Here is a 56,601-nt window from a genome sequence, read left to right on the forward strand (position 1 = left end):
CCCCACAGCACAGAGACTGTGAGAACGGGGTATCAACATATCTGGCGTTGACTTTTGGCACGCTGTTGAGTTCTCAAGGAACGGACGCTTCCTTCGAGTCCCTCTCAGGACCCTCCGGGCTTTTCCCTTCGGTCTTGCGTTTCCGACTCTATCAGATCCTTTCGGGCCTGATTCCCGGTCGAAACTCGGGGTTTTTGTCTTCCTGGCCTCTCGGCCGTTCCGACGAGTGAGACTTTAGCGGATTCCCGGCCCCGACGCTAATCGGGCTGCGTTCTCTCGAACGCGGATTCCTCATTTCACAAAAGCGCACTGAAAAGCAGGCGACAGACAGCGTCGCTCGTTCGTAGTGTGTCTTGCGGAATGGTCGTCCGGGGACCAACCTGGGTCGGCGCTCACGTCGGACAACTCGGAGAACCTTACGGAGCCGCCCGGTGGGCTGTCAAATCTCGCTGGTCGTCCGCTAGAGTCCCGTCCCATGACAACGCGCACGTGCCTCCTTCAGTGGTGGGCCGCCTGACGGCGGCCGGCACAGACGCGCACACAACGGCCGCCGCCTCGGCGGCCGTTCTCGTTTCTCCCCCTCGGGGAGTGGGGCCCGCCGGGTGCGGGGCCACACCGGGAGATGAGGGAGAACGAGATGTCGAGGATCTTCAGCGGGGTCAAGCCCACGGGGCATCTGACGCTGGGCAACTACCTCGGGGCGCTGCGCCGCTGGGTCGAGGTCGACCAGCACCGGGCGGACGCGCTGTTCAGCGTGGTGGACCTGCATGCGCTGACGATGGAGCACGACCCCGCGCGGGTGCGCCGGCTCAGCCGCCAGGCGGCGACGCTGCTGCTGGCCGTGGGGCTCGACCCCGAGCGGTGCACGGTCTTCGTCCAGAGCCACGTCGGCGAGCACACCCGGCTGTCGTACCTGCTGGAGTGCACCGCCATGGACGGCGAGCTGCGGCGGATGATCCAGTACAAGGAGAAGGGCGCGCAGGCGCGGGCGGCGGGGCAGAGCGTACGGCTGTCGCTGCTCACCTATCCCGTGCTGATGGCGGCGGACATCCTGGCCTACGGGACGGACGAGGTGCCGGTCGGGGAGGACCAGACGCAGCACGTGGAGCTGGCGCGGGACCTGGCGGTGCGGTTCAACCAGCGGTACGGGCACACCTTCACCGTGCCGAAGGCGACGCATCCGACGGTGGCGGCGCGGGTGATGGACCTCCAGGACCCGACGTCGAAGATGGGGAAGTCCCATGACTCGGGGGCGGGGATCGTGTACCTGCTGGACGACCCGGACCAGGTGCGGCGGAAGGTGATGCGGGCCCGGACGGACAGCGGGACGGAGGTCTCGTACGACCGGGAGGCGAGTCCGGGGGTGGCGAACCTGTTGGAGGTGCTCGCCGCCTGCACCGGTGGGGAGCCCGGGGAGCTGGCGGGGGCGTACGGGTCGTACGGGGCGCTGAAGCGGGACGTGGCCGACGCCGTGGTGGAGGTGCTGCGGCCGGTGCAGAAGCGGCACGCGGAGCTGGCGGCGGACGGTGCGTACGTCGACGGGGTGATGCGGGAGGGGGCCGCTCGGGCGCGGGAGATGGCGCGGCCGCGGGTGGACGCCGCCCACGCGGCGATCGGACTGCTGCCCGGGTAGCGGTGCGTGGACCCGTGCCGCGGGCCCGGTGGGGGGAAGGGCCCGCGGAAGCGGGGCGGTCAGCCGTTGCCGGAGGCGAGTTCGCGGCTGCGGTCGCGGGCGGCTTCGAGGGCGGCGATCAGGGCGGCGCGCACTCCGTGGTTCTCCAGCTCGCGGATGGCGCTGATGGTGGTGCCGGCCGGGGACGTGACGGCCTCGCGGAGCTTGACGGGGTGTTCGCCGCTGTCGCGGAGCATCACGGCGGCGCCGATGGCGGCCTGCACGATGAGGTCGTGGGCCTGGGCGCGGGGCAGTCCGAGGAGGATGCCGGCGTCCGTCATCGCTTCGACGAGGAAGTAGAAGTACGCGGGTCCCGAGCCGGAGAGGGCGGTGGCGGCGTCCTGCTGGGACTCGGGGACGCGGAGGGTCTTGCCGACGCTGCCGAAGATCTCCTCGGCGTGGGCGACGTGGGCCGCGGTGGCGTGGTCGCCGGCGGAGATGACGGACATGCCTTCGTCGACGAGGACGGGGGTGTTGGGCATGACGCGGACGACGGGAGTGCCGGCGGTGAGGCGTTCCTCGATGAAGCCGGTGGGGATGCCGGCCGCGGCGCTGATGACGAGGCGGTCGGCGGGCAGGTGCGGGGCGAGTTCGTCGAGGAGCTTGCCCATGTCCTGGGGCTTGACGGCCAGGATGAGGGTGTCGGCGCGCTTGGCGGCTTCGGCGTTGGCGACGGGTTCGACGCCGTAGCGGGTGCGCAGTTCTTCGGCGCGGTCGCTGCGGCGGGTGGTGACGAGGAGGTCCGCGGGCCGCCAGCCGGCGCGGATCATGCCGCTGAGCAGGGCTTCGCCGATCTTGCCCGTGCCGAGCACGGCGACTGTCTGGGTCATGGCTCTGTTCACCTCGCGCTGGGGGTATCTGCGGTCATCCTCCCATCGGTGGGCGTCGGGCCGGGTGCGCTGCCGGGCGCCCCGGGTCCAGTCGCCGGCCGGACCCGGGGCGGAGGACGTCAGCCCATGCCGGTGATGCGGGGGAACAGGTCGGGGCTGCGGCGGGCCAGGCGGAGGGAGAGGAGCGTGGAGCGGACGATCTGCTCCTTGACCCCGGCCGCGGTGCGGCCGGTCAGGACCCGGTCGTGCGGGGAGTCGTCCGGCCGGACGAACTGGATCAGGGCGTCGCGCCGGCCCAGGCTGACGCACTGGAGGACGTAGCGGAACTTCAGCGGCTTCGGCTCCTGCCCGCGCTGCTCGGCGATGATCGCGGAGGCCGCCTGGCTCCCGGTGGGCAGGGCGGCGGCGCAGCCCATCCGCAGTTCGCCGGCCTGCGACGAGTGGCCGGCTGCGGCGTCGCCGACCGCCAGGACCTCCGGGTGGGAGACGGAGCGCAGGGCGTCGTCCACCTCGACCCGGCCCGTGGCGGGGGCCAGCTTGAGGCCGGCGGCGGCGGCGAGGTCGGTGTTCGGGACCATCGAGCCGGCCCAGACGACGGCGTCGGCGTCGACGGCGTCCGCGTCGGGGACGGCGACGCCCTCCTCGATGCGGACGCCGCGGGCGGTGAGCACCTTGTGGACGTGGGCGCGGCCGCGGTCGCTGTGGCCGGTGGCGACGCTGCCCGCGGTGAGCAGGCGCACCTTCCAGTCGGGGTACGTCTCGGCCAGTTCGGCGGCCATCTCGATGCCGGTGAGGCCGCCGCCGACGACGGCGAGCGTGCCGCTGCCGTGCCGCAGCCGCTGCCGCAGCGCTTCGGCCGTCTCGGCGGTGTGGACCCGCCCCTCGGGTTCGCGGCCGTCCCCCGCGCCGGTGCGGCTGCCGAGGGCGTACACCATTCGGTCGTACGGGAGGGTGCCGCCGCCGTCGGTGGTGACCGTGCGGGCGGCCGGGTCGATGGCGGTGGCGCGGCGGGCCACGTGGCGTACGCCGGTGCCGCGCAGCAGGTCGGCCAGGGGGTGGCTGGCGTCGGGGCGGGCGGCGGCGAGTTCGTGCAGGCGGATGCGTTCGGTGAAGCGGTCGCTGGGGTCGACGAGGGTGACCCGGGCGTGCGGGGCGAGGCGCAGGGCGGCGAGCAGCCCGGCGTACCCCGCGCCCACGACGATGACCCGGGGCCCGGTCTCGTGGTCGGCCTTCTTGGTGCGGCGTGTGGTCGTCATATCCGGGGGACGACGCAGACGGGGAAAGTGTGACGCGCTGCGGGGCCCGCTTGCTCAGGGGCCCACGAACTCACGAGCTCAGGGGCTCAGGGAGCCGAAGTCCAGGTGGGTGAGCTTGTCCGGGTTCAGGACGACGTCGACGCGGATGATGCGGCCTTCGTGGACGGTGAAGCCGTACACCGCCTCCCAGCCCTCCTGGGGATCGCCGAGCACGAGGCCGGGCGAGCCGTTCACGTCGTACGGGGCGAGCCAGGTGCGGCCTGGTACGAAGGAGCGCATCAGGCGGTCGATGAAGCGGGCGACCTCGGTGCGGCCCACGATCGGGACCCGGGCGGCGAACACCTTTCCGCCGCCGTCCGAGCGCCACACGACGTCCGGGTCGAGGACCTCCAGCAGCGCGTCCATGTCGCCGCCGGTGACCGCGGCGAGGAACGCGTCGACGGTCTTGCGGTGCTCGGCGTGGTCGACGGTGGCGCGGGGCGCCTCGTCGCGCACCCGGCGGCGGGCGCGGGAGGCGAGTTGGCGCACCGACCCGGAGGTGCGGCCGACGACGTCCGCGATGTCCTGGAACGGCACGGCGAAGACGTCGTGCAGGATGAAGGCGGTGCGCTCGGCCGGGGTGAGCCGTTCCAGTACGGAGAGCAGGGCGATGCCCACGGACTCGTCGAGCGTGACCCGGTCCTCGGGTCCGCCGTCGGTGACGACGGGCTCGGGCAGCCAGGGTCCGACGTAGGACTCGCGGCGGGCGCGGGCGGAGGTGAGCTGGTCGTAGCAGATCCGGCTGACCACGGTCGTCAGGTACGCGGCGGGGTCGGCGGCCTCGCCGTCCGGCAGCCGCTGCCAGCGCAGCCAGGCGTCCTGCACGGCGTCGTCGGCGTCGGCGACGGAGCCGGTGATCCGGTACGCGATGCCCCACAGGCGGGCGCGCTGCTGTTCGAACAGGATCAGCTCGGCCATGGTCGGTCCTCCGTGCGCGGTGTCCGGTGGGCGGCGGTCGGTGCTCCGGCCGCCCGGGGGTCATGGGGTGGACGGGCCGGGACCGCGGATTGTGACAGTCGGCCGGTCGTGCCGGCGGTCTCGGCGGTCAGGCGATCAGGCGATCAGGCGGTCAGGCGGTCAGGCGATCAGGCGATCAGGCGATCAGGCGGTCAGGCGGTCAGGCGGTCAGGCGATCGTGACGGTCAGATCGACCGCGTACTCCTCGCGGACCACTCCGTCCGGGAACTCCTTCAGCAGTGCGGCCCGCTCCTGCGCGAGGACGTCCTCCGCCGCGGCGCCGAGGGTGAGGAGGAGGGAGTGGCTGGAGAGGTTGTCGAGGTGGGTGGCGAGCGGGACGGCGCGGGACCAGCGGACCGTGCGCTCCATCGGGCGCAGCGGCGCCGGGAGGCCCCGGGCGGGGCCGGGCGCCCCGTGGCTCCAGGCCGGCATCGCGCGGCTGAGCCGTCGGTGCTGCGCCGCGGCCCAGGGGGCGGTGGTGTCGGCGACGTTCCACCACAGGGCGAGCGCGCCGCCGGGGCGCAGTACGCGCAGCGCTTCGGGGACGGAGCGGCGGGGGTCGGTCCAGTGCCACGCCTGGGCGTACGTGATGAGGTCGGCGCTGTCGTCGACGAGCGGGAGGGCGTCGCCCACGGCGCGTACGAGGGGGACGTCGGGGAGGGTGCGGCGGAATTCGTACGCCATGCCGGCGCCGGGCTCCACGGCGGTGACGCGGGCGCCGCGCTCGTGCAGGAGTCTGCTCGCTATGCCGGTGCCCGCCCCGACGTCGACGACGCGGGAGCCGCGCAAGGGGCGGCCGGTCAGCTCTTCGACCGCGTCGAAGAGGGCGGGCGGGTAGCCGGGGCGGGCGGCGGCGTACCGGGCGGCGACGGTGTCGAAGGAGCGGGCACGGTCGTGCTGGGTGTGGATGGGGGTGGTGGCGTGGTTGCTCATGGTGGGGATCTTGGCCGGGCGGGGGGCGTTTCACGCCTGCGCTCGGGCGGCGGCCGGGCGCGTCGTCGTGGCTCGCGCTCGCCTGTGCCCGGGCCACGGCGTTGCCGCGCCCGCGGCGCAGCAGGGCTCTACGACCGCTTGCGCTTCTGCTTGCGCTGGCCGCCGCGGTTGGCGGCGCGGGCCGCGGGGTTGCCCGTGCGGGAGCGGCGGCGCTTGTCGTATTGGACGCGGGCCGTCTCGTACTCCTCGCGGTGCAGCTTCTCCCCCGGTGCTTCCTTCAACGTGCGGAAGAACCAGGCGAGCAGGACGCCGATGAAGCCGATGGTGTTCAGGGAGCGGAGGGCGTCCGGAGTCGCGGCGCCGGTCGGACGGCGGGTGAAGCCCTCCCAGGTCTTGCGGAAGGCGATCGCGCTGCACACCGCGAACATCACGATGACCAGGGCGTTCAGGAAGCCGCCGACCTCGGCGATCGCCAGGCCCTGGTAGCCGAGGCGCAGCGCGAAGGCGCCGACGACGGCCGCGGCGAGCGCGCCGGCGGCGACGCCCGCGCGGCGCAGGCCGTAGCCCCGGTCGCGCTCGACCCAGGTGGTGCCGAAGAACCGGATGGGCTCGGGCTGCGGGCCGGCGGCGACGGTCGTGCTGCCGTCGCCGCCTGCCGGGGCGCTGCCCGTGCCTGCGGGGGCGTCGCTGGTGTCCGCGCTGGTGTTGTCGCCCGTCTGCTGCTGCTCGCTCACGGTGTCGATTATCCCCACGGTGCGGAACGGGGCGGGCGGCGCGTCGCGGGAGTCAGCAGCGGATGGCCACGTAGCCGTCGCTGCCGGTCCGTACGTACGCGTCCGAGACGAACTCGCCGTTGCCGATGTTGTCCCAGATGCGGGAGGTGCCGTACGGGCCCTTCACGGCCTGCCCCGGCTTCTGGCAGAAGATCCGCACGCTGGCACCCACCGGGAGGGTGCGGACGTGGTCGTACTGGGTGCCGGGGCCCGAGCGGACCTTGAGGGCGACGCCCGGGGCGACCGGGTAGCTCTTCGCGGCAGCGGCAGCGGCAGCGGCAGCGGCGACGGCTTCGGCGTCCGCGGCGTCGGCGTCGGCGTCGGCCGTCAGGGTCTGCGGACCGGTGGATACGTCGGCTTCGGGCCGCACTTCGTCAAATGCCATGGAAATCCCCCCGTTTGGTGGAAGTGCGTGGGTCACGGTACGCGGCTCGCCCGGCCGCAGCCAGCCCGACTCGCACTGACCATCGACTAGGCTCCGTGAAATCGCGCGGGCGAATCAGCCAAGTCGAGCCGGGGAGTGTCTTCAAAGCAGCGTCGCCCGCCCGCTCGGGGGTCTTTTCGGGCGACGCCCTGGGGAGGGCCCGGCGGAGTCTGGTGCGTGCGGTCTCTCCCCTGCCCCTACGGGCCAGGCGGACGCAGCGGGGGACGTGCCAGGGCACGGCAGGCGGACGGCACTTTGAAGACGCGACCAAGGGTGGGGGTGGGGATGCCACCGCTGCGGAGCGCCGGGGGTTACCCGGGAGGCGGTCAACCGGAATCGGAGTCGGGGCCCGCGTACGCCGGGCAGTACCAGCTCGAATCCTGGCTCGGCACCGGCGGCATGGGCGTGGTGCACCTGGCCACCTCGGCATCGGGGCTACGGCTCGCGGTGAAGGTGATCCACGCCGAGCACGCCACGGACTCCGAGTTCAGGGCGCGTTTCCGGCAGGAGGTCGCGGCCGCGCGGCGGGTCAGCGGGGCCTTCACCGCGCCCGTCGTGGACGCCGACCCGGATGCCGAACGACCTTGGATGGCGACGCTGTTCATCGACGGTCCCACCCTCGCGGAGCGGGTGAAGCGGAACGGCCCGTTGGACGTCGACGAGGTACGCAGGGCGGGCGCCGGGCTCGCGGAGGCGCTGCGCGACATCCATCGCGCCGGGGTGGTCCACCGCGATCTGAAGCCGAGCAACGTGCTGCTGGCCGCCGACGGTCCGAAGGTCATCGACTTCGGCATCTCCCGCCCCGCGGACAGCGATCTGCGCACGGAGACGGGGAAGTTGATCGGGACGCCGCCCTTCATGGCGCCCGAGCAGTTCCAGCGGCCGAGGGAGGTCGGGCCCGAGGCGGACGTGTTCGCGATGGGCTCGGTGCTGGTGCACGCACTGACGGGGCGGGGGCCGTTCGACTCGGACAGTCCGTACGTGGTGGCGTACCAAGTGGTGCACGACGAGCCCGATCTGACGGGGGTGCCGCCCGGGCTGGTGCCGCTGATCAGCCGCTGTCTGGCGAAGGACCCGGCGCGGCGGCCGACGCCGAACGAGGTGATGGCGGAGTTGCGGGAGGCGGCTTCGCCGTCGTCGGGGTACGACACGCAGGCGTACGTGCCGCTGCCGCGCACCCCGGACCCGCGGGAGCGCGCGCCCGAACTTCCCGTACGGGACCGGAAGCGCGATCGGATGCGGGCGCGGCTGAGCGGGCGGCGGCGCCGGGCGGTGGTCGCGGGGGCCGCGGCCGTGGTGATCGCGGTGGTGAGCGGGGTCGTCGTCGCACAGGTCGCGGGGGACGAGGACGGGCCGCGGGGCACGCGGGGCGTCGGCTCGGCGGCCAAGGCGCCGTCGGCGTGGGACGTACGGCTCGGCGACGGGCCCGGCGATGAGCGCACACCGGCGTGCACGTCCGCGCCGGAGGGCGCCGCGCTGTACTGCGCCGCGCCGGGGATCGCGGCGGCGCGGCTCGACCCGGCGACGGGGCGGCGGACGTGGACGCGGGAAGGCGCCGACGACGGCGGGGCGTCGTCCGTCGGGCCGCGGCCGCCGGTCGTGGCGGGCGGCCTGGTGCACGTGCGGTCGTCCGGCGGGCGGCGGACGGAGGCACTGGACCCGGCGAACGGGCACGTGCGGTGGTCGGCGTCGACCGCCGCGTACTCCTCCGTGCGGCACGTGGGGGACGTGGTGCTGCTGGGCAAGGACGACGGGCGGGTGCGGGCGCTCGACGCGCGGACCGGCCGGGAGCTGTGGCAGGGGCGGCACGGCGGAACGGGGACGGAGTGGGCGGGGGCCGGCGCGGTCGGCTACGCCGTGACGGCGCCGCTGGCGAACGGGTCCACGTCCGAGGTGACCGCGGTCGACCTCGCGACGGGCGCGGTGCGGTGGGCGAAGCGGGTGGCGGGGGCGCTGCGGCCGGTGGGCGTCTCCGGTGACGCGCTGTACCTGCACGCGGTGGACGCGGCCGGGGACACGAAGGAGGTCGTCCGCGTGCCGGGCGCGTCCGCGCCGCCGGCCCGCACCCGCCTGCCGGCGCCGGTGCCCCAGGCCCAGGCGACGGTCGCCGGCGACGTCGTGTACCTGAGCGGCGCGGGCGGCTCCCTCGTCGCGGTGCGGGGCGGTGCGCAGCTGTGGCGTACGGAGACGGGCGCGACGCAGTTGTCCCGCCCGACGGCGGGCGGGGCGGCGGTCTACGTGAGTGCGGGCGACGGCCGCCTCTTGGCGGTGGACGCGGTGCGGGGGTCGTACGCAGGTCAGACGGACCCGCGCATGGACGCCGGCGAGAACACGTACGCGTCCTACCTGCCGGCGCCCGTGCTCACCGGCACCGGCGTCGTCTCCGGCGCCCCGAGCGGCGCGGTGTTCGGCGTCCCCCAGGACGCCCCGGCCCGCTGGTAGCCCAGGACCGCTCGTAGCCCAGGCAGTCCGGGGTCTTCTGGGGGCGCTGGGGGTCCCTCACGCCCTCTGGGCGTAGGGGGCGGAAGTGCGTGACAAGCCCACCACCGGGCCGCAGAGACCAACGCTCCCCCGGCACTACGGCGATGTCGTCCAAGAACACGGGTGCCCGTACCTGACGCACGCGGGCCGGCGCTCGCGCCGGAAAGAGGGGGAACCCACGCCCGGAGGGCGTGGGTTCCCGAGGAGGTGGGGGCTACAGGCGGGAGACGTCGCGGACGGCGCCGCGGTCCGCGCTCGTGGCCATCGCCGCGTACGCCCGCAGCGCCGCCGAGACCTTGCGCTCGCGGCCCTTCGGCACGTACGCCCCGCCCAGCGCCTCGCGGCGCGCGGCCAGTTCGGCGTCGGGGACGAGGAGGTCGATCGTGCGGTTCGGGATGTCGATGCGGATGCGGTCGCCGTCCTCGACGAGCGCGATCGTGCCGCCGGACGCCGCCTCGGGCGAGGCGTGGCCGATGGACAGCCCGGACGTGCCGCCCGAGAAGCGGCCGTCGGTGACCAGGGCGCACGACTTGCCCAGCCCGCGGCCCTTGAGGAAGGACGTCGGGTAGAGCATCTCCTGCATGCCGGGTCCGCCGCGGGGGCCCTCGTAGCGGATGACGACGACGTCGCCCTCCTTGATCTGCTTGGTGAGGATCTTGTCGACGGCCTCTTCCTGCGACTCGCAGACGACGGCCGGGCCCTCGAAGGTCCAGATCGACTCGTCGACGCCCGCGGTCTTCACGACGCAGCCGTCGACGGCGAGGTTGCCCTTGAGGACGGCGAGCCCGCCGTCCTTGCTGTAGGCGTGCGTCGCGTCGCGGATGCAGCCGTCGGCCGCGTCGGTGTCGAGGGTCTCCCACCGCTCGGACTGGGAGAACGCCTCGGCGGAGCGGACGCAGCCGGGCGCGGCGTGCCACAGCTCGACCGCCTCGGGCGACGGGGAGCCGCCGCGGACGTCCCAGGTGTCCAGCCACTGCTTGATGGAGGGGGCGTGGACGGCGTGGACGTCCTCGTCCAGCATGCCGGCGCGGTACAGCTCGCCGAGGATCGCGGGGATGCCGCCGGCGCGGTGGACGTCCTCCATGTAGTACGTGCCCTGGGGCGCGACGTTGGGGGCGACCTTCGCCAGGCACGGCACGCGGCGCGAGACCGCGTCGATGTCGGCGAGGCCGTAGTCCAGCTCGGCCTCCTGCGCGGCGGCCAGCAGGTGGAGGATCGTGTTGGTGGAGCCGCCCATGGCGATGTCGAGGGCCATGGCGTTCTCGAACGCGCCGCGGGTGGCGATGGAGCGGGGCAGGACGCTCTCGTCGTCGTCCTCGTAGTACCGCTTGGTGATCTCCACGACCGTGCGGCCCGCGTCCTCGTACAGGGCGCGGCGGGCGGTGTGCGTGGCGAGGACGGTGCCGTTGCCCGGCAGGGACAGGCCCATGGCCTCGGTCAGGCAGTTCATGGAGTTGGCCGTGAACATGCCAGAGCAGGAGCCGCAGGTCGGGCAGGCGTTCTCCTCGATGCGCAGCATGTCCTCGTTGGAGACGGCCTCGTCGACGGCGTCGACGATCACGTTGACCAGGTCCAGCTTGCGGACGGTGCCGTTGACGAGGGTGGCCCGGCCGGCCTCCATGGGGCCGCCGGAGACGAAGACCGTGGGGATGTTCAGCCGCAGCGCGGCGTTCAGCATGCCCGGGGTGATCTTGTCGCAGTTGGAGATGCAGATCAGGGCGTCGGCGCAGTGCGCCTCGACCATGTACTCCACGCTGTCGGCGATCAGGTCGCGGGACGGCAGGGAGTAGAGCATGCCGCCGTGGCCCATCGCGATGCCGTCGTCGACGGCGATCGTGTTGAACTCGCGCGGGATCGCGCCGGCCGCCTTGATCGCCTCGCTGACGATCCGGCCGACGGGCTGGAGGTGGGTGTGCCCGGGCACGAACTCGGTGAAGGAGTTCGCCACGGCGATGATGGGCTTGCCGATGTCCGCGCTGGCTACGCCCGAGGCGCGCATCAGGGCGCGGGCGCCCGCCATGTTGCGGCCGTGGGTGACGGTGCGGGACCTCAGCTCGGGCATCGTCGCTCGCTCCTCGGTAGGTAGGTCGGTACGAGAAAGCGTACGCCGCCGCTCCAAGATCTGGACGCGCCGTCCGGGATGCGGGACCGGAGGTGAGACCGGAGGCGGGGTCTTACGGCACGGGGAGGGGCACCGTCCGTCACGCGCCGCGTGCTCCCGGTGTCCCGTCCGGCCGGGGCACTGCGGCGGGCGGGGCCAGGTGGAGCCGGGTGAAGGCGAGGGCTTCGGCGAGGTCGGCCTCGCGTTCGGCGGTGGACATGGCGCGGCGGGTGTTCACCTCGATCACCACGTGGCCGTCGTAGCCGCTGCGGGCGAGGCGTGCCAGCAGCTCCGCGCAGGGCTGCTCGCCGCGCCCGGGCACCAGGTGCTCGTCCTTGGCGGACCCCTTGCCGTCGGCGAGGTGGACGTGGCCGAGGCGGTCGGCCATCCGGTCGACCATGGCGAGGGTGTCGGAGCGGGAGGTCGCGGTGTGGGACAGGTCGATCGTGAAGTGCCGGTAGTCGTCCTTGGTGACGTCCCACTCGGGGGCGTACGCCAGCAGCTCGCGGTCCTTGTAGCGCCAGGGGTACATGTTCTCGACGGCGAACCGGACGTCCGTCTCGTCCGCCATCCGCCAGATGCCGTTGACGAAGTCCCGGGCGTACTGCCGCTGCCAGCGGAACGGCGGGTGCACCACGACGGTGGAGGCGCCCAACTTCTCCGCGGCTGCCCGGGCGCGCTGGAGCTTGACCCAGGGGTCGGTGGACCAGACGCGCTGGGTGATCAGCAGACAGGGCGCGTGGACGGCGTGCACCGGTACCTGGTGGTAGTCGGAGAGCCGGCGCAGCGCCTCGACGTCCTGGCTGACCGGGTCCGTCCAGACCATGACCTCGACGCCGTCGTAGCCGAGGCGCGCGGCGACCTCGAAGGCGGTCGCGGTCGACTCGGGGTAGACGGAGGCCGTGGACAGCAGGACCTTCGCCCGCGGGATGCGCACGGCGGCGGGCGGCGCTGCCGCGCCCGCGCCGGTGTCTGTTGCCGGTTCTGCCACGGGACACAGCGTACGGTCCGGGCCGTGCCGGCGGGCTGCCCGGGCCGGCCGGTGGAGGGGTCCCGTCGGACCGTTGCGGTGGTGTGCGGCGCCGGAGGGGGCGCGTCCGCACGCCCCGCTCCCGACGGACGGGCTACGAGCCGACCAGCGGTCCCACCGCGGGCGCGGCCGGCAGGTGGTCCAGCCGGCGCAGGATGACGCCCTCCCGCAGCGCCCACGGGCAGATCTCCAGCTCCTGCGCGCCGAAGAGGTCCATCGCCGCCTCCGCCACGAGCGCGCCGGCCAGTAGCTGGCGGGCCCGGCCGGCGGAGACCCCGGGCAGCTCGGCGCGCTCCTCCGCGGTCATCGCGGCGAGCTTGGGCACCCAGTCCTGGAGCGCCTTGCGGCTCAGCTCGCGCTGGAGGTACAGCCCGTCGGACTCCCGGGCCGCCCCGGCGATCCTGGCGAGCTGCTTGAAGGTCTTGGAGGTGGCCACGATGTGGTCGGGCGGGCCGAAGCGGCTGAATTCGCCGACCGTACGGGCGATCTCGGCGCGGACGTGGCGGCGCAGCGTCCGCACCGCCTCGGGGTCGGGCGGGTCCCCCGGGAGCATGCCGGCGGTGAGCCGGCCGGCGCCCAGCGGCAGGGACACGGCGGCGTCGGGCTCCTCGTCGATGCCGTACGCGATCTCCAGGGAGCCGCCGCCGATGTCCAGGACCAGCAGCTTCCCGGCCGACCAGCCGAACCAGCGGCGGGCGGCGAGGAAGGTGAGCCGGGCTTCGTCCGCCCCGGTCAGGACCTCCAGGTCGACCCCGGTGTCCGCCTTGACGCGGGCGAGGACGAGATCGGCGTTGCTGGCCTCGCGCACCGCGGAGGTCGCGAAGGACAGCACCTGCTCGCACCCCTGGTCCTCGGCGGACTCCATGGCGCGGCCGATGGTCCCGATGAGCCGGTCGACGCCCGCGGGGCTGATGGCGCCGCCGTCGTCGAGGAGTTCGGCGAGGCGCAATTCCGCCTTGTGCGAGTGGGCGGGCAGGGGGCGGGCGCCGGGGTGCGCGTCCACCACCAGCAGGTGCACTGTGTTCGAACCGACGTCGAGGACTCCGAGTCTCATGAGTACGAACGCTACTGCGGCTGCGGACATACCCTTGACCTGTGCCAAAGACGAAAAAGGCGAAGCCGGGCAAAGCAGAGCGGTCGAAGCGGTCCGGGGCGGCGGCTCCGGCCGGACGCGACGAGGTGGGCCTGGACTTTCCGCGGGCGTGGGTGGAGTTCCCCGACCCCGCCGACGACGAACAGGTCTTCCGCTGCGATCTGACGTGGCTGACCTCCCGCTGGACGTGCATCTTCGGGAGCGGCTGCCAGGGCATCGAGGCGGGGCGGGCGGACGACGGCTGCTGCACGCTCGGTGCGCACTTCTCGGACGACGAGGACGAGAAGCGGGTGGCGGGCCATGTGGCCAGGCTCACGCCCGAGGTGTGGCAGTTCCACGACGTGGGGACGGGCACGGGCTGGACCCAGGAGGCCGAGGACGGCGATCCCGGGGACCGGCAGACGCGGCGCTGGAAGGGCTCCTGCATCTTCCAGAACCGGCCCGGCTTCGCCGGTGGCGCGGGCTGCGCGCTGCACATCCTGGCCCTGAAGGAGGGGCGGGAGCCGCTGGAGACGAAGCCGGACGTGTGCTGGCAGCTACCGGTGCGGCGGACGTACGACTGGATCGAGCGCCCCGACGACACGAAGGTGCTCCAGATCTCCATCGGCGAGTACGACCGCCGCGGCTGGGGCCCGGGCGGGCACGACCTGCACTGGTGGTGCACCTCGGCGACGTCGGCGCACGGCGCGGGCGAGCCGGTGTACGTGACCTACCGGCCCGAGCTGACGGAGCTGATGGGCAAGGAGGCGTACGAGGTGCTGGTGGGCCTGTGCGAGGCGCGCCTGTCGTCCCAGCTCCCCCTCCTGGCGCCGCACCCCGCAGACACCAAGACGCCCTAGCCTGCGCTTCTGGACGGAGCCGCCGTGCCCATGCAGGTGCGTTGGTCTCCGCGGCCCGGTGGTGGGCTGTTCGCGCAGTTCCGCCCCCTGTGCCCTGAGGGCACGGGGGGACCCCAGCGCCCCCAGGGGGACTGGGGGACCCCAGCCCCCAAAACACCCTCGCCATTCCCCTGCGGGAGCGTTGGTTTCTACCGGCCGGTGGTGGGCTTGTCGCGCAGTTCCCCGCGCCCCTAAATACCTCCGCCTCCAGCCCGCAGGCACATGACGGGAGAGGTAAAACAGGGGCGCTGGGGTCCCCCCGTGCCCGCAGGGCACAGGGGGCGGAACTGCGCGAACAGCCCACCACCGGGCCGCACAGACCAACGCGCACGGCGGGTCCGTCCAGGCACACCGCCCAAGCGGCGGAGCCTAGGGCGCGTCGGGCGGTGGTTCCGATGGGGACGGGGAGCCCTCGGTGGGGGACGGGGTCGGGGACGGGGCCGTCGGTGAGGGCGTCGGGGACGGCGAGCTGGGCGTCGGGGACGGCGTGGTCGGCGGCGTCGGCGACGGCCGCGACGTCGGCGGCCGAGTGGGCCGCTGCGTCGGCGGCTTCGGCGCGCCCCGGCCCTCGATGCCGACGACCGCCCCGGAGGGCGCCACGGACACCCGGGCGCCCCAGGCGCCGGCGGGCTCGCGGTCCGGGTCCACGGTGACGTACACGGCGGTGGACTCGCCGGGGTGCAGCACGCCCGAGGCCCGGCTGAGGCGGAGCCAGTCCGCATCGGTGCGTACGGACCAGTTGACGGGGGCGCCGCCGGACGCGGTGAGCGTGAGGCGGGTGACGCCCTGGTAGGGCTCCGCGGTGAGGGTGAGGCGCCCGGGGCCGGTGGTGGTGCCGGGGCCGGAGGAGGGTGCGCCGGGGCTGAGGACTTCCACGGAGACGCCGGGGGCGGGGGTGCCGTCGGTGGCGCCGTGACCGTCGGCGGTGTCGGCGTTGCCCGCGTTCTCGTAGCGGTCGGCGGGGGTGTCGTCGGCGTTGCCGGTGCCTTCGTCGGTGGCGGTGACGGAGGGGCCGGCCTGACGGGACTCGCCGGTGAGCGGTGCGCCGCGGTACGCGGCCCAGAGCGCGAGGACGGGCGCGGCGACGACGGCCGCGACGACGGTGGTGGTGACGGCGCGGGCGCGCAGCCGGTCGCGGCGGGCGGCCTGGTCCTTGGGGTCGAGCGGGAAGCCGGTGGGGCCGAAGCGGGGGGCGGCGGCGCGGGTGCGGGGGGCGTGCGCCGCGGCGAGGCGCAGGGCCGCGCGCGGGGCCGGGACCAGAGGCAGGGTGGCGGGCGTCGGGGTGGCGCCGGGCCAGGGGCCGTGGGCGCCGGCGCGTTCGGCGGCGCGGCGGCAGCGGGGGCAGTCGTCGACGTGGCGGACGAGTTCGGTGCGGAGCGCGGCGGAGAGCAGGACGCCGTGGTCGCCGGTGAGGTGGGCGACGGAGGGGCAGGCGCCGGCCTCGACGACGGCGAGGGCCGCGCGGGTGCGTTCGACCTCGCACGCGGCGGTGGCGAGGAGGTCGCGGGCGGCGGCGTCGGGCAGGCCGAGTGCGGCGGCGACTTCGCGCGGGGCGAGCCCGTGGCGTACGGCGAGTTCCAGCGCTTCGCGCTGCTCGGGGGTGGTGCCGGCGGCTTCGGGCCAGGCGAGGAGCGCGAGTTGGGCGCGGCGGTGGGCGGCGGTGCCTTCGTCGACGGCGTACGCCGAGGAGGCTGCGGGGCCGGCGGGGAGCCCGGGCTTGGTGGCCGTGTGACGGGCGGCCGGTCGGCCCGAGTGGCGGCCGGCGTGCCGGCCGGGTTGTGCGCCCTGGCGGGTGCTGCGGCCTTCGGCCAGCCGGCGCAGGCAGGTCCAGCGGGCGAGGGCGTAGAGCCAGGCCGTCCTGCGGGAGGCGTGCGCCGGCGCGCGGCCGTGGTGGCGGTCGGCGAGCGCGAGGGCGTCGGCGAGCGCGGCGGTGGCGGCGTCGTGGTCGCACAGGACGGAGAGGCAGTACGTGAACAGGCCGTCGAGCTGTGCCTCGTACCGCTCGAACCGCGCGCTGCGTTCGGCGCGCTCGGCGCGGCCCGACCGCTCGGCTCCTTCGGTCCGCTCCGGTCGTCGGGGCGGCTGCGACTGCCCCGACGCGGTCTGCTGTGCCGGCGTGGTCGCGCGCGGGGCGCTTCGGTGGTGCGGGCGGTGCGCGCCGGTTCCGTGGGGCGTACGGGTCGTCTGGTTCGGCCTGCTGCTCGTCACGCGGTGACCGTAGGCTCCGCTCCTGACCCTGTTCTCACCGCTTGCCCTCTTTTAATCCTTACGGGTGAACAGTTCGCTCAAAGGGGGACAGCAAGCGTCCATTTCGCCGCGTCCGAGCCACCCATAAGTGGCCCCAGAAGCCCACAGGCACGCACAGGTGAACACAAACACCAACAGACGTCCACAGACGGGTACGGCGGCCCGGTTGTCAGTGCCGGCGGCTACGGTTTCCCCCATGGCTGCCCGTACCAAATCCGCGAAGGACCGGCCCTCCTACCGCTGCACCGAATGCGGCTGGACGACGGTGAAGTGGCTCGGCCGCTGCCCCGAGTGCCAGGCGTGGGGCACGGTCGAGGAGTACGGCGCGCCCGCCGTGCGGACGACCGCCGCGGGCCGGGTGTCCTCCCCCGCGCTCCCCATCGGCCAGGTCGACGGCCGCCAGGCCGCCGCCCGCTCCACCGGCGTCGACGAGCTGGACCGGGTGCTGGGCGGCGGGCTGGTGCCGGGCGCGGTGGTGCTGCTCGCCGGCGAGCCCGGCGTCGGCAAGTCGACGCTGCTGCTGGACGTCGCCGCCAAGGCCGCCAGCGAAGAGCACCGCACGCTGTACGTCACGGGCGAGGAGTCCGCGAGCCAGGTCCGGCTGCGGGCCGACCGCATCGGCGCCGTGCACGACCATCTGTATCTGGCCGCCGAGACCGACCTGTCCGCCGTCCTCGGCCATCTGGACGCGGTCAAGCCGTCCCTGCTGATCATGGACTCGGTGCAGACGGTCGCCTCGCCGGAGATCGACGGCGCCCCCGGCGGCATGGCCCAGGTGCGGGAGGTCGCGGGCGCCCTGATCCGGGCCTCCAAGGAGCGCGGGATGTCCACCCTCCTCGTCGGGCACGTCACCAAGGACGGCGCGATCGCCGGCCCGCGCCTGCTGGAGCACCTGGTCGACGTGGTGCTGCACTTCGAGGGCGACCGGCACGCCCGGCTGCGCCTGGTCCGCGGCATCAAGAACCGCTACGGGGCGACGGACGAGGTCGGCTGCTTCGAGTTGCACGACGAGGGCATCACCGGCCTCGCCGACCCCTCCGGCCTCTTCCTGACCCGGCGTGACGAGCCGGTGCCCGGCACCTGTCTGACGGTCACTTTGGAGGGCCGTCGCCCGCTGGTCGCCGAGGTGCAGGCGCTCACCGTCGACACCCAGATCCCCTCCCCCCGGCGCACCACCTCCGGGCTGGAGACCTCGCGGGTGTCGATGATGCTCGCGGTGCTGGAGCAGCGCGGGCGGATCAGCGCGCTCGGCAAGCGGGACATCTACAGCGCCACGGTGGGCGGCGTGCGGCTGTCCGAGCCGGCCGCCGACCTGGCGATCGCGCTCGCGCTGGCCTCGGCCGCCAGCGACACCCCGCTGCCGAAGAACCTGGTCGCGATCGGCGAGGTCGGCCTCGCCGGCGAGGTCCGCCGCGTCACCGGCGTGCAGCGGCGACTCGCCGAGGCCCACCGCCTGGGCTTCACCCACGCCCTGGTGCCGGGCGACCCCGGCAAGGTCCCCGCGGGCATGAAGGTGATCGAGGTCGCCGACATGGGCGACGCCTTGCGGGTGCTGCCGCGCGGGCGGCGGCGCAATGCGCCGGCGGCGCCGGGCGACGGGCCGGAAACGGCGCCGTGGAGCGCCGGTGAGGGCGCGTCCGGCCGCGCCCGGCGCACGGCGGGCGAGGACGGCCCGCGGGCCGCGGAGCAGCGCCGGTAGACTTTGCCCCGGTCTCGCCCATCCGTACGAGCCGGAGGAGTGCAGTGGCAGCCAACGACCGGGCACCAGCACCCGGAAAGTCCGGCGCGGGCTCCGGCACCGAAGGACGGATCCGCACCGCGCTGAGCGCGGTCGCGCCCGGCACCGCGCTCCGCGACGGCCTGGAGCGCATCCTCCGCGGCAACACCGGCGGCCTGATCGTCCTCGGCATGGACAAGTCGGTGGACTCGATGTGCACCGGCGGCTTCGTGCTGGACGTCGAGTTCACCGCCACCCGCCTGCGCGAGCTGTGCAAGCTGGACGGCGCGCTGATCCTCGACAAGGACATCACCAAGATCCTGCGGGCGGGCGTGCAGCTCGTCCCGGACGCCTCCATCCCGACGGAGGAGACCGGCACCCGGCACCGCACCGCCGACCGCGTCTCCAAGCAGTGCGGCTTCCCGGTCGTCTCGGTGTCGCAGTCGATGCGGCTGATCGCGCTGTACGTGGACGGGGAGCGCCGCGTCCTGGAGGAGTCCGCCGCGATCCTGTCCCGGGCGAACCAGGCGCTGGCCACCCTGGAGCGGTACAAGCTCCGTCTCGACGAGGTCGCCGGCACCCTCTCCGCGTTGGAGATCGAGGACCTGGTCACGGTCCGGGACGTCACGGCCGTCGCACAGCGCCTGGAGATGGTGCGCCGGATCGCCACGGAGATCGCGGAGTACGTCGTCGAGCTGGGCACCGACGGACGGCTGCTCTCGCTCCAGTTGGACGAGCTGATCGCGGGCGTCGAGCCGGAGCGCGAGTTGGTCGCGCAGGACTACGTACCGGAGCCGACGTCCGCGAGGGCCGCGCCCGGGAAGGGCGCCCAGCGGTCGCGCACGGTCGACGACGCACTGTCGGAGCTGGACGCGCTCACCCACTCGGAGCTGCTGGAACTGTCCACCGTGGCGCGCGCCTTGGGGTACAGCGGCTCGCCCGAGACGCTCGACTCGGCGGTGTCGCCGCGCGGTTACCGGCTGCTGGCCAAGGTGCCGCGACTGCCGGGTGCGATCATCGAACGCCTGGTGGAGCACTTCGGCGGGTTGCAGAAGCTGCTGGCGGCGAGCGTCGACGACCTCCAGGCCGTCGACGGCGTCGGCGAGGCGCGAGCGCGCAGCGTCCGCGAGGGGCTGTCCCGCCTGGCGGAGTCCTCCATCCTGGAGCGCTACGTCTGAGCTGCGCCGAGCCTCACCGGGCGCGGGTCGCCGTGCGGCGAGCTGTGCTGCGGCGTCTGCGGCTTGTCTGCGGCTTGTCGCGCACGGCCTCTCCCTGTGCTCCACGGGCACGGGGGCACCCCCACCTACGCCCAGAGGGCGTGGGGGTCCCCCCGTGCCCGCAGGGCACAGGAGGCGGAACTGCGCGAGCAGCCCACCACCGGGCCGCACAGACCAACGCTCCCGCAGGGAAACGCGGCTACGTCCAGAGGGCGAAGGGGCTAGTCCTTCGCGAGGACGAAGGACGTCGGGCGGACCGTCTCGCCGGGGTACTGCGCCTCGACCAGGTACGTACCCGCGCCGACCGGCGCCGCGGGCGGCGTCGCGCACTGCGGCGCGCTGCGCTTGCGCTCCCAGGTGACGGCGTGACTGACCGTCGAGTGCGCCGGGACCTTCACCCACGCGGCGGCGCCGTCCCGCGGGCAGTCCTTGGACGACCACACCTCTTCGTTCTCCGCGTCGGTGACCTTGAGCACCGCCGACGCACCGCCGAGGTCCACCTTGCAGGTGGTGGCGGAGGAGTTGGTGACGGCCAGTCGGAACACCGGCTGCTGCCCCGGGGCGTAGGAGTCCACGGAGGTCGCGAGACCCAACTGGATCGATCCCGAAGGGCAGTTGGGCAGGACCGAGCTCACGGGCACGCGCTCGGCCGCGACGCCACCGCCCGCACCTCCGCCACCGCTGCCGCCGTCGCTGCCACCCGTGCCGCCGCCGTCGGAGCCGGCGCCCCCGCTGCCCGTACCGCCGCCCGTGTCCGCACCGCTGCCGCCGTCGTCGCCCGTCCGGCCGGGCTCGTCGCGCCCGCCGGGCTGTCCGCTGATCGCCGGGCCCGACTGGCCGGGGCCCGGGGTGATGGACGGCGCGGGCGAGGAACTCCCGTTGGCGCTGTCGCTCTTGTCCCCGTCGCCCCCGCCCGAACTGATCGCCCAGACGACCAGCACGACGAGGACGGCCACGAGTGCCACGGCTGCGGCCCTCCGACGCCAATAGATGGAGGAGGGGAGCGGCCCGATCGGATTGCGCAGAGTTCCCACGGATCAAACTCTACGAGAGGACGAGCCCAACTCCCGTCCCACCCGCCGCACTCGTCCGAAGTTCTACGGATCATCATCCCGGTTCGACGGTCCGCGGGGCCCGCTGAGGGGGCCGTGGCCGTCAGTCCGGGGTCGTACGGGCGGGGGCGCGGCCCCTGACTTTCGTCGGGGCCGGTTGCTGCCGATGGCCCCGAGTGGCCCGAAAGTCACCCCGGTACGTTTTCGAACATGGACAGCTCCTTGACCCGCGGCCTCTACCGCGACATCACCGACTTCGCCCACGACACCCCCTCCTGGGTGCAGCACCTCGCCGAGCTGTGGACCGAGGCGGGGCTGTTGCTGTTCGGCGTGCTCTTCCTCGTCGCCTGGTGGCGGGCGCGCGTCGCCGACGCCCGCGCCCTGGCGGTCGCCGTCCTGGCGCCGCTCGCGACGGCGTTCGGCTACGTCGTCAGCGAGTCCCTGAAGTCGGTGTTCGACGAGGAACGGCCCTGCCGCACGGTCACGGACGCGGCGCGGTCCCTGGTGGAGTGCCCGCCGACCGGTGACTGGTCCTTCCCCAGCAACCACGCGTCCATCGCGGGCGCCGCGGCGATCGCGCTGGTGCTGGCCTGGCGGCGGATCTGGCTGCTCACCGTGCCGATGGCGCTGCTGATGGCGTTCTCCCGGGTCTTCGTGGGGGTGCACTACCCGCACGACGTGATGGTGGGGCTGGTGCTGGGGTCGGTGGCCGCGGTCGGCTTCGTCGTGACCCTGACGCGGCCGGCGACGTCCCTGTTGCGGGCCATGCGGTCGAGTCGTACGGGCGTGGTCGTCTGGTTCGCCGGCCCGGGCCCCGACCGCACCGGCCAGGGCAGCCACGGCGGCCCCGACGGCACCGGCGGGCCCGGCCGCCACGCCCGCACCACGCCGACGCGTGACCGGTGAGCGGGCGAGGAGCACCCGTACGCCCGAACCCGTCCCCGCTCCGTCGGGGCGACGCCGGCCCGGCGTCCGGCGACTGACGGCGGGACCGGTCGGCCGCTGGTCAACACCCCGCGGGCGCCCGGCCGGCGGACGCCCCGAAGGCCGTACACGCGACGGCCCCGGGGCGTCGTCGCCCGCCGCCCGCTGTGCGCCAACCGGTCGCGGCCCACTTGGTCGAAGGCGCTGCGCCACCCGGTCGGAAGGCTCTGCGCCGCTTAGCCCATGGGCCGGGGCGGCTGCGGCGGCGGCCCCCGCCGGCGTGCCAGGATCGAAGGGCCATGACTGACACCACGACTGCCCCCGCCCCCGCCGGCCGCGCCGAGCGCGCCGGTGACGTCTCCTCATCCGACGCCGCGTCCCTCCACAGCCCCGTGATCGCCTGGTTCGACGAACACGCCCGCGACCTGCCGTGGCGCCGCCCCGAGGCCGGCGCGTGGGGCGTGATGGTCAGCGAGTTCATGCTCCAGCAGACCCCCGTGAACCGGGTGCTGCCGGTGTACGAGCAGTGGCTCAAGCGCTGGCCCAGGCCGGCCGACCTGGCCGCCGAGCCCGCCGGCGAGGCCGTGCGCGCCTGGGGCCGGCTCGGCTACCCGCGCCGTGCCCTGCGGCTGCACGGGGCCGCGCAGGCGATAACTGAGCGGCACGGCGGCGACGTGCCGAAGGACCACGCGCAGTTGCTCGCACTGCCCGGCATCGGCGAGTACACGGCGGCCGCGGTGGCCTCCTTCGCGTACGGACAGCGCCACGCGGTCCTCGACACCAACGTGCGCCGGGTCTTCGCCCGCGCCTCTACCGGGATCCAGTACCCGCCGACGGCGACCACCGCCGCCGAGCGGAAGCTCGCCCGGTCCCTGCTCCCGGACGACGACGAGACCGCGGCGAAGTGGGCCGCCGCCTCGATGGAGCTGGGCGCGCTGGTGTGCACCGCGCGCAACGAGGACTGCGGGCGCTGCCCGATCGCCGCCCAGTGCTCCTGGCGGCTGGCCGGGAAGCCGGCGCACCAGGGCGCGGCCCGGCGCGGTCAGACGTACGCCGGGACGGACCGTCAGGTGCGCGGCAAGCTGCTGGCGGTGCTGCGGGCCTCCGAGGTGCCGGTGTCGCAGGCGGCCCTGGACGCGGTCTGGCACGAGCCGGTCCAGCGGGCCAGGGCGCTCGACGGGCTGGTCGCGGACGGGCTGGTCGAGCCGCTGCACGACGGGTCGTACCGCCTCCCCGGGTGAACCGGGGCCGTTCCCGAAAGCTCCGACGACCCTGCCCGGACGATCCGGAACGGCCCCGCCCCGTAGGGCCCCGGCACGATCCGTCCCGCTCTTCCCCACTGCCTCCACCCTGAAACATCGGCTGTTACACAACCGATGGGTGGCCGTGCGTCCACCGACGGCTGCGCAGCACAGCCCCGTGACAACTGCTCCGTAATTTCTGTGACGCAAGGACGGAAGCAGTAGCTGACGACGGGAAGCGCGCCGGGCACCCGGCCGGCGCGCCAGCGGACGAGCGTGACACGGGGCGGAGGCGGTTGGCATGGCGCAGGGCGAGGTGCTCGCGTTCGAGGACTACGTGCGCAGTCGGCAGGACGCGCTGCTGCGCAGCGCCCGCCGGCTGGTGCCCGACCCGGTCGACGCCCAGGACCTGCTGCAGACCGCCCTGGTGCGCACCTACGGCCGCTGGGACGGCATCGCGGACAAGTCGCTCGCCGACGCCTATCTGCGCCGCGTGATGATCAATACGCGGACGGAGTGGTGGCGCGCCCGCAAGCTCGACGAGGTCCCCACCGAGCAGCTGCCGGACGCCGCCGTGGAGGACGGCTCGGACCAGCGCGCGGACCGCGCCCTGCTGATGGACGTGCTCAAGGTGCTGGCCCCCAAGCAGCGCAGCGTCGTCGTGCTGCGGCACTGGGAGCAGATGAGCACCGAGGAGACGGCTGCCGCCCTGGGGATGTCGACCGGTACGGTGAAGAGCACCCTGCACCGGGCGCTGGCGCGACTGCGCCAGGAGTTGGAGAGCCGGGCCGAGGAGTGCGCGGAGCTGGGCATCCGGGACCGGACGGGGCGACGGGGGCGACACATCGACGGGCAGCAGGACGGACGGGGGCAGGAGCGGTGCGCGGCCTGACAGACGGACGCGAGGGGTCCGGGAAGTCGACGGCGAGCAGAGCGGCAGTGGCCGGGCTCGCCGTCATCGGGCTGCTCACGGCCGGTTGTTCCGCGGGCGGCACCGGCTTGCAGGACGAGGGCTCGGCGTATCCGGACTCGGCGAAGCCCGCGGCCACCCCGTCCCCCAAGGGCTCGGGCGGCCCGACCGTGCCGAACGGGCGGGCCCCGGACCCGGTGAAGCTGCTGATGGACGACCCGAAGGTGCACAAGCGGATCAAGGCCGACCTCAAGCCGTGCACCAAGGAACGGCGTTCGTACCCGGTCGACTCCGCCCTCGGCAACCTCACCGGCGCTTCGTCGCCCGACGTCGTCATCAACGTCATGACCTGCGGTGACGCCGTGAACGTGGGTACGTATGTGTTCCGCCCCACCGCCACCGGATACGAGAACGTCTTCGCTTCGGAGGAGCCGGCGGTCGTCTCGTCCATCGACCGCGGCGACCTGGTCGTCACCAAGCAGGTGTACGACGAGGGGGCACCGGTCGCGGCGCAGCCGACCGCGGAGGAAGTGACGACGTTCCACTGGTCGGGCGGCCGGTTCAACCAACTGCACTGGGTGCGCAACCAGTACCCCGGGGGCGTCGACGGGGGCGATTACGTCTTCCCCGCCGAGCCGTCCCTGGACACCGAGCGGCTGAAGGAGCAGCAGACGGAGCTGCTGCCGGCGCCGTCCGCGCTGCTCCGCAACGGCGTCGTCGCACCCGTGCCGGGGCCGCCGCCGCGCGCGACGAATGAGAACTGAGGGACCCGATGGCCGAGACCCATGTCCTGTTCGTGGAGGACGACGACGTCATCCGGGAGGCGACGCAGATCGCCCTGGAGCGGCAGGGCTTCGTGGTGACCGCGATGCCCGACGGACTCCAGGGGCTGGAGGCGTTCCGGGCGGACCGGCCGGACATCGCGCTGCTGGACGTGATGGTGCCGGGGCTCGACGGGGTCAGCCTGTGCCGGCGCATCCGTGACGAGTCGACCGTGCCCGTGATCATGCTGTCGGCGCGCGCCGACTCGATCGACGTCGTCCTGGGCCTGGAGGCGGGCGCCGACGACTACGTCACCAAGCCGTTCGACGGCGCCGTGCTGGTGGCCCGGATCCGCGCGGTGCTGCGCCGGTTCGGGCACGCGGGCGGGGGCCACGCGGCCGTGGGCGGCGAGGTCGGGCAGGGCGCGCTGTTGGCCTTCGGCGACCTGGTGGTGGACACGGAGGGCATGGAGGTCCGCAAGGGCGGGCTGCCGGTGGCGCTGACGCCGACGGAGATGCGGCTGCTGCTGGAGTTCTCCACGGCGCCGGGGACCGTGCTCTCCCGCGACCGGCTGCTGGAACGGGTCTGGGACTACGGCTGGGGCGGCGACACCCGGGTCGTCGACGTCCACGTGCAGCGGCTGCGCGGCAAGATCGGCCAGGACCGGATCGAGACGGTCCGCGGCTTCGGCTACAAGCTCAAGGCATGAAGCGGGGCGGACGGGCGGCGGGTCGGCCCACCGGTCAGCCGACCGGGGAGCGGGCCTGGCTCCGATACGGGCGGCGGGCGGAGCGGCAGGCGGCGCAGCGGGTCGCCGAACGCGTCGAGCAGCAGGCGGCGCGGTGGCGCGCGGAGGAGCGGGACGGGCAGCGGACGTCGGGGGTCGAGCCGGGCTCGGTGTCGGGGCGCGCGTCCGGACCCGGTTCCGGGCCGGCTGCCGCGTTGGCGGCGCGCTTCCTGACCCGGTTCGCGTTCCGCACCGGCATCCGCTGGAAGATCAGCATCGCGATCGCGGCCGTGGGCGCACTCATCGCCGTGACGCTGAGCCTGGTCGTGCACAACGCCGCGCGCGTCTCCATGCTCGACAACGCGCGTGACGTGCAGTTGGACCGGGTGGGACTGGCGCAGCGCTGGTACGAGACGTCGAAGAACAAGGACCCCCGCTTCAGCACCAAGCTGAACGACCCCGCGCTGCCGCGCGAACTCCAGGACCTGGTGAAGCAGAACCGGCGCGGCACGTACGTCCGCGACACCCCGAAGGGCCCGCCGGAGATCTGGGCCGCGGTCCCCACCTCCGACGGCAACGTGCTCTCGCTGCGCACCACGTTCGCCGGGCGCAGCGCCACCATCCTCGGCGACCTCGACCGGGCGCTGACCATCGGTTCGGTGACGGTGGTCTTCGGCGGCTGCGCCCTGGGCGTGCTGATCGGCGGGCAGATCTCGCGCCGGCTGCGCAAGGCCGCCGCTGCCGCCGCGACGGTGGCGGCGGGCAAGACGGACGTACGGGTGCGGGAGGCCATCGGCGGGGTCGTGCGGGACGAGACGGACGACCTGGCGCGCGCGGTGGACGCGCTCACGGACGCCCTGAACGAGCGCATCCAGGCCGAGCGGCGGGTCACCGCGGACATCGCGCACGAGCTGCGCACCCCGGTCACGGGGCTGCTGACGGCGGCGGAGCTGCTGCCGCCCGGCCGCCCGTCGGAGCTGGTGCGGGACCGGGCGCAGGCCATGCGGACGCTGGTGGAGGACGTGCTGGAGGTGGCCAGGCTCGACGGCGCGTCGGAGCGGGCCGAGCTCCAGGAGATCGCCCTGGGCGAGTTCGTACGGCGCCGGATCTCCCAGCTCAACCCGGACGTGCACGTGCACGTGGTGCACGAGTCGTGGGTGGCGACCGACCCCCGGCGGCTGGAGCGGATCTTGCTGAACCTGCTGACGAACGCGACGAAGCACGGCGCCGCGCCGGTGGAGGTCACGGTCGAGGGCCGGGTCGTGCGGGTGCGCGACCACGGGCCCGGCTTCCCGGAGGCTCTGCTGTGGGACGGGCCGAGCCGGTTCCGTACCGGCGCGAGCGACCGCGCGGGCACCGGCCACGGCCTGGGCCTGACGATCGCGGCCGGTCAGGCGAGGGTCCTGGGGGCCCGGCTGACGTTCCGCAACGCCGGCGAGGAGGGCGCGGCGCCGCTGGGCGAGTCCGGCGGCGCGGTCGCCGTGCTGTGGCTGCCCGAGCACGCGCCCACGGACACCGGGAGCTTCCCGGTGCTGCCCGTGGACGCGGACTGACTCAGGTCAGGGTGCCGGGGGCCTGCGGGCCGGCGTGCGCCCGGGCCCGGGGGCCGAGGGCGCGGCAGGGCTCAGCTCCAGTCCTTGGAGAGGTCCAGCTCCGCGTTGCGCTGCGTCAGGGAGAACCAGTTGCCGTTGTCGTCGCGGAAGATCGCCTCGATGCCGTACGGGCGCTCCTTCGGCTCCTGGACGAACTCGACGCCGCGGGCGGTGAAGGTCTCGTAGTCCCCGCGGCAGTCGTCCGTACGGAACGCGCCGGCGCCCAGCACCCCCTTGCTGATCATGGTCTTGAGCGCCTGCGCGGACTCCGCGTCCAGGTGGTCGGGGCTCATCAGGGCCAGCGGCTTGGACCAGTCGCGGTCCATGGCGTCCTTGGCGCGCCGTAGCTGACGGAGCCGAGCCAGGCGGGCCGACTCCGCCGCCGGGGTCCGGTGCGCGGGTGGGCGTTCCATGTCCCGATGGTGCCAGCCGGCACTGACAGCGCCGGGGCGCTACGGAGCGTGGGAACGCCGCGACCCCGAGGCGGCGGGTGGCCGACCTCGGGGTCGCGGCGGTGCGGGGTGGTTCCCCGGCGTGGTGCTTCAGTCGCGTCAGATGGAGACGCCGACGGAGCGCAGGAAGGAGACCGGGTCGACCGCGCTGCCGTAGTTGGCGGTGTTGCGGATCTCCATGTGCAGGTGGGGACCGCTGGAGTTGCCGGTGTTGCCGGACTTCGCGATCTCCTGGCCCGCCTTGACGCTCTGGCCGACGGACACGCCGACCGAGTTCAGGTGGGCGTACTGCGAGTACATGCCGTTGTTGTGCTTGATCACGACGGCGTTGCCGTACGCGGGACCGTCACCGGCGCCGTTGCCGCCGGCCTTGACGACCGTGCCGGCGCCGATGGACTTCACGGAGGTGCCGGTCGGGACGGCGAAGTCCTGGCCGGAGTGGTTGCTCGTCCACATGCCGCCGGCCTTGCCGTAGGTGGCGCTCAGGACGTAGGAGTCCAGCGGCTTCACCCAGGAGGGCGCGGCGACGGCCTTGGGGGCGGCCTTCGGGGCGGGAGCGGCGGGGGCTGCGGCCGGCTTGGTCTCGACCTTGACCTCGGGCTTCGCGGCGGCGGGCTTCGCCTCCGGCGCCTTGGCCTCGGCGGCCTGGGCCGGAGTGGAGGTGGTGGCCTCTACGGCGAACGCAGCGCCCGTTCCGAGCACGGCGGTCGCTCCGAAGCCTGCGGCCAGGATGCCGGCGCGGGTACGAAGAACGGCCGGGCGGGGGAAACGGGAAGTGATGCGCGTCATAGGGATGAATGCCTCCGGGCAGAAAGGGACCCGACGCGGGAAATGCGCCGGGCGGGTTGGTGCCATCCCTTGGTAACCGACCCCGGCACTTCACCTCAAACACCCCAACTACGACATTCCGTCGTAGCAAGAAGGGAGTGATTCACCCCCTTGACACCTTTTGAGAACCATCGCGCGAGTCGCGGTTCTGCGCCCCACCCGTGGGTGCGGAAACGGGCTTCACTGCACGTGCGGGCCGCGGCCCAAGGCGTACGCCCCGCCGCCGGAACCGACCCGCCCCCCGCGGGCACCTCAGGGGGTCGCCATCGCGACGCCGATCGACGCCCCATATGGGACAGAACCCTATAAAAAGCTCCTAAAGTAACTAGTAGGCCCTATCGGGCCTGTGTGCCTTGTCACGGGTTCGCCCACGGATTTGTGGCCCGCGCCACTAACCTCGGGCGTCAGCGGACGTTGTCGGGGGCGCGAAAGAAGGGGCCGAAAACGTGTCGGGGGCCACAGGAACGGGCGACGTGCACGGCAATGCGTTACCCACCGCGCACGTCAATGCGTGGACAGTTGCGCAAGGGGGCCCGTCGTCGTCCGGCGCCGTGCGCAGCAACCCGTCCCTTCGGGTGGTCGCGATCCACGGCGCCCAGCAGGGCACCGGCTTCCTGCTCGACCCCAGACACGTCCTGACCTGCGCACACGTCATCAGCGACTGTCTGGACAGCGAAGAAGACCCGCACCGCAGCCTGACCCTCTCCCACCCCGACCAGGCCCGCCGCGTCCGCTGCGAAGTGCTGTGGCACGGCCGCGACGAGGGCCTTGACGTCGCCCTGCTGCGCGCCGCGGAGGACGTCCTCCCCGCCGATCGCCTCCCCCGCCTCCGTACCGCCGTCCTGACCAGGGACGATCCACTGCCGGGTGCCCAGACGCTGGGCTTTCCGGGACACCAGAGGTACGACGGCAACAAGCTCGACTTCGGCCAGTACCCGGGCACGGTCCTCCCGGTCGCCGGCAAGGTCCACGGCGCCCTCACCTTCTGGCTGGACCACTCCCCCGGCCGTCCGGGGCCCGGCGGCGCTTCCCCGCTCGCCGGCCTCTCCGGCGCCCCGGTCTTCGCCGGGCCTGTGCTGCTCGGCATCGTGTCCCGGGTGCGCGGCGAGCATGCGCAGCAGTTGGAAACGACCCCCATCCACGTCGCACTCCAAGCACTGCTGGGGTACGCGGTCCTGCCCGGTCTGAAGCTGGAGCCGATGACGGCGTACGACCCCGCCGACGCCGTCTTCGAAGAGCGGTACGCGCAGGCGATCAAGGCCCAGTACGGCAAGACGGAGATCTTCGGCATCGACGAGCTGGGCGTCAGCGAGTCGAGCTGGGACCTGGACACCGCGTACCTGAGCCTGGAGGCCACCGCGCTCAGGGACGTCGACGCCGGCCGGGACCAGCCCCTGGGCGGCGCCCGGTACCAACCCTTTCCGCCCCGCGACACCCACCCGCGCCGCGTGGAGGAGTTACTCGGCCGCAGCGAGCGCACCCTGCTGCGCGGCGAGGCCGGCGCGGGCAAGACGACCCTGGTGTGGTGGCTCGCGGCGCACGCCGCCTGCGACACCCTCCCGCCGGAGCTGGACCGCCTCGGCGGCCTCGTCCCGCTCGTCGTACCGCTGCGCAGCGTACGGGCGGCCGGCGCCGGCTTCCCCACCCCCGACCGGCTCGCGCACGCCGCCGGGCTCCCCGTCGGCCCCGCCCCCGACGGCTGGGCGGAACGCGTCCTGGATTCCGGCCGCGCCCTCCTCCTCGTCGACGGCCTCGACGAACTCCCGCAGTCCGAACGCGGCCGGGCCCGCTCCTGGCTCACCGGCCTCCTGGCCCGCTTCCCCGGCACCCACTGCCTGGCCACCGTCCGCCCCGGCGCGGTCGAAACGTCCTGGCTCACCGGCGAAGGCTTCGCCGACCTGCTGCTCCTGCCGATGAGCGACACGGACATCGCCGTGTTCGTCGCCGCCTGGCACCGGGCCGCCCGCAAGGGCCACCCCGCCGCCGAGTGCGCCCGCCTGGACGGCCTGGAGCAACGGCTGCTCCGCGAGTTCGACGGCAACCGCGTCCTGCGCGACCTGGCCCGTACTCCCTTGTTGTGCGCGGTCATCTGCGCCCTGCACCGCAAACGCCACGGCCGGCTCCCGCACACCCGCTGGGAGCTGTACCGCGCCACCCTGGACATGCTCCTCGGCAAACGCGACCACGAACGCGGCATCGACGCGCCCGAGGGCCTGACCATCGGCGTCGAGGAACACAAACTGCTGCTCCAGCACATCGCCGTCTGGCTGGTGCGCTGCGGCCAGACCCAGTTCACCCCGGACGACGCCGTACGCCAGATCGAGCGGGCCACCGCCTACATGCCGCAGGTACGGGACCAGGGCAGCGCCCGCCAGATCCTCGCCCACCTGGTCAACCGCAGCGGCCTGCTCCAACAACGCACCGTCGACACCATCCAGTTCATCCACCGCACCTTCCAGGACTACCTGGCCGCGAAGGAACTCGCCGAGAACAACAGCATCGGCGAACTGGTCAACCGCGCCGAGGACGAACAATGGCGCGACGTCATCCTGCTGTCGGTGGGCCACCTCGACCGCCGCGTGAGCCGCCTGATCGACGGCCTGATCGAAAAGGCCGCCACCCTCCCGGACCCGCAGAACCGCCCCCTCCTGATCCTGGCGGGCCACTGCGCCTCCCAGGCGGTCTTCCTGGCCCCGGAGACGCGCGCTCGCGCAGAGGACGCAGTACGCCGAGTGATGCCCCCACGCAACGACGGCGAGTCCCACGCACTGGCAGAGCTGGGCGAGTGGGTCTTGCCGCTGCTGCCGGGGCCGTCGGGCGAGCGCCGACCCGACGTATGCGTGATCAACGTTTACGCCGGGATCGGCGATGTAGCGTCCGTCCCCAAGCTCCGGGAGTTCACCACGACGGACGATGACTTCGTGCGGAGCGCGCTGATCCGCGCCTGGGGCAGCTTCCCCACCGAGGAGTTCGTCGAGCAGGTGCTTTCCCGGGTTCCCTTGAAGGACGTCCTTGTCCCAGCCCCGACACTCTGGCACCTTCACAGGTTGGGCGGGCTTACCGGCATCACCTCATTACGACTTACTGGTGACCATCAGTCAGCCGCACTGTCACAGGCTCTGCCGAAGAACGGACTGGACCGGATCGAGATCGAAGACAACACCATCATGACGGTGTTGGACTTCGTGGCCGAGCGCCCTTCCATCACCTACCTCATGCTGCATCGGTGCCCCTCACTGTCCTCCCTGGAGAAGCTAGCGGACCGACAGTTCAGCTGGCTGTCCCTAGACACCAGCATGCTGTCTCTACCTGGCGCGCCGGTGAGGGCCGAATGGCTCCGCATCACCGGTGACGCCGAAGTCCCTTACCAACGCCTGGCGACCTGGACCTCCGTCGAGCGTTTCGTCATCGACGCGCCCGCTCGCCTGTCGGCCTTGGTGGATGCCACCAGAGGCTTACGCAAGCACCGCTCATTGACCCTGACCCGAGACGTCGAGATCGACGCCAGCGCCCCTGCTCCGCGCATCACCAAGCTAGCGCTGTGGTTGAGGACTGAACCTGTGGACATCTCGAACATCTCCCGTGCCTTCCCGGCGCTGGCCTCTTGCCAGCTGCTCGTCGGTGGTGTCCCTTCATACGAGATCGACCTGGCCCCGTTTCGCCACCAGCCAGACCTCCAACTCACGATCCGCACCCACCCCGGAACGGAACTGCACATCACGGGCCGCGAAGCCCTCGCCGACCGCCTCCATCTCACCCACTACGAATGGTGACGCCCTTGCGCCGCACCGACCCAACCGTCCCCGACCCCCTCCCCATCGACCTCGCCGACGCAGTAGACGCCGTCCGCGCCCAGCTCGTCGAGGCCGCCACGCGTGCCAGCGGGCAGGCCGTGCAGTTCGAGACCGGGGACATCGAGATGGAGTTCACCGTCGAGCTGCGGCGGGACACCACCGGCACCGGGCGGGTGCGGGCCTGGGTCGTCGAGGCGGGGGCGGACACCGCCCACGGCACCACCCGCACCCACCGCGTCGCCTTCACCCTCAAGCCGCGCGACGCCCGCACCGGTGACGCCTGGCTCGTCGGCAACGACGACGACGCCGACACCGGCGACTTCGGCCGCGCGTCCACACGTCCCTGAAGGCCCGCGCCAGCAAAAACGCGGCTGCCCCGGCCCGTACGTCTCCGTACGAGTCCGGGGCAGCCGCGTTACCGACTAGCGCACCCGCTTCGCGGGGTCACGCCTCCTTCGACAGGTTCGGTCCGGCTCCGCCGGCCGCCTGCTCGATCGGCGGGACGTCCGGCAGGGCCGACTTCTCCTCGCCGCGGAAGACGAACTTCTTCTCCTCGCCGTCGCCTTCGGTGTCCACGACCACGATGTGACCGGGGCGCAGCTCGCCGAAGAGGATCTTCTCCGAGAGGATGTCCTCGATCTCGCGCTGGATGGTCCGGCGCAGCGGCCGGGCGCCCAGCACGGGGTCGTAGCCCTTCTTGGCGAGGAGCGACTTGGCCGTGGCGCTGAGCTCCAGGCCCATGTCGCGGTCCTTCAGTCGCTCGTCCACCTTGGCGATCATGAGGTCGACGATCTGGATGATGTCGTCCTCGGTGAGCTGGTGGAAGACCACGGTGTCGTCGACACGGTTCAGGAACTCGGGCCGGAAGTGCTGCTTCAGCTCTTCGTTGACCTTGGCCTTCATCCGCTCGTAGCCGGTCTTGACGTCGCCCTGGGCGGCGAAGCCCAGGTTGAATCCCTTGGAGATGTCCCGGGTCCCGAGGTTGGTCGTCATGATGATGACCGTGTTCTTGAAGTCCACGACGCGGCCCTGGGAGTCGGTCAGCCGACCGTCCTCCAGGATCTGCAGAAGGGAATTGAAGATATCGGGGTGGGCCTTCTCGACCTCGTCGAAGAGGACGACGGAGAACGGCTTGCGGCGCACCTTCTCGGTGAGCTGGCCGCCCTCTTCGTAACCCACGTAGCCGGGCGGGGAGCCGAAGAGGCGGGAAACCGTGTGCTTCTCGCTGAACTCCGACATGTCGAGGGAGATCAGCGCGTCCTCGTCACCGAAGAGGAATTCGGCGAGCGTCTTGGACAGCTCGGTCTTACCGACGCCGGACGGGCCGGCGAAGATGAACGAGCCACCGGGGCGCTTCGGGTCCTTCAGACCGGCACGCGTACGGCGAATGGCCTGGGAGAGCGCCTTGATGGCGTCCTTCTGACCGATGACGCGCTTGTGGAGCTCGTCCTCCATGCGCAGCAGTCGGGAGGACTCCTCCTCCGTCAGCTTGAAGACGGGAATGCCGGTCGCCGTGGCGAGGACTTCGGCGATGAGCTCGCCGTCGACCTCGGCGACGACGTCCATGTCGCCGGCCTTCCATTCCTTCTCGCGCTTGGCCTTGGCCGCCAGGAGCTGCTTCTCCTTGTCCCGCAGGGAAGCGGCCTTCTCGAAGTCCTGCGAGTCGATCGCGGACTCCTTGTCGCGGCGGACTCCGGCGATCTTCTCGTCGAACTCGCGGAGGTCCGGCGGCGCGGTCATCCGGCGGATGCGCATCCGGGAGCCGGCCTCGTCGATCAGGTCGATCGCCTTGTCCGGCAGGAAGCGGTCCGAGATGTACCGGTCGGCCAGGGTGGCGGCCTGGACCAGGGCCTCGTCCGTGATGGAGACCCGGTGGTGGGCCTCGTAGCGGTCGCGCAGGCCCTTCAGGATCTCGATGGTGTGCGGCAGCGACGGCTCGGCGACCTGGATGGGCTGGAAGCGGCGCTCAAGGGCGGCGTCCTTCTCCAGGTGCTTGCGGTACTCGTCGAGGGTCGTGGCGCCGATGGTCTGCAGCTCGCCCCGGGCCAGCATGGGCTTGAGGATCGAGGCGGCGTCGATCGCGCCCTCCGCGGCACCCGCGCCGACGAGCGTGTGCAGCTCGTCGATGAACAGGATGATGTCGCCGCGGGTGCGGATCTCCTTGAGGACCTTCTTCAGGCGCTCTTCGAAGTCACCGCGGTAGCGGGAGCCGGCGACCAGCGCACCCAGGTCGAGGGTGTAGAGGTGCTTGTCCTTGAGGGTCTCGGGCACCTCGCCCTTGACGATGGCCTGCGCCAGGCCCTCGACGACGGCGGTCTTGCCGACGCCGGGCTCGCCGATGAGCACCGGGTTGTTCTTGGTGCGGCGGGACAGCACCTGCATGACCCGCTCGATCTCCTTCTCGCGCCCGATGACCGGGTCGAGCTTGGATTCGCGGGCGGCCTGGGTGAGGTTCCGGCCGAACTGGTCCAGGACGAGCGAGGTCGAGGGCGTGCCCTCGGCGGGGCCACCGGCAGTGGCGGCCTCCTTGCCCTGGTAGCCGGAGAGCAGCTGGATGACCTGCTGCCGCACCCGGTTCAGATCGGCGCCGAGCTTCACGAGGACCTGGGCGGCGACGCCCTCGCCCTCGCGGATCAGGCCGAGCAGGATGTGCTCCGTACCGATGTAGTTGTGCCCCAGCTGGAGGGCCTCGCGGAGCGACAGCTCCAGGACCTTCTTGGCACGGGGCGTGAAGGGGATGTGCCCGGACGGGGCCTGCTGGCCCTGGCCGATGATCTCCTCCACCTGCTGGCGGACCGCCTCGAGCGAAATCCCGAGGCTCTCCAGGGCCTTAGCGGCGACACCCTCACCCTCGTGGATCAGGCCCAGGAGGATGTGCTCGGTGCCGATGTAGTTGTGGTTGAGCATCCGGGCTTCTTCCTGAGCCAGGACGACAACCCGCCGCGCGCGGTCGGTGAACCTCTCGAACATCGTTAATCGCTCCTCAGAGCGGTCAGGCAGTAAGGGGTCGGTCCCCTCCCTGTCCTTCCGCAGCTTAGTCCCGCAAGCGGGGACCGCTCATTCCAACTGCCGACACCCGTCTGTGGCCTCCTGAGCCCTGAACGCCGACAAATGCTCCAACCCGATGGTGCGAGACGATGTTCCCGCAGGCCAGGCAGTTACTCGCGCCATCAGTACGCCGATGGCGAACGCACGGCCGCCGTACGAGCGTGTCGCCCCTCCTCACTAGGAATGTCTTACCCGTAAGCACTGACACTCCATGCGGCGCGCCCGTGCCCCCTCAGCTAAGGGCGAACATCGCCGCGGGATCGAACGGGCGCGAAGACCCCCCTTTCGGACACCGTGAGCAACTCGCCATCCACCCTGCGTAACTACTGGGGGCGGCCGGGAGTTCCCGGGGGTATGACGATCGCGCTGCCCTTTCCGCGCAAGCCCCCCGAGGCGCGCGTCGCCACCACGGCCGCCGTGGCGCGCTGGTACGCGACCGGGCTGGGGTGGGCGGTCGCCGAGCTCCCCCCGCCGCTGCGAACCGCGCCGGCGCCGCCCGCGGCGCCCTGCGTGGACCTGCTGACGGGGCTGCGCTTCGACGTCCTGGACGTGCCGGCGGACGCAGGTGCGGCCGTGCTGCGCCAGGCCGGCCCGACCGGGCCCCTCGGTCCGCTCGGCCCGGTGGCCCTGCACGGGAGCCGGATGCGGCTGCTGGTGGCGGCCGGCAGCGCCGACGAGGTGCCGGGGCTGCTCCAGTGGCTGGAATGGGGCGGCGTCACCCTCGATCTGCGCGCCGTGGGCGCGGGCGGCCGGACGGCCGCGCCGGTGCCACCCGGGTGGTCCGGCGCACAGGGAGTCGCGGTGTGGTTGCGACCCCCCGTGCCGGGGCGCGAGGTGGAGCCGACGCTTCCGGCACTGGCGCCGTTCGGGCGCGGTGCCGCAGCGGACGGGGACCCCGGGTCGGTGCGGGGCCCCGATCTCGTACGGCTCCTGGACACGCTGGCCACCGAATGCCACCGCGCCCGATTGCTGCGTGCGAATGCCCGTGCCGCACCTGGCGGCGCGTACGAATACGCAGCGGGCGAATACCCGTCCGATTAGGGGCGCGCTGGACGCGCACGTCGGCCGGGATCAGCCGTTGGCCTTCTCGTACGCCTCGCGGACGGTGGCGGGGACTCGGCCGCGGTCGTTGACCTCGTAACCGTTCGCCTTCGCCCAGGCGCGCACTTCCGCGGTGTTCTTGTTGTCGCTCGCGGCACGCCCCTTGCCCCGGCCGGTGGCGGCGCGGCCACCGGTGCGCCGGCCGTTCTTGGCGTACGGCTCCAGCAGCGAGCGAAGCTTGTCCGCATTGGAGGTGGTGAGGTCGATCTCGTAGGTCTTGCCGTCCAGCGCGAACGTCACGGTCTCATCGGCCTCGCCGCCGTCGAGGTCGTCAACAAGAAGGACCTGAACCTTCTGTGCCACCGGATTTCCTTTCATCGAAAATGCAGTACGCGGAAAGGAAACCGCTTTTCTCCGGAAAACACAAACCCTTGAGAGAGGTTCAGAACCCTGAGAACGCGGGAAACATGCGCGATTCGGACATAGGGATCCGGTCACATGATGACGAGAGGGGAGCCGACAAGGCCGCCCAAGGCTGTCGGCACCACTGACACTCGCGCCCTTGGACGACCTCGTCGGAGAGTGCTCACAGTTGCAGCAGCATCCGACTGTTGCCGAGGGTGTTGGGCTTCACGCGTTCGAGTCCGAGGAACTCCGCCACGCCCTCGTCATAGGAACGCAGCAGCTCCGCGTAGACATCTCCGTCGACCGGCGTCTCACCGATCTCGACGAAGCCGTGCTTGCCGAAGAAGGCCACTTCGAAGGTGAGGCAGAAAACCTTGCGCACGCCGAGCCAGCGCGCGGTGTGCAACAGCTTGTCGAGCAGCTGATGACCGATGCCCGCGCCCTTGTGGACCGGGTCGACGGCGAGAGTGCGTACTTCTGCCAGGTCTTCCCACATCACGTGCAGCGCACCGCATCCGACGACCGTACCGTCTTCGTCGCGTTCGGCGACCCAGAACTCCTGGATGTCTTCGTAAAGAGTGACAGTCGCTTTGTCGAGCAGGATGCCATCGCCTACGTACGGATCGAGGAGGCGGCGGACCGCCGGCACATCGCCGGTCCTGGCGCGGCGTACGGTGATGGCATTTGCGGCGGGATATGGCATGCGCCGACGCTATCGCCCCGGACCTTCCGGTGCGTCGTCGCCCTCTGCGCCCTCGGACGCCTCGCGCGAAGGCGTCTCGCGGGGTTCCCGGGAAGGCCCATCCGAAGGTTCGTCGGAGGTTCCCCCGGAAGGCTCCCGATCCGCCCCGGCGTTCGGTTCCGGGGCGTCCTGCACGACGTCCGCCTGCACGATCCGGACCGCGGCCTGGAGCGCTTCCCGCTGCTCCGGCGACATCATCCCGAAGAAGGCCACCAGTGCGGCGGCGGGGTTGTCGGTCTGGGCCCACGCTTCGTTCATCAAGGCCGCGGAGTAGGCGGCGCGGGTGGAGACCGCCGTGTATCGATAGGCGCGGCCTTCGACTTCCCTGCGGACCCAGCCCTTCTGATGGAGATTGTCCATGACGGTCATCACCGTCGTGTAGGCGATGGAACGCTCCTGTTGGAGGTCTTCCAGAACTTCCCGAACGGTGACGGGACGGTTCCATTGCCAGACGCGGGTCATGACGGCGTCTTCGAGTTCTCCCAATGGCCGGGGCACAAATCCACCATAGTGGGGCGACTCGTAATTATTGGTAGCGCCGTAACAAAAAGGACGTATGGGTGACAAATAATGTCATCCATACGTCCACCTGCGCAGTGCCGGTCGCCGTCGGGCGGGATGCGTGCGCAGGTCAGCCGCCGACCGCGGCCGGGGTTTCGACTTCTTCGCGCGTTCGCGTCGGGGTCAGTCGCCCTGGGCGGCGCTGCCGGCCGGGGTCGGGGCGCCGGCCTGCCCCGCCGCCTTCGCGCGGGCGAGGGTGGCGTCCACGTACGCGTCTTCCTTGGCCTTGTTCGGACCGCCCTGGCTCTTGACGATCGTCACGATCACGGTCGTGAAGAAGACGGCCATCACCACGGGAGGCACGAGCGCGGATACGTAGTCCATGGGGCCAGCGTAGCCGGGGGCGATGTCGGGGCCCGGACGGGGTCCGGGCCCCGGGGTGGGGCGCAGGGTGCGGGCGCGGGGTCCAGGGTGCAGGCGCGGGGCGCTGGGGTTACGCCGTGGCGCGCTGCTCCGCCGGCGGGGCGGGGCGGCGGCGCGGCGGGAAGACCTCGGACGGCTTGGGGACCGGGCGCTCGCCGGGCGCGGGCGCCGCGGGCCGCGGCTTGGCCGGTTCCGGCTCCGGCTTGGGCCGGGGCTTGGGGCGCGGCTTGGGCGTCTCGTCGGATCCGGTGGAGCTGCCGGATCCGCTGGCGGCGGTGGCGGACGCGTACGGGCTGCACGAGGCGTACTGGAGGCCGTCGTCCGTCGGCTCGGGCAGCGACTCCGTCCGGCCGCCGGGGAGCGCGAGGAGCCGGGTGCGGGGGGCCGGCGCGGCGGCCTGGCGGCCGGCGAGCCTGGCCCGTACGGACCGCTCGGCCAGCACCTGGCACCGCTCCAGGACGGCCTCGGCGACCGCGTGGCCGCGCAGGGTGCGCAGGGCGGCCAGGTCTTCCGGGCGCGGGTCGTACCCGGCCGCCAGGGCGTCCTGGAGCAGCTCCAGGTAGCTCCCAGCGGCGCCGGGGAGGGCTGCGCGGTAGCGGGCGAGATCGGCGAGCAGGAACGCGCGCAGCCGGCCCGCCTCGTGCGCAGCTTCGTCAACGGACTCGGCCAGCCTCAGACAGTCCTGGACGTCGTCGTCGGCGAGGGGGGCGGGATGCAGGGTGACGGCGAGGGCGCGTCGGAGCACACGCAGCTCGTCTGCGCTGAAGGCCATTCCGCCGCGGGATCCGTATGGCGTGGGCATGGCCCGACGATACGTGCGACTTGGACAATATCGGGTTAATTGCCCCTTTCCGGGCGTGCCGGTGGAGCGACGGGAGCGGGGCGTCCCCGCACCCGGCCGGCCCAACCCGCCCACCCGACCGGATCACCGAGCACCTCGGCCCGCTCCCGGCCGGCTGGGGTCGGATGCGGTCGGCTGCGGTCACATCCGGGAGACGTTCCGTTCGTAGACCAGGCGCAGGCCGACCAAGGTCAGCCAGGGCTCGTGCTCGTCGATCTCGGAGGACTCGCCGAGCACCATCGGCGCGAGGCCGCCCGTCGCGATCACCGTGACCTCGTCCGGCTCCTCGGGGGCCAGCTCCTGCTTCATCCGCCGCACGACGCCGTCGACCTGCCCGGCGAACCCGTAGACGATGCCGGACTGCATCGCCTCCACGGTGTTCTTGCCGATCACGCTGCGCGGGCGGGCCAGCTCGATCTTGCGGAGCTGCGCGCCCTTCACGCCGAGCGCGTCGACGGAGATCTCGATGCCGGGCGCGATGACCCCGCCCACGTACTCCCCGCGCGCGCTGACCGCGTCGAACGTCGTCGCCGTGCCGAAGTCCACGACGATCGCCGGGCCGCCGTAGAGGTCGACCGCGGCGACGGCGTTGATGATGCGGTCCGCGCCGACCTCCTTGGGGTGGTCGGTGAGGACCGGGACGCCGGTCTTGACGCCGGGCTCGACGAGGACGGCCGGCACGTCGCCGTAGTAGCGGCGGGTGACCTCGCGCAGCTCGTGGAGGACTGCGGGGACCGTGGAGCAGATGGAGATGCCCTCGATGCCGTCGCCCAGCTCCACGCCCAGCAGCGGGTGCATGCCCATCAGGCCCTGGAGCAGCACCGCGAGCTCGTCGGCGGTGCGCCGGGCGTCGGTGGAGATGCGCCAGTGCTCGACGATCTCTTCGCCGTCGAAGAGGCCGAGCACCATGTGGGTGTTGCCGACGTCGATCGTGAGCAGCATCAGGCGTTCGCCTCCCCCGCGGCGGCACCGGCTGCGGGGGCGCGCAGGTCGAGGCCGATGTCGAGGATGCGGGACGAGTGCGTGAGGGCGCCGACCGCGAGGTAGTCCACACCGGTCTCGGCGTACGCGCGCGCGTTGTCCAGCGTGAGGCGGCCGGAGGACTCCAAGGTGGCGCGGCCGGCGACGAGGGCGACGGCCTCCGCGGTCTCCTGCGGGGTGAAGTTGTCCAGGAGGATCAGGTCGGCGCCGGCGTCCAGGACCTCCCGGACCTGGTCCAGGGTGTCCACCTCGACCTCGACGGGCAGGCCGGGGAAGGTCTCCCGGACGGCCTTGAAGGCGGCGGCGACGCCGCCCGCGGCCACGACGTGGTTGTCCTTGACGAGTGCGGCGTCCGACAGGGACATCCGGTGGTTCACGCCGCCGCCGCAGCGGACCGCGTACTTCTCCAGGGCGCGCAGCCCGGGGGTGGTCTTGCGGGTGTCGCGGACCTGCGCGGACGTGTCCGCCAGGACGTCGGCCCACGCGCGCGTGGCGGTGGCGATGCCGGAGAGCCGGCACATGATGTTCAGCGCGCTGCGCTCGCCGGTCAGCAGGTCGCGGGTGCGGGTGGTGACCGACAGCAGCTTCTGGCCGGCTTCGACGCGGTCGCCGTCCGCCACGTGCCGCTCCACCTCGAACTCGTCGGTGACGACGATGGAGAGCACCGCTTCGGCGATCTGGATGCCGGCGACGGTGCCGGCCTCGCGGGCGGTGAAGTCGCCGGTGGCCACCGCGTCCTCGGGGACGGTCGCCACGCTGGTCACGTCCACGCCGCCGTCCAGGTCCTCGCTGAGGGCGAGGTGGGCGATGTCCTCGACCTGTACGGGGTCGAGGCCGGCCGCGGCGAGGAGCGCGGCGAGCGCGGGGTCGAGCCCGCACTCGTACACCTCGTCGTCGGCGCCGTGGCCGCAGCCGCAGGCGTCCCCGCAGCCACCGGTGGCGCCGGCGGGACCAGCGGTGCCCGTGGCGTCGGCGCCGATCTGGATCAGGGGGACGTCCACGGGGACGGGACGTTCTTCGGGCGTGCTCACTGCTGGGGCTCCCTGGGGCGTGTCGGCGGGAAGGTGGTGCTCTCGGTGCGGTGGACGCGGTGGGCGACGCGGTACGGGTCGGCCGCGGGGCCGGGGGCCAGGCGGAACACCAGGTGGCGGCGCCACGTCAGGTCGTCGCGGTCGGGGAGGTCCTCGCGCCAGTGGCAGCCGCGGGTCTCCGCGCGCTCCAGGGCCGCGGCGGTCAGGACGCGGGCGACGCAGAGGAGGTTGGTGGTCTCCCAGGAATCGACGCCGGGCACGGCGGGCTTGGCGGCGGTGCCGTCGCCCGGGGACCCGCCCTCGGCCGCGGCGGCGCGGTGGACCTCGTCGAGGGCGCGGGCCGCGGCGCGCAGGCTCTCGGCGGAGCGCAGGACGCCCGCGCCGCGCGACATGATCCGCTGGACGTCGGCGCGGACGGCCGGGTCGATGAGCGGGAGCACGGCGCCGGGGGCGGGAGCCGCGTCAGCAGTGCGAGAGGTGCCGGTGGTGGCGGTGGTGGCCGTGGTGTTGGCGACGTTGGCGATGTCCGCGGCGAGGCGCTCGGCGAAGACCAGGCCCTCCAGGAGCGAGTTCGACGCGAGGCGGTTCGCGCCGTGGACCCCGGTGCACGCGACCTCGCCGCACGCGTACAGCCCGGGGACGGTCGTACGGCCGTCGAGGTCCGTGCGCACGCCGCCGGAGGCGTAGTGGGCGGCCGGGGCCACCGGGACCGGTTCGGTCACCGGGTCGATGCCGTGGGCCCGGCAGGCGGCCAGGATGGTGGGGAAGCGGTGCTCCCACATGGCGGCGCCGAAGTGACGGGCGTCCAAGTACATGTGGTCGGCGTCCTGCTCCTGCATGCGCCGCATGATCGCCTTGGCGACGATGTCCCGGGGCGCCAGCTCCGCGAGCTCGTGCTGCCCGACCATGAAGCGGGTGCCGGCCGCGTCGACGAGGTGCGCGCCCTCGCCCCGTACCGCCTCGGACACCAGCGGCTGCTGGCCCTCCGAGTCGGCGCCGAGGTAGAGCACGGTGGGGTGGAACTGGACGAATTCGAGGTCGGAGACCTCGGCGCCGGCGCGCAGGGCCAGCGCAACGCCGTCGCCGGTGGAGACGGCGGGGTTGGTGGTGGCCGCGAAGACCTGGCCCATGCCGCCGGTGGCGAGGACGACGGCCGGGGCGTGGACGGCTCCCACGCCGTCGTGCTGACCCTCGCCCATGACGTGCAGGGTGACGCCGGCGGTACGGCCTTCGGCGTCCCTGAGCAGGTCCAGGACCAGGGCGTTCTCGATCGTGCGCAGCCCGGCGGCGCGGACCGCTTCGACCAGGGCGCGGGAGATCTCGGCACCGGTGGCGTCCCCGCCGGCGTGGGCGATGCGGCGGCGGTGGTGGCCGCCCTCGCGGGTCAGCTCGATCTCGCCGGTGGCGGCGGAGGTGTCGAAGCGGGCGCCGGCGTCGATCAGTCGGCGCACTGCGTCGGGGCCCTCGGTGACCAGGAGCCGTACGGCCTCCTCGTCGCACAGGCCGGCGCCGGCGACGAGGGTGTCCGCCAGGTGCTGTTCGGGGGTGTCGCCTTCGCCGAGGGCGGCGGCTATGCCGCCCTGGGCCCAGCGGGTGGAGCCGTCGTCGAGCCGGGCCTTGGTGACCACGACGGTGGTGAGCCCGGCGGCGGCGCAGCGCAGGGCGGCAGTGAGTCCGGCGACGCCGGAGCCGACCACGACGACGTCGGCGGCGATGGCCCAGCCGGGCGGGGGCGCGTCCAGGCGTATGCCCGGGGCGGTCGGCCCCTGCGGCGCGAGGTGGTGGCGGTCGGTCACGGGGCGGCTCCGAACCTCAACGTGATGTTGTCGATCAGCCGGGTCGTGCCGACCCTGGCGGCGACCGCCAGGATCGCTTCGCCCTGGTGGTCGTCGGGGACCTCGGTGAAGTCGGCGGGGTCCACGAGCGCCAGGTAGTCGAGCGTCAGCGGCGGGGTGGCGTGGGTCGCCTCGTCGAGCACGGCGCTGGCGGCGGCGCGGACCGCGGCGGCCGTGCCCGGGCCCGCGTGGGCCACGGCCGCGGCGTCGGCGGCGGCGCGCGCCTCGCCCATCTTGGAGAGGGCTTCGGCGCGGGCGGCGGTGTTCGTGCTGGTCTCGGCCCTGGCGAGGAGCGCCTGCTGGGCGGCGAGCCGGTCGCGGGCGGCGAAGAGGGCGCCGGACAGGGCGAGTCCGGTGCGGCGCTCGGCGGGCGAGAGGTAGCGGTTGCGGCTGGAGAGCGCGAGGCCGTCGTCCTCCCGGACGGTGGGCACTCCGACGATCTCCACGGGGAAGTCCAGGTCGCGGACCATGCGGCGGATCAGCGCGAGCTGCTGGGCGTCCTTCTCACCGAAGAAGGCCGTGTCCGGGCGGGTGAGCTGGAGCAGTTTGGCGACGACGGTGAGCATGCCGTCGAAGTGGCCGGGGCGGCTGGCCCCTTCGAGGCGCTCGCCCATGGGCCCGGCGGCGATGCGGACCTGGGGCTGGCCGCCCGGGTAGACCTCGTCGGCGGCGGGGGCGAAGACGGCGTCGGCGCCGGCCGCTGCGGCGGTGGCGAGGTCGGCGTCCAGGGTGCGCGGGTAGCGGTCGAGGTCTTCGCCGGCGCCGAACTGGAGGGGGTTCACGAAGACGGTGACGACGACGCGGCCTGCGGGGCCGACGTGGGTGCGGGCGGCACGGACCAGGGTCGCGTGGCCGTCGTGGAGGGCGCCCATCGTCATCACGACGGCGGTGGGCGCAGTGGGCAGGCCGGGGGTGGGGGCGCTGGTCAGGGCGCGGTGCAGGTCTGCTTTGGTACGGATCAGGGCGATGTCCGGCGCGGGCGTCGGGGCCGCTGCCGGCGTGGCTTTGGCGGCCGGGTCCGTCTGGGCCGCCGGGTTCGTCTGGGCCGTCTGCGCCGTCGGGTCCGTCGGGTCCGTCGGGTTCATCGGGTTCATCGGGTCCGTCTGGGCCGTTGCTTCGCGGGGGCCGGAGCCGTCTTCCAGCGTCATCTGGGCTCGCCCTCCTTGCCGTCGGCGAGGACGCCGAGCAGGTCCTCGGCCAGCTCCGGCTTCAGCAGGCCGTGCGCGAGGGCGCGGTCGGCGGTGGTGCGGGCCATGGCGAGGTAGCCGGCGACCGTGCCCGGTGCGTGCTTGCGCAACTCGGACACGTGCGCCGCGACCGTGCCGGCGTCACCGCGGGCCACGGGGCCGGTCAGGGCGGCGTCACCGGAGCGGAGGGCGTTGTCGAGCGCGGCGCCGAGGAGGGGGCCGAGCATCCGGTCGGGAGCGGAGACGCCCGCGGCGCGCAGCAGCTCCATGGCCTGGGCGACCAGGGTGACCAGGTGGTTCGCGCCCAGGGCGAGGGCCGCGTGGTACAGCGGGCGGGCTTCCTCCTCGATCCACTCCGGCTCCCCTCCCATCTCGATGACCAGGGCTTCGGCGGCCAGCCGCAGCTCTTCGGGCGCGGTCACGCCGAACGAGCAGCCCGCGAGCCGCTGCACGTCGACGCTGGTGCCGGTGAAGGTCATCGCCGGGTGGAGCGCGAGGGGCAGCGCACCGGCGCGGGTGGCCGGGGCGAGCACCGCGGTGCCGTACCGCCCTGAGGTGTGGACCAGGAGCTGACCGGGGCGCACGGCTCCGGTGTCGACGAGTCCTTCGACGAGCGCGGGCAGCGCGTCGTCCGGGACCGTCAGCAGCACCAGCTCGGCACTGGCCAGCACCTCGGCGGGCGTCACCAGGGGCACGTCCGGGAGCAGTGCCTCGGCCCGGCGCCTGGAGGCGTCGGAGACCCCGGAAACCGCCACCGGGCGGTGTCCGGCGAGCTGGAGCGAGGCGGCGAGGGCCGGCCCGACGCGACCGGCGCCGACGACGCCGACGGTCAGCCGGGCGGGGCGGTCCCGCGGATCGGGCGATTCGTGCAGGTGTGCTGATGCGTTCACGCGGTGGGGCCTTCCGTTCCAGTCCGCGGCGGGTACCGGACGATGTTCCGTCATGCTACGCCAGCGCCCCGGACGCCCCTCTGGTTATCCACAGGCAGGTTATCCACAGGCGTGGACGGCGGATTCGAAGGCGGGAAAGATCGAGAGCGTTCCGACGGGCGGCCGGTGGATGCCGGGCGGTCGGCGGGCCGCGGACGCCCGTGCGCGCGGTCGCGGCAGCGGAAAAGTACATGCGCGGGGAGCGCGGGCGAAAGAGAGTTGCGGCGAACGCCGCGTGGCAGCGGCAGAAGGCGGAATACCGAGAGAGAAGGGGGACGGACCGTGTCGGAAGACGAGTTTCACCTACGCAAGCAGGCGGCCTGGCGGGCCTCGGAGCGGAAGTTGTGGCAGGGCCCGGCGGACCGGCCGATGGGCGAGCACCTCGCCGCGCTCGCGGCGCGCGCCGGTGACGTCTTCGACCTGTCGCAGGCCCCCGACATATACGGGGACGGGGTGGTGGCGGAGCTGGAGCGGAAGGTGGCAGCCCTGCTGGGCTTCCCCGCCGCGGTGTACTTCCCCACGGGCACCATGGCGCAGCAGGTGGCCCTGCGCTGCTGGGCGGGGCGCACGGGCAATGCGACCGTCGCCCTGCACCCCCTGGCGCATCCCGAGAAGCACGAGCGCGGTGCCTTCGGCGCGCTGAGCGGGCTGCGCACGGTGCATCCCACCACGGCGCCCCGGCTGCCCACGGCCGAGGAGGTGCGGGACTTCGACGAGCCGTTCGGCACCTTGATGCTGGAGCTGCCGCTGCGGTCCGCGGGGCTCGTGCTGCCGTCCTGGGAGGAGCTGCTGGCGGTCGTCGATGCCGCCCGCGAGCGGGACGCGGTGGTGCACTTCGACGGTGCGCGGCTGTGGGAGTCCACCGTGCACTTCGACCGCCCGCTCGACGAGATCGCCTCGCTCGCCGACAGCGTCTACGTGTCGTTCTACAAGTCGCTGGGCGGCCTCTCGGGCGCGGCGCTGGCGGGCCCGGAGGACGTCATGGCGGAGGCCCGCGCCTGGCGCCACCGCTACGGGGGCCAGCTCTTCCACCAGTTCCCGACGGTGCTCTCCGCGCTCGTGGGGCTGGAGCGGGAGCTGCCGCGGCTGCCGTCGTACGTGCGGCAGGCGCGGGTCGTGGCCGGGGCGCTGGCGGAGGCGTTCCAGGACTCCCCCGCGCCCTGGTTCCGCATCCACCCCGAAGTCCCTCACACCCACCAGTTCCCGGTGTGGCTCCCCTATCCGACGGAGGTGCTGGACGCCGCGGGGCTGGCCCAGGCCGAGGAGACCGGCACGACGCTCTTCCGGAGTTGGTACGCCGAGGGCTGTCCGCCCGGGGTGTCGGTCACCGAGCTGGGGGTCGACGCTGCGGGCCTGGAGTGGACGGCCGAGGACGTGCGGGAGGCGACCGCGGAGTTCATGCGGAGGGTGGTGGACCAGATGTCGTAGGCGACGGGGGCAGGCGCAACAGGCCCGGGACCGGTGCGGGGCTCGGCCGCTGCCGATCAGGGGCGCATCGGGTCGGAGCTCACCGCCCGCTGTGAGCCACGGGCGCCCGTGGCTCAGCGGGGCCCGGGTTCAGCGAGCGGGGGTGCTCAGCCGGTGCGGTGCTTGGCCGGCGGGGTGCTCAGCGGGCGCGGTACTCGGCGAGCGGAGTGCTCGGCGGCCGCGGTCATCGGCCGGCGCGGGGCTCTTCGGGGCGAGCCCCGGGCTCCCGCTCCCGGCTCCGGCCCCGGCCCGGCTCAGGGGGTGGTCGGTGGTCGGCCGGCCAGGCGGCGCAGGGCGGTGCGCAGCCGGCCCCGGGGGCGTGGTGGCCGGGGGCGGGTCAGCGCTTGGGAGGTGAGTTCACGGGCGGCCTGCCAGTCGTGGCGGCCCGGCTGGGGCGGGATCCGGGTGCCGTGCTGGGTCGCCCGGTAGGTGTCGATCATGTGCTGATGCATGGCGTTCATGCCGTTGACGCTGTGGCCCAACCCCGTGGCGGGTCACGTCGATTGACGACCCTCGTCAACTGGTCTCGGCCCGCGGTCGGGGGCCGCGCAGAATGGATGCGTGAGCGTGACCATCGACATCAGCGGGCTCCCTCAGGAGCGCATCGTCTTCGAGATCTCCCCCTTGGCGGAGCTGGGCCTCGCGCTGCACGCCCTCTCGGAGCCCGGGCACCATCCGGGGCTGCACGGCTGGGCGACCGCCACCGCCGCGAGCCTCAAGCCCGACCTGGCCGACCGGCTGCACGAGGCGGACTTCCTGTGGCGGACGACGCACTCCGACGTCCTCGCGCCGTTCGCCGGGCTGACGACCTGCACCGGGACGGTGGGGAAGCCGGGGCGGACGCTCAAGGAGGACCTGGACCTGCTCGACCGGCTCGACGACGAGCGCTTCGTGACGGCCGCCCTCGACTTCACCTGTTCCGTCACCTACTCCGAAATGGACCTGCTCGGCAGCGCCAGCATGCGGGACCGGACGTTGGCGCTGGCCGCCACCCGCGGTCCGCACGTCATGGACGTGGCCACCCGGCTGCTGGACGACCCCGGTCCGGTGCGGGTCTGGCTGCGCAGGCTGTTCGAAGACTGCGACGAGGCGTTCTTCGCCGACGCCTGGCGTCGGGTCGCGCCGCAGCTCGCGGCGGACGCGCGGCACAAGACCGAGTTGCTGCGGCACAAGGGGCTCGCCGAGGCGCTGCACGCGGTGTCGCCGGCGCTCTCGGTGGACCCGGACCTGACCCGGGTCACCGTCGACAAGCTGACGACCGGGCGGACGTCGGCCGTCGATCCGGACGTCGGCACCGGGCTGACGCTCGTGCCGTCCAGCTTCGGCTGGCCCCATCTGCTGGTGCTGCACGCGCCCGGCTGGCGGCCGGCGATCTGGTACCCCGTCGGCGCGCCGTCGCCCACCGACCCCGCTTCCGTCGAGTTGTTGCAGCGCCGCATGGAGGCCCTGGCCCACCCGATGCGGATGCGGCTCTGCCGCAATCTGGCCCGCTCGCCGCACACCACCAGCGAGCTGGCCGACGCGTACGGCATCACCGCGCCGGAGGTGTCCCGGCACGTGGCGGTGTTGAAGAAGGCCGGGCTGATCTCCACCCGGCGGCGCGGGCGCTACGTGCTGCACCAGTTGGACATCACCGCGGTCGCCCGGCTGGGCAGCGACTTCCTGGAGACGGTCCTGCGGTAGCGCTGCCGGCAGGCCGGCGCCGGGCCGGGGTCCCGGTGCGTCAGCGCGCGGGGCCCGCGCCGCCGCCGCCCGCGCGGACGAGACCGGACTCGTAGGCGAGGACCACGACCTGCACCCGGTCGCGCAGCCCCAGCTTGGTGAGGATCCGCCCCACGTGCGTCTTCACCGTCGCCTCGGACAGCACCAGCCGGGCGGCGATCTCACCGTTCGACATCCCCTGCGCGACCAGCAGCATCACCTCGCGCTCCCGGTCGGTGAGCCGGTCCAGCTCCTTGGTGCTCGGCTCGCTCCCGGTGCTCGGCAGCATCGGCGAGAAGCGGTCCAGCAGTCGCCGGGTGGTCGACGGCGCCACCACCGCGTCCCCGCTGTGCACCGACCGGATCGCCGCCAGCAGCTCGGCGGGCGGCACGTCCTTCAACATGAAGCCGCTGGCCCCGGCCTTCAGACCGGAGAAGGCGTACTCGTCGAGGTCGAACGTGGTCAGGATGAGCACCTTCGGCGGGTTCGGCGCGGCACAGATCCGCCGGGTCGCCTCCACCCCGTCCAGCCGCGGCATGCGCACGTCCATCAGCACCACGTCCACCGCCGTGGAGCGCAGGATGTCGATCGCCTCGGCGCCGTCCCCGGCTTCGGCGACGACCTCCATGTCGGGCTGGGCGGCGAGCACCATGCGGAACCCCGTCCGCAGCAGGACCTGGTCGTCGACGAGCAAGACCTTGATGGACATCTCAGCGGATCCTCTATCTAGGTGGCGATTGGCGGCCGGGGGTGGGTGGCGAGGTGGCGGGTCAGGCCGTCTTGAGGGGCAGCAGGGCGCTGATCCGGAAACCGCCGCCGGGCCGCGGCCCGGCGTCCAGCGTGCCGCCGACCATACCGACGCGCTCGCGCATGCCGATGAGGCCGTGGCCCTGCCCGTCCGCGCCCCCGTCCTCGTACAGTTCGTGCGCCGCGCCCCGGCCGTCGTCCTCGATGAGCAGCCCGAGGCCGTCGTCGAAGTAGACGAGCCGCACGCTGGCGCCGGCGTCGGGCCCGCCGTGCTTGCGGGTGTTCGTCAGCGCCTCCTGCACGATGCGGTACGCGGTCAGCTCCACGCCGCTCGGCAGCGGCCGGGGCGTGCCCTCGATCTTGAAGTCGACGGTCAGCCCGGAGGTGCGCACCTGCTCCACCAGGTCCTCGATCTGCTGCACGTCCGGCTGCGGTACGTACTCACCGCTCTCCGGCGCGTCACCGGTGCGCAGCACGCCCAGCAGCCGGCGCATCTCCGCCAGCGCCTGGCGGCCGGTCGTCGAGATCGTCTCCAGGGCCTGTTTCGCCTGGTCGGGGGCGGCGTCCAGGACGTAGGCGGCGCCGTCGGCCTGCACCACCATCACGGAGACGTTGTGCGCGACGACGTCGTGCAGTTCGCGGGCGATCCGGGCGCGCTCGGCGGCCACCGCGACCTTCGACTGCGCCTCGCGCTCCTTCTCCAGCCGCCGCGCGCGCTCTTCGAGCTGGGCGAAGTAGGCCCGGCGGGTGCGGATGGAGTCGCCGAGGGTCCAGGCGAGGGCGAAGGGCACCGTCAGGATGATCGTTATGAAGATCTGGCTGAGCGCGCTCTGGTTGGGCGTGGGCCAGCGGATCTGTGCGCAGGTGGCCGCGGCCAGGCCGCCGACGAGGGCGGCCCGGGAGGCCCAGCGAGAGGCGGACTGCGCGGCGACGGTGTAGATGATCACGAGCATGGCGAAGTTCGCCGTACCCGCGGGCACGTCCAGCACCAGTTGGACGAGGCCGATCACCGCGGCGAGCAACAGCATCGCCTCCGGCACGCGGCGGCGCAGCGCGATGACCGCGCCCAGCCCCACGACCACCGGCACGGCGGCCCACAGGGACCCTCGGTCCTGGTCTCCGACGAACCCCAGGACGGAGAGCCCCATGACGAAGACCGCCCAGAAGCAGTCCACGCCCGTGGGGTGTCGGCGGATGAAGTCGTAAAGGCGCTGCACGTAACCCAGAGTAGGGAAAGCAGACAGGTGTAGGGGTCAACCGCCAGAGCGATCCGAACGGCCGGTCAGTACTCCACAAGGTGGAGACTGATGAGCGTGACGGACGATACGAGGAGCGCCGGGGCAGGTGAGACGCCTGGTCACGGTGGTGCGGCCAAGGATGACGGGGCGGGCTACGAGGGCGGCTCCGGCGCTGGTACGGGTGAGGCTTACGGGTCGGTAGAGGGTGGCGGGGCGCCGAGTGCAGGTGGCTCCGCGGCCGGCAGCCCCGCCAGCGGCGCGGCCGGCTGGCGAGGCTGGCAGGGCTGGCGGGACGCCACCGAGCAGGCCCTGTACGGCTCCCCCCACGGCTTCTACCTGCGCCCCGAGGGCCCCGCAGGCCACTTCCGTACCTCCGTGCACGCCTCGCCCCTCTTCGCGGCGGCGATCGCGAAGCTCCTGCGCACCACTGCGGACGATCTCGTGGCCGCCGGCCGCGGCGGGCAGGACGGGGAGATCGCCTTCGTCGACATGGGCGCGGGACGCGGGGAACTGGTGTCCGGCGTGCTGGCGGCGCTGCCGGACGACTTCCCCGTACGGGCGTACGCCGTGGAGCGCGCCGCCCGACCGGCCGGGCTCGACCCCCGCGTCACCTGGCTGCCCGCGCCGCCGCAGGGGGTCGACGGCCTCCTCTTCGCCAACGAGTGGCTGGACAACGTCCCCGTCGACGTCGCCGAGGTCGACGACGACGGGGTCGTACGCCGGGTGCTCGTACGCCCCGACGGCACCGAACGCCTCGGCCCGCCGGTCAGCGGCGCGGACGCGGAGTGGCTGGCGCGGTGGTGGCCGCTGACGGAGCCCGGCAGCCGGGCGGAGATCGGCCGCCCGCGCGACGAGGCGTGGGCGGCCGCGGTCGGCACCCTGCGGTCGGGGCTCGCGGTGGCGGTCGACTACGGGCACCTGGCGGAGTCGCGTCCGCCGTACGGCACGCTCACCGGATTCCGCGCGGGGCGCGAGGTGGCTCCGGTGCCGGACGGAAGCTGCGACGTGACGGCGCACGTGGCGATGGACGCGTGTGCGCTGCCGGGTGCGCGTTTGGTGCGGCAGCGCGAGGCGCTGTCCGCACTGGGGTGTGCCCCGGGGCACCCGCGCCCCCCGCTGTCCCTGGCCACGACCGACCCCACGGCGTACCTACGGGCCCTGTCCACCGCGGGCGAAGCAGCGGAACTGACGGGCCGCGGAGGTCTGGGCGACTTCTGGTGGCTGTGCCAGGAGGTCGGCGCCTCCCCCTGATGCCCTCGCGGGCCCGGGGCACGGGCACCCCAGCGCGCCTGATGTCCCTTGCGTAATGCCGCTGCTCTAGCGGGCGCGACCCCGCCGTGGGTGGCTTAGCCGTCATGGCGACCAGAGCCCGGTGGCCACGGACGGGCCGCAGACGCCGCAACACAGCCCGCCGCACGGCGAGGCCGCGCCCCCGCCCCACCGAGCGGCAGACGCCAACAGCACAGCCCGCCGCACGGCGAAGCCGTGGTCGTGGGCGGGAGCACCGCGTCCCCGCCTGGTCGCACAGGGGATACTGAGGGCATGACGGAGACCACGTTCAGCGTCGGCGGGGCCGCGGAGCGGACCGACATGGTGCTCAACATCGGGCCGCAGCATCCCTCGACGCACGGGGTGCTGCGGCTGCGGCTGGTGTTGGACGGTGAGGTGATCCAGCACGCGGAGCCCGTCATCGGGTACATGCACCGCGGCGCGGAGAAGCTGTTCGAGGCGCGGGACTACCGGCAGATCATCATGCTGGCGAACCGCCACGACTGGCTGTCCGCGTTCTCCAACGAGCTCGGCGTCGTCATGGCCGTGGAGCGGATGCTCGGCATGGAGGTGCCGGAGCGGGCGGTGTGGACGCGGACGTTGCTCGCCGAGTTGAACCGGGTGCTCAACCACCTGATGTTCCTCGGCTCGTACCCGCTGGAGCTGGGCGGGATCACCCCCGTCTTCCACGCGTTCCGCGAGCGCGAAGAGCTCCAGGCCGTCATGGAGGAGGTCTCCGGCGGGCGGATGCACTACATGTTCAACCGGGTCGGCGGGTTGAAGGAGGACCTGCCCGCGGGCTGGCTGGGGCGGGTGCGGCACGCGGTCGCCGACGTGCGCTCGCGGATGGACGTGTACGACCGGCTGGTGCTCGGCAACGAGATCTTCCGGGGGCGCACCCGCGACGTCGGCGTGCTGTCCCCGGACGCCGTGCACGCGTACGGCGTGAGCGGGCCGATCGCGCGCGCCTCGGGCGTCGACTTCGACCTGCGGCGGGACGAGCCGTACCTGGCGTACGGGGAACTCGCGGACGTCCTCAAGGTGGTGACGCGGCCGGCGGGCGACTGCCTGGCGCGGTTCGAGGTGCTGCTGGAGCAGACGCACAACTCCCTCGACCTCGCGGACGCGTGCCTGGACCGGATCGCGGACCTGCCGCCCGGGCCGATCAACCAGCGGCTGCCGAAGGTGCTGAAGGCGCCGGAGGGGCACACGTACGCCTGGACGGAGAACCCCCTCGGCATCAACGGCTACTACCTGGTGTCGAAGGGCGAGAAGACGCCGTACCGGCTGAAGCTGCGCTCGGCCTCCTACAACAACATCCAGGCGCTCGCGGTGCTGCTGCCGGGCACGCTCGTCGCCGACATGGTGGCGATCCTCGGATCGCTCTTCTTCGTCGTCGGCGACATCGACAAGTAGCCCGGGAACAGCGAATCGGCTGCCAGCCGGAGCTGGCAGCCGATCGGTGTCAGCCCGTCGCAGGGCCCGTCAGGAGCTGAGCGCGTTGCGCAGGCCCGCCATGTCCAGCTTCTCGGTGTCGTCGTGCGCGGTCAGGTCGATGACCTCGCCCGCCGCCGCCACCTTCGGCCGCTGACGGGAGTTCTGCTCGCGCTCCGCGTGCTCGGCCAGGGCTTCTTCCCCGACGACGTCGGCGAGGTCCTCCTGTTGGGCGGCCTCGATGGCCTTCGCGGTGCCGCCGCCCTGGTGGCCGAAGAAGTCGAAGCTCCCCTCCGGGCGCCGCTTCGCGGCTTCGGGTCGGGTCCGCGGGCCGTACGGCACGATCGCGGCCGTCAGCGCGGCGGCCGACCGGGCTTCGGTCGCTGCGGTACGGCCCTCGGGGGTGACGCCGCCGCCCGGGCCACCGCCGTCACCCGGACCGTCCGGGCCCTTGTCGCCCTGCGAAGTCGACGCGGACGGCACGGACGACGCGGACGCCGACGGCGCCGCGGACACGGCTTCCCTGGCGGCCATCGCCCCGGCCACGCCCGCCACCGCCGCCGACTTCGCCGGCTCGGTCTTCCCCGGCCCGGACTTCGGCTCGGACTTCCCCGAACCGGTCGTCCCCGATCCGGTCGTCCCCGGCCCGGTCTTCCCCGACTCGATCGCCCTCGCGGTCCCGGCCGGCTCGATCGCCTTACGAGGCTCCTTGGCACGCTCCTCCGCGGCCGCCCGCTGCGCCGCCACGTTGCGCGCCAGGGCGTCCAGCGCCTGGGCGGCGCGCAGATACGCCGCGGCCGTCGGCGAGGTGCCGACCGCCGGCAGCTCCTTGGGATCGGCGACCTCGATGGCGAGTTGCCGGCGTCCCTCCAGCGCGCTCGCCCGGCCCGTTTCGGCCGCGGCGTAGCGACGCAGCAGTTCGGCGTGCTCGTTACGGAGGGCGGCCAGCTCGACGCGCTTGGCGCGGAGCTTCGTCTCCAGCTTGCCGCGCAGCTCGCGCGACTCCTCGACGTCCGCCTCCAGTTCGGCGATCCGCTCCTCGCTCTGCCAGGCGTCGCTGGCGCGGCCCCGGACGAGGTCGGCCACCCGACGCCCCGCGGCACGGTCCCAACGGCGCATCAAGAACGCGCCGCTGATCGCGGCTCCGGCCGCCACCGCGGTCAGGGTGCGCAGCAGGATCGGTTCCGCAAGGAACCACGCGCTTGCCGCGCTCAGGACCGACGCTCCGGCGACCGCCGACGGCGGCAGCAGCCTGTGCAGGGGAGGTGAATGGCGGTGACGTCCACGGGGCATGGCCCGAAATTTACCGTGCGTAGACGGCGAATGGGATGGCGGGTCAGCAAATAACCGGAACGGAACCCGGAAGGAGCGCGGATGGAACCCGGAAGAGTCGCTGAAACTCCCCAACATCTCCCGATCCGCGCTCTCTTACCCACTTCTTCAAGCCACTCAACGGCGATACGGGCGGGATACGCGTGGCGGTAGTGGTCCAGAGGTGCTTCCGTACCTCGCCTCCGTCCCGACCCACCCGCTCCGCAACACCCGCCCGATCACCTGCCGCCCGATCGGCCCACCTCATCGCCTCGTCCGATCAGGCGGGGGAACTACTTCTTCGTCAGCCCCTTCGACTGGAGATACTCCTTCGCGGCGTCCTCCGGCTTGGCCCGCTCCTCATCCACCTTGCGGTTCAATTCGGCCAGGTCCCCGGTGGTGAGCACCTGGGTGAGCTTGTCGAGCGCGGCGGCGATCTCCGGGTCGGCGGCGTCCTTGGCATTGACGACCGGCAGGACGTTGTCCGCGTTCTGGAGCTTCTTGTCGTCCGCCAGGAAGACCAGCCCGTCCATGACCGCGTCCGTGGTGGTCGTCAGGACCAGTTGGACGTCGCCGTCGCGCGCCGCCTGCTTGGACTGCGGGGTGCCGACGCCCTTGGGGTCGATGCCGGTGACGTCGATGCCGTACTTCTCCTTGAGTCCGGGTGCGCAGTACGGGCGCACCTCGCACTCGTCCCCGGCCGCGATCTTGACCTTGAGCTTTGCCTTCCCCAGGTCGGAAAGCGTCTTCAGACCGTTCTTCTCGGCGAATTCCCGACTCACCGCGAAGGCGTTCTGGCCGACGGCGCCACCGGGCTTGAGCACCTTCAACCCGCGCGGCTCGGCCAGCGCGGTCAGCGCGTTGACGGTGGTGGTGACGTCGCTGGTCGCAACGGGCTTCTCAAGGGCCGCCTTCGCGCCGTTCACCTTCGCGTTCAGGAATTCGGCGAGGGTCGCCGCGTATTCCGGTACGACGTCGATCTCGCCCTTCTCCAAGGACGGTTCGTACAGCTCGCGGTTCTTCACGGTCGTGACGGACGTCTTGTAGCCGGCGTCGGCGAGGACCCGGGCGTACAGCTCGGCGAGGACCTTCGACTCGGTGAATGCCGCGGCGCCGACGACGAGCGATCCCTTTCCGCCCGAACCACCGCCCGATCCTGATCCGTTCTTCGAATCCTCCAGGCTGTCGCCGTCACCGCAGGCGGCGAGGACCCCGGCGAGGGCGGCCACCGCAACGCCGGCGCGGGCGGCACGGGCAACGCGGACGCGACGGGCGCTGCGAGCACCACGAGGGGACTTGGGCAGGGACATCAGGTGTCTCCGTTCGAACGTACTGCGGCTCTGGGCTGCGCTGAACTGAGCTGCGCGGAACTGGACTGGACTGCGCCGAACTGTGGACTACGCCGCACAGAACGGCGCCGTACGGGATGGGACCGGGTTGAACTCCGTGCTGCTGGACGGCGGCATCGACGAGGCTCCGGACAGGACGCTCAAGCCCCGGCCCCCGCGGCCCGCCCCTCCGCGGCGACGGACCTCCTGCGCGGGTCGACCAGCCGGTCCACCACCACGAACAGCCCCTCCACCGCCAGCGCCAACAGCGCGGCGAGCAGCGCCCCGGCGACGACCTGCGGGGTGTCGTACGTGTTGAACCCGGCGGTGATGATCCGGCCGAGCCCGCCCTGACCGACCATCGACGCGATGGTGGCGGTGGCGACCACCTGCACGGCGGCCGAACGCACCCCGGTCATCAGCAGCGGGTACGCCAAGGGCAGTTCGACGCGACGGAAGAGCTGCCAGCCCGACATCCCCATCCCCCGCGCCGCCTCCACCACGGCGCGGTCGACCTCCCGCATCCCCACGTACGCGTTGGTCAGCAGCGGCGGCACCGCGAAGAGCACAAGCGCGATGATCGTCGGCGCGTACCCGGCGCTGCGCAGCGGAGTGAGCATGAAGAGGGCGAGGACGGCGAAGACGGGGATCGCCCGGCCCGCGTTGGAGATGTTGACCGCGAGGGCGCCGCCCCGGCCGATGTGGCCGAGGTACAGCGCGATCGGCAGGGCGATCGCAGCGGCGAGGGCGAGGGCGACCCCGCTGACGTACACGTGCTCGCCCAGCCGGTGCCAGGCGCCGCTCTCCCCCGACCAGTTCGCCCCCGTGGTGAGCCAGGTGAAGGCGTCGGCCACGACCTGCATCAGACAGCCTCCCCCGAGGTCCGTATTCGAGCCGTGGACTTACGGGCGCGGCTCGGCGCCGCGCCGGCGCGCACCCGGGTCCAGGGCGTGAGCAGCCGCTGCACGGCGAGCAGCAGCAGATCCGCGACGACGGCCAGCAGCACGCACAGCACGGACGCGGTGAGCACCTGGGCCTTGAACGTCGTCTGCACGCCCTCGTCTATGAGATTGCCGAGGCCGCCCTTGCCGACGAGGGCGCCGACGGTGGTCAGCGCGACGGTCGAGACGGTGGCGATGCGCAGGCCGGCCATCAACGCGGGCAGCGCCAACGGCAGCTCGACCTCCCACAGCAGCCTCGCCGGGCCGTACC

At 72.9% G+C, this 56,601-nt stretch carries 49 protein-coding genes (1 of these 49 only partly in view); 18 read left to right on the forward strand and 31 right to left on the reverse strand.

Going from position 1 to position 56,601, the window contains the following annotated elements; genetic code table 11:
- Positions 1–637 precede the first annotated feature (637 nt).
- Positions 638–1,633, forward strand: a complete 996-nt coding sequence (gene trpS / locus ACH4E8_RS32710; RefSeq protein ID WP_398455151.1) for a tryptophan--tRNA ligase — start codon at positions 638–640, stop codon at positions 1,631–1,633.
- Positions 1,634–1,692: 59 nt separating this feature from the next.
- On the opposite strand, the gene proC is transcribed toward trpS, so the two are convergent.
- From proC to ACH4E8_RS32740, 6 genes are all read right to left on the reverse strand, one after another.
- The gene (gene proC / locus ACH4E8_RS32715; RefSeq protein ID WP_398455153.1) at positions 1,693–2,502 is read right to left on the reverse strand and encodes a pyrroline-5-carboxylate reductase; all 810 of its coding nucleotides are present in this window, start codon (positions 2,500–2,502) and stop codon (positions 1,693–1,695) included.
- 119 nt (positions 2,503–2,621) lie between these two features.
- The gene (locus tag ACH4E8_RS32720) at positions 2,622–3,758 is read right to left on the reverse strand and encodes an NAD(P)/FAD-dependent oxidoreductase (protein WP_398455155.1); all 1,137 of its coding nucleotides are present in this window, start codon (positions 3,756–3,758) and stop codon (positions 2,622–2,624) included.
- Between the two features lie 78 nt (positions 3,759–3,836).
- The gene (gene sigJ, locus ACH4E8_RS32725) at positions 3,837–4,715 is read right to left on the reverse strand and encodes an RNA polymerase sigma factor SigJ (RefSeq protein WP_398455156.1); all 879 of its coding nucleotides are present in this window, start codon (positions 4,713–4,715) and stop codon (positions 3,837–3,839) included.
- A 207-nt stretch (positions 4,716–4,922) separates the two neighbouring features.
- Positions 4,923–5,687, reverse strand: coding sequence for a class I SAM-dependent methyltransferase (locus ACH4E8_RS32730; RefSeq protein WP_398455158.1), 765 nt, complete (start codon positions 5,685–5,687; stop codon positions 4,923–4,925).
- Positions 5,688–5,815: 128 nt separating this feature from the next.
- On the reverse strand, positions 5,816–6,421 hold the full coding sequence (locus ACH4E8_RS32735; protein WP_398455159.1) for a hypothetical protein: 606 nt from the start codon (positions 6,419–6,421) through the stop codon (positions 5,816–5,818).
- 52 nt (positions 6,422–6,473) lie between these two features.
- Positions 6,474–6,845, reverse strand: coding sequence for a peptidase (locus ACH4E8_RS32740; protein ID WP_398455161.1), 372 nt, complete (start codon positions 6,843–6,845; stop codon positions 6,474–6,476).
- A 324-nt stretch (positions 6,846–7,169) separates the two neighbouring features.
- Between ACH4E8_RS32740 and ACH4E8_RS32745 the strand changes: the two genes are divergently transcribed.
- Positions 7,170–9,326, forward strand: coding sequence for a PQQ-binding-like beta-propeller repeat protein (locus ACH4E8_RS32745; protein ID WP_398455163.1), 2,157 nt, complete (start codon positions 7,170–7,172; stop codon positions 9,324–9,326).
- Between the two features lie 253 nt (positions 9,327–9,579).
- On the opposite strand, the gene ilvD is transcribed toward ACH4E8_RS32745, so the two are convergent.
- The 3 genes from ilvD to ACH4E8_RS32760 form a co-directional block, all read right to left on the reverse strand.
- Positions 9,580–11,427 carry a dihydroxy-acid dehydratase gene (ilvD, locus tag ACH4E8_RS32750; protein ID WP_398455165.1) on the reverse strand — a complete coding sequence of 616 codons (1,848 nt, stop codon included), beginning with the start codon at positions 11,425–11,427 and terminating at the stop codon, positions 9,580–9,582.
- 139 nt (positions 11,428–11,566) lie between these two features.
- Positions 11,567–12,403 carry a sugar phosphate isomerase/epimerase family protein gene (locus ACH4E8_RS32755; protein WP_398455269.1) on the reverse strand — a complete coding sequence of 279 codons (837 nt, stop codon included), beginning with the start codon at positions 12,401–12,403 and terminating at the stop codon, positions 11,567–11,569.
- 187 nt (positions 12,404–12,590) lie between these two features.
- On the reverse strand, positions 12,591–13,550 hold the full coding sequence (locus ACH4E8_RS32760; RefSeq protein ID WP_398455166.1) for a Ppx/GppA family phosphatase: 960 nt from the start codon (positions 13,548–13,550) through the stop codon (positions 12,591–12,593).
- 41 nt (positions 13,551–13,591) lie between these two features.
- On the opposite strand from ACH4E8_RS32760, the gene ACH4E8_RS32765 reads away from it, so the two are divergent.
- On the forward strand, positions 13,592–14,428 hold the full coding sequence (locus tag ACH4E8_RS32765; RefSeq protein ID WP_398455167.1) for a hypothetical protein: 837 nt from the start codon (positions 13,592–13,594) through the stop codon (positions 14,426–14,428).
- 408 nt (positions 14,429–14,836) lie between these two features.
- Here ACH4E8_RS32765 and ACH4E8_RS32770 read toward each other — a convergent pair whose 3' ends face one another.
- A complete protein-coding gene (locus ACH4E8_RS32770) occupies positions 14,837–16,675 on the reverse strand; it encodes a hypothetical protein (protein WP_398455169.1) in 1,839 nt (612 codons plus the stop codon).
- Between the two features lie 235 nt (positions 16,676–16,910).
- Here ACH4E8_RS32770 and radA point away from each other — a divergent pair, with 235 nt between their 5' ends.
- Both radA and disA read left to right on the forward strand, forming a co-directional pair.
- On the forward strand, positions 16,911–18,413 hold the full coding sequence (gene radA / locus ACH4E8_RS32775) for a DNA repair protein RadA (protein WP_398455170.1): 1,503 nt from the start codon (positions 16,911–16,913) through the stop codon (positions 18,411–18,413).
- Between the two features lie 44 nt (positions 18,414–18,457).
- Positions 18,458–19,609 (forward strand): DNA integrity scanning diadenylate cyclase DisA, encoded by a 1,152-nt coding sequence (gene disA, locus ACH4E8_RS32780; RefSeq protein ID WP_398455172.1) that lies wholly within the window; start codon positions 18,458–18,460, stop codon positions 19,607–19,609.
- 260 nt (positions 19,610–19,869) lie between these two features.
- Here the strand turns inward: disA and ACH4E8_RS32785 are convergent, their stop codons facing one another.
- Positions 19,870–20,682 (reverse strand): hypothetical protein, encoded by an 813-nt coding sequence (locus ACH4E8_RS32785; RefSeq protein ID WP_398455174.1) that lies wholly within the window; start codon positions 20,680–20,682, stop codon positions 19,870–19,872.
- A 228-nt stretch (positions 20,683–20,910) separates the two neighbouring features.
- Here ACH4E8_RS32785 and ACH4E8_RS32790 point away from each other — a divergent pair, with 228 nt between their 5' ends.
- From ACH4E8_RS32790 to cseC, 6 genes are all read left to right on the forward strand, one after another.
- Positions 20,911–21,606, forward strand: a complete 696-nt coding sequence (locus ACH4E8_RS32790) for a phosphatase PAP2 family protein (RefSeq protein WP_398455175.1) — start codon at positions 20,911–20,913, stop codon at positions 21,604–21,606.
- A 317-nt stretch (positions 21,607–21,923) separates the two neighbouring features.
- The gene (locus ACH4E8_RS32795; RefSeq protein ID WP_398455176.1) at positions 21,924–22,865 is read left to right on the forward strand and encodes an A/G-specific adenine glycosylase; all 942 of its coding nucleotides are present in this window, start codon (positions 21,924–21,926) and stop codon (positions 22,863–22,865) included.
- A gap of 301 nt (positions 22,866–23,166) precedes the next feature.
- Positions 23,167–23,757, forward strand: a complete 591-nt coding sequence (locus tag ACH4E8_RS32800; RefSeq protein WP_398455177.1) for a SigE family RNA polymerase sigma factor — start codon at positions 23,167–23,169, stop codon at positions 23,755–23,757.
- Positions 23,745–24,539, forward strand: a complete 795-nt coding sequence (locus ACH4E8_RS32805) for a hypothetical protein (protein WP_398455179.1) — start codon at positions 23,745–23,747, stop codon at positions 24,537–24,539. Before ACH4E8_RS32800 ends, ACH4E8_RS32805 begins: the two co-directional genes overlap by 13 nt.
- Before the next feature lie 8 nt (positions 24,540–24,547).
- On the forward strand, positions 24,548–25,246 hold the full coding sequence (gene cseB, locus ACH4E8_RS32810; RefSeq protein ID WP_398455181.1) for a two-component system response regulator CseB: 699 nt from the start codon (positions 24,548–24,550) through the stop codon (positions 25,244–25,246).
- A gap of 248 nt (positions 25,247–25,494) precedes the next feature.
- Positions 25,495–26,817 (forward strand): two-component system sensor histidine kinase CseC, encoded by a 1,323-nt coding sequence (gene cseC / locus ACH4E8_RS32815; protein ID WP_398455270.1) that lies wholly within the window; start codon positions 25,495–25,497, stop codon positions 26,815–26,817.
- 71 nt (positions 26,818–26,888) lie between these two features.
- On the opposite strand, the gene ACH4E8_RS32820 is transcribed toward cseC, so the two are convergent.
- Both ACH4E8_RS32820 and ACH4E8_RS32825 read right to left on the reverse strand, forming a co-directional pair.
- Entirely contained in the window at positions 26,889–27,269 is a 381-nt protein-coding gene (locus tag ACH4E8_RS32820; RefSeq protein ID WP_398455183.1) for a VOC family protein, read from the reverse strand.
- Between the two features lie 138 nt (positions 27,270–27,407).
- Positions 27,408–28,097: a M23 family metallopeptidase gene (locus ACH4E8_RS32825; RefSeq protein ID WP_398455184.1), complete on the reverse strand. Its 690-nt coding sequence runs from the start codon at positions 28,095–28,097 to the stop codon at positions 27,408–27,410.
- Positions 28,098–28,687: 590 nt separating this feature from the next.
- Between ACH4E8_RS32825 and ACH4E8_RS32830 the strand changes: the two genes are divergently transcribed.
- Both ACH4E8_RS32830 and ACH4E8_RS32835 read left to right on the forward strand, forming a co-directional pair.
- Positions 28,688–31,909, forward strand: a complete 3,222-nt coding sequence (locus ACH4E8_RS32830; RefSeq protein WP_398455185.1) for an NACHT domain-containing protein — start codon at positions 28,688–28,690, stop codon at positions 31,907–31,909.
- The gene (locus ACH4E8_RS32835) at positions 31,903–32,277 is read left to right on the forward strand and encodes a trypco2 family protein (RefSeq protein WP_398455186.1); all 375 of its coding nucleotides are present in this window, start codon (positions 31,903–31,905) and stop codon (positions 32,275–32,277) included. The genes ACH4E8_RS32830 and ACH4E8_RS32835 overlap by 7 nt, the downstream gene beginning before the upstream one ends.
- A 97-nt stretch (positions 32,278–32,374) precedes the next feature.
- Here the strand turns inward: ACH4E8_RS32835 and ACH4E8_RS32840 are convergent, their stop codons facing one another.
- Positions 32,375–34,900, reverse strand: a complete 2,526-nt coding sequence (locus ACH4E8_RS32840) for an ATP-dependent Clp protease ATP-binding subunit (protein ID WP_398455187.1) — start codon at positions 34,898–34,900, stop codon at positions 32,375–32,377.
- Between the two features lie 432 nt (positions 34,901–35,332).
- Here ACH4E8_RS32840 and ACH4E8_RS32845 point away from each other — a divergent pair, with 432 nt between their 5' ends.
- The gene (locus ACH4E8_RS32845) at positions 35,333–36,019 is read left to right on the forward strand and encodes an SCO3374 family protein (RefSeq protein ID WP_398455188.1); all 687 of its coding nucleotides are present in this window, start codon (positions 35,333–35,335) and stop codon (positions 36,017–36,019) included.
- 30 nt (positions 36,020–36,049) lie between these two features.
- Here the strand turns inward: ACH4E8_RS32845 and ACH4E8_RS32850 are convergent, their stop codons facing one another.
- From ACH4E8_RS32850 to ACH4E8_RS32895, 10 genes are all read right to left on the reverse strand, one after another.
- Positions 36,050–36,382: an Lsr2 family protein gene (locus tag ACH4E8_RS32850; protein ID WP_361529002.1), complete on the reverse strand. Its 333-nt coding sequence runs from the start codon at positions 36,380–36,382 to the stop codon at positions 36,050–36,052.
- Positions 36,383–36,605: 223 nt separating this feature from the next.
- Positions 36,606–37,127 (reverse strand): amino-acid N-acetyltransferase, encoded by a 522-nt coding sequence (locus ACH4E8_RS32855; protein WP_398455190.1) that lies wholly within the window; start codon positions 37,125–37,127, stop codon positions 36,606–36,608.
- A 9-nt stretch (positions 37,128–37,136) separates the two neighbouring features.
- Positions 37,137–37,628, reverse strand: coding sequence for a BlaI/MecI/CopY family transcriptional regulator (locus tag ACH4E8_RS32860; RefSeq protein WP_398455192.1), 492 nt, complete (start codon positions 37,626–37,628; stop codon positions 37,137–37,139).
- Positions 37,629–37,850: 222 nt separating this feature from the next.
- Positions 37,851–38,051: a hypothetical protein gene (locus ACH4E8_RS32865; RefSeq protein ID WP_398455193.1), complete on the reverse strand. Its 201-nt coding sequence runs from the start codon at positions 38,049–38,051 to the stop codon at positions 37,851–37,853.
- A gap of 109 nt (positions 38,052–38,160) precedes the next feature.
- Entirely contained in the window at positions 38,161–38,892 is a 732-nt protein-coding gene (locus tag ACH4E8_RS32870; protein WP_398455194.1) for a hypothetical protein, read from the reverse strand.
- A 180-nt stretch (positions 38,893–39,072) separates the two neighbouring features.
- A complete protein-coding gene (locus ACH4E8_RS32875) occupies positions 39,073–39,873 on the reverse strand; it encodes a type III pantothenate kinase (RefSeq protein WP_398455195.1) in 801 nt (266 codons plus the stop codon).
- Positions 39,873–40,943 (reverse strand): carboxylating nicotinate-nucleotide diphosphorylase, encoded by a 1,071-nt coding sequence (gene nadC, locus ACH4E8_RS32880; RefSeq protein WP_398455196.1) that lies wholly within the window; start codon positions 40,941–40,943, stop codon positions 39,873–39,875. Before nadC ends, ACH4E8_RS32875 begins: the two co-directional genes overlap by 1 nt.
- Positions 40,940–42,739, reverse strand: a complete 1,800-nt coding sequence (locus ACH4E8_RS32885) for an L-aspartate oxidase (RefSeq protein WP_398455198.1) — start codon at positions 42,737–42,739, stop codon at positions 40,940–40,942. The genes nadC and ACH4E8_RS32885 overlap by 4 nt, the downstream gene beginning before the upstream one ends.
- Positions 42,736–43,863: a pantoate--beta-alanine ligase gene (panC, locus tag ACH4E8_RS32890; RefSeq protein WP_398455271.1), complete on the reverse strand. Its 1,128-nt coding sequence runs from the start codon at positions 43,861–43,863 to the stop codon at positions 42,736–42,738. Before panC ends, ACH4E8_RS32885 begins: the two co-directional genes overlap by 4 nt.
- Positions 43,864–43,922: 59 nt before the next feature.
- Entirely contained in the window at positions 43,923–44,909 is a 987-nt protein-coding gene (locus ACH4E8_RS32895; protein ID WP_398455199.1) for a Rossmann-like and DUF2520 domain-containing protein, read from the reverse strand.
- 267 nt (positions 44,910–45,176) lie between these two features.
- Between ACH4E8_RS32895 and ACH4E8_RS32900 the strand changes: the two genes are divergently transcribed.
- Entirely contained in the window at positions 45,177–46,322 is a 1,146-nt protein-coding gene (locus tag ACH4E8_RS32900; RefSeq protein WP_398455201.1) for a threonine aldolase family protein, read from the forward strand.
- 293 nt (positions 46,323–46,615) lie between these two features.
- On the opposite strand, the gene ACH4E8_RS32905 is transcribed toward ACH4E8_RS32900, so the two are convergent.
- The gene (locus ACH4E8_RS32905) at positions 46,616–46,822 is read right to left on the reverse strand and encodes a hypothetical protein (RefSeq protein WP_398455202.1); all 207 of its coding nucleotides are present in this window, start codon (positions 46,820–46,822) and stop codon (positions 46,616–46,618) included.
- Between the two features lie 106 nt (positions 46,823–46,928).
- On the opposite strand from ACH4E8_RS32905, the gene ACH4E8_RS32910 reads away from it, so the two are divergent.
- Entirely contained in the window at positions 46,929–48,044 is a 1,116-nt protein-coding gene (locus tag ACH4E8_RS32910; RefSeq protein WP_398455273.1) for a DUF5937 family protein, read from the forward strand.
- A gap of 40 nt (positions 48,045–48,084) precedes the next feature.
- On the opposite strand, the gene ACH4E8_RS32915 is transcribed toward ACH4E8_RS32910, so the two are convergent.
- Both ACH4E8_RS32915 and ACH4E8_RS32920 read right to left on the reverse strand, forming a co-directional pair.
- The gene (locus ACH4E8_RS32915; RefSeq protein ID WP_398455203.1) at positions 48,085–48,771 is read right to left on the reverse strand and encodes a response regulator; all 687 of its coding nucleotides are present in this window, start codon (positions 48,769–48,771) and stop codon (positions 48,085–48,087) included.
- A gap of 61 nt (positions 48,772–48,832) precedes the next feature.
- Positions 48,833–50,026: a sensor histidine kinase gene (locus ACH4E8_RS32920; RefSeq protein ID WP_398455204.1), complete on the reverse strand. Its 1,194-nt coding sequence runs from the start codon at positions 50,024–50,026 to the stop codon at positions 48,833–48,835.
- Positions 50,027–50,116: 90 nt separating this feature from the next.
- On the opposite strand from ACH4E8_RS32920, the gene ACH4E8_RS32925 reads away from it, so the two are divergent.
- Both ACH4E8_RS32925 and ACH4E8_RS32930 read left to right on the forward strand, forming a co-directional pair.
- Positions 50,117–51,298, forward strand: a complete 1,182-nt coding sequence (locus ACH4E8_RS32925; RefSeq protein WP_398455205.1) for an SAM-dependent methyltransferase — start codon at positions 50,117–50,119, stop codon at positions 51,296–51,298.
- 291 nt (positions 51,299–51,589) lie between these two features.
- Positions 51,590–52,732 carry an NADH-quinone oxidoreductase subunit D gene (locus ACH4E8_RS32930; RefSeq protein WP_398455206.1) on the forward strand — a complete coding sequence of 381 codons (1,143 nt, stop codon included), beginning with the start codon at positions 51,590–51,592 and terminating at the stop codon, positions 52,730–52,732.
- Between the two features lie 69 nt (positions 52,733–52,801).
- Here ACH4E8_RS32930 and ACH4E8_RS32935 read toward each other — a convergent pair whose 3' ends face one another.
- The 4 genes from ACH4E8_RS32935 to ACH4E8_RS32950 form a co-directional block, all read right to left on the reverse strand.
- Entirely contained in the window at positions 52,802–54,043 is a 1,242-nt protein-coding gene (locus ACH4E8_RS32935; RefSeq protein WP_398455207.1) for a hypothetical protein, read from the reverse strand.
- Positions 54,044–54,354: 311 nt separating this feature from the next.
- Positions 54,355–55,371 (reverse strand): ABC transporter substrate-binding protein, encoded by a 1,017-nt coding sequence (locus tag ACH4E8_RS32940; RefSeq protein ID WP_398455208.1) that lies wholly within the window; start codon positions 55,369–55,371, stop codon positions 54,355–54,357.
- Positions 55,372–55,550: 179 nt separating this feature from the next.
- Entirely contained in the window at positions 55,551–56,252 is a 702-nt protein-coding gene (locus tag ACH4E8_RS32945) for an ABC transporter permease (RefSeq protein WP_398455209.1), read from the reverse strand.
- Positions 56,252–56,601 carry the 3' portion of an ABC transporter permease gene (locus tag ACH4E8_RS32950; protein WP_398455210.1) on the reverse strand. It continues 403 nt past the right edge of the window, so only the last 350 of its 753 coding nucleotides appear in the window; its start codon lies beyond the right edge, outside the window — the gene reads right to left on this strand; it ends in the stop codon at positions 56,252–56,254. Before ACH4E8_RS32950 ends, ACH4E8_RS32945 begins: the two co-directional genes overlap by 1 nt.

Source organism: Streptomyces sp. NPDC017979 (genome assembly GCF_044328175.1).
In the GTDB taxonomy this organism is placed as follows: Bacteria; Actinomycetota; Actinomycetes; order Streptomycetales; family Streptomycetaceae; genus Streptomyces.

What these genes read in the sequence shown, in the direction of transcription:
- trpS (WP_398455151.1), top strand. Translation starts at nt 638, where the DNA reads ATGTCGAGGATCTTCAGCGGGGTCAAGCCCACGGGGCATCTGACGCTG.
- proC (WP_398455153.1), bottom strand. Translation starts at nt 2,502, where the DNA reads ATGACCCAGACAGTCGCCGTGCTCGGCACGGGCAAGATCGGCGAAGCC.
- ACH4E8_RS32720 (WP_398455155.1), bottom strand. Translation starts at nt 3,758, where the DNA reads ATGACGACCACACGCCGCACCAAGAAGGCCGACCACGAGACCGGGCCC.
- sigJ (WP_398455156.1), bottom strand. Translation starts at nt 4,715, where the DNA reads ATGGCCGAGCTGATCCTGTTCGAACAGCAGCGCGCCCGCCTGTGGGGC.
- ACH4E8_RS32730 (WP_398455158.1), bottom strand. Translation starts at nt 5,687, where the DNA reads ATGAGCAACCACGCCACCACCCCCATCCACACCCAGCACGACCGTGCC.
- ACH4E8_RS32740 (WP_398455161.1), bottom strand. Translation starts at nt 6,845, where the DNA reads ATGGCATTTGACGAAGTGCGGCCCGAAGCCGACGTATCCACCGGTCCG.
- ACH4E8_RS32745 (WP_398455163.1), top strand. Translation starts at nt 7,170, where the DNA reads ATGCCACCGCTGCGGAGCGCCGGGGGTTACCCGGGAGGCGGTCAACCG.
- ilvD (WP_398455165.1), bottom strand. Translation starts at nt 11,427, where the DNA reads ATGCCCGAGCTGAGGTCCCGCACCGTCACCCACGGCCGCAACATGGCG.
- ACH4E8_RS32760 (WP_398455166.1), bottom strand. Translation starts at nt 13,550, where the DNA reads ATGAGACTCGGAGTCCTCGACGTCGGTTCGAACACAGTGCACCTGCTG.
- radA (WP_398455170.1), top strand. Translation starts at nt 16,911, where the DNA reads ATGGCTGCCCGTACCAAATCCGCGAAGGACCGGCCCTCCTACCGCTGC.
- ACH4E8_RS32790 (WP_398455175.1), top strand. Translation starts at nt 20,911, where the DNA reads ATGGACAGCTCCTTGACCCGCGGCCTCTACCGCGACATCACCGACTTC.
- ACH4E8_RS32795 (WP_398455176.1), top strand. Translation starts at nt 21,924, where the DNA reads ATGACTGACACCACGACTGCCCCCGCCCCCGCCGGCCGCGCCGAGCGC.
- ACH4E8_RS32800 (WP_398455177.1), top strand. Translation starts at nt 23,167, where the DNA reads ATGGCGCAGGGCGAGGTGCTCGCGTTCGAGGACTACGTGCGCAGTCGG.
- cseB (WP_398455181.1), top strand. Translation starts at nt 24,548, where the DNA reads ATGGCCGAGACCCATGTCCTGTTCGTGGAGGACGACGACGTCATCCGG.
- ACH4E8_RS32820 (WP_398455183.1), bottom strand. Translation starts at nt 27,269, where the DNA reads ATGGAACGCCCACCCGCGCACCGGACCCCGGCGGCGGAGTCGGCCCGC.
- ACH4E8_RS32825 (WP_398455184.1), bottom strand. Translation starts at nt 28,097, where the DNA reads ATGACGCGCATCACTTCCCGTTTCCCCCGCCCGGCCGTTCTTCGTACC.
- ACH4E8_RS32835 (WP_398455186.1), top strand. Translation starts at nt 31,903, where the DNA reads ATGGTGACGCCCTTGCGCCGCACCGACCCAACCGTCCCCGACCCCCTC.
- ACH4E8_RS32840 (WP_398455187.1), bottom strand. Translation starts at nt 34,900, where the DNA reads ATGTTCGAGAGGTTCACCGACCGCGCGCGGCGGGTTGTCGTCCTGGCT.
- ACH4E8_RS32845 (WP_398455188.1), top strand. Translation starts at nt 35,333, where the DNA reads ATGACGATCGCGCTGCCCTTTCCGCGCAAGCCCCCCGAGGCGCGCGTC.
- ACH4E8_RS32855 (WP_398455190.1), bottom strand. Translation starts at nt 37,127, where the DNA reads ATGCCATATCCCGCCGCAAATGCCATCACCGTACGCCGCGCCAGGACC.
- ACH4E8_RS32860 (WP_398455192.1), bottom strand. Translation starts at nt 37,628, where the DNA reads ATGACCCGCGTCTGGCAATGGAACCGTCCCGTCACCGTTCGGGAAGTT.
- ACH4E8_RS32865 (WP_398455193.1), bottom strand. Translation starts at nt 38,051, where the DNA reads ATGGACTACGTATCCGCGCTCGTGCCTCCCGTGGTGATGGCCGTCTTC.
- ACH4E8_RS32870 (WP_398455194.1), bottom strand. Translation starts at nt 38,892, where the DNA reads ATGCCCACGCCATACGGATCCCGCGGCGGAATGGCCTTCAGCGCAGAC.
- ACH4E8_RS32875 (WP_398455195.1), bottom strand. Translation starts at nt 39,873, where the DNA reads ATGCTGCTCACGATCGACGTCGGCAACACCCACATGGTGCTCGGCCTC.
- panC (WP_398455271.1), bottom strand. Translation starts at nt 43,863, where the DNA reads ATGAACCCGACGGACCCGACGGACCCGACGGCGCAGACGGCCCAGACG.
- ACH4E8_RS32895 (WP_398455199.1), bottom strand. Translation starts at nt 44,909, where the DNA reads ATGACGGAACATCGTCCGGTACCCGCCGCGGACTGGAACGGAAGGCCC.
- ACH4E8_RS32905 (WP_398455202.1), bottom strand. Translation starts at nt 46,822, where the DNA reads ATGAACGCCATGCATCAGCACATGATCGACACCTACCGGGCGACCCAG.
- ACH4E8_RS32915 (WP_398455203.1), bottom strand. Translation starts at nt 48,771, where the DNA reads ATGTCCATCAAGGTCTTGCTCGTCGACGACCAGGTCCTGCTGCGGACG.
- ACH4E8_RS32925 (WP_398455205.1), top strand. Translation starts at nt 50,117, where the DNA reads ATGAGCGTGACGGACGATACGAGGAGCGCCGGGGCAGGTGAGACGCCT.
- ACH4E8_RS32930 (WP_398455206.1), top strand. Translation starts at nt 51,590, where the DNA reads ATGACGGAGACCACGTTCAGCGTCGGCGGGGCCGCGGAGCGGACCGAC.
- ACH4E8_RS32935 (WP_398455207.1), bottom strand. Translation starts at nt 54,043, where the DNA reads ATGCCCCGTGGACGTCACCGCCATTCACCTCCCCTGCACAGGCTGCTG.
- ACH4E8_RS32940 (WP_398455208.1), bottom strand. Translation starts at nt 55,371, where the DNA reads ATGTCCCTGCCCAAGTCCCCTCGTGGTGCTCGCAGCGCCCGTCGCGTC.
- ACH4E8_RS32945 (WP_398455209.1), bottom strand. Translation starts at nt 56,252, where the DNA reads ATGCAGGTCGTGGCCGACGCCTTCACCTGGCTCACCACGGGGGCGAAC.